Source organism: Hydrogenophaga sp. FW305-3-2-15-A-LB1, from assembly GCF_058787875.1.
On record NZ_JBYTAE010000008.1, the window covers coordinates 56,545 to 97,229 of the forward strand.

The following is a 40,685-nucleotide window of genomic DNA, read 5'->3' on the forward strand; positions in this document are numbered from 1 at the left end:
CCTTGCCCTGGCGGGCTGGGTGGCCAACGCCATCGACCCCGACATGCCTTGCCGCGAAGAGAACATCGACACGCTGCGCCGCTGGCTGCCGGCACCGCTGCTGGGCCGCGTGCCCTGGCAGGCCGCCGCCCCGAAGGCCCATGACATTGCGCTGGAGCTGCCCCATGACCTGGTTGGATGAATTCGATGAGCGCCTGGCCGCGCTGGACGCGCAGTCGCTGCGCCGCCGCCGCCGCGAGGTGGTGCCGGCGCAGGGCGCGCGGTTGTGTGTCGACGGGGAGTCGCTGCTGGCCTTCTGCAGCAACGACTACCTCGGCCTGGCGCAGGACCCGCTGTTGCGCGAAGCGGTGCACGCCGCCGTGGACCGCTACGGCGTGGGGTCCGGCGCCTCGCCCATGGTCAGCGGCCACAGCGCGGCCAACGCGGCGCTGGAGCGCGAGCTCGCCCAGGCCGTGGGCCTGCCGCGCGCGCTCTATTTCTACGCGGGCTACGCCACCAACGCCAGCATCGTGCCGGCCCTGGTGGGCGAGGGCGATGCGCTGTTCTCCGACGCGCTGAACCACGCCTGCCTGATCGACGGCGCGCGCCTCTCGCGCGCCACGGTGCACCGCTACCCCCATGCCGACCTGGCGCGGCTCGACGCGCTGCTGGCGGCCAGCCCGGCGCGGCGCAAGCTGGTGATCGGCGACGCGGTGTTCAGCATGGACGGCGACGTCGCCGACATCGCGGCAATGCACACGCTGTGCGAACGGCACGACGCCTTGCTGCTGCTGGACGACGCGCACGGCTTCGGCGTGCTCGGGCCGCAGGGGCGCGGCGCCCTGGCCGCCGCCGGCCTGACCGGCCCGCAGGCCTCGCCGCGCGTGCTCTACATGGCCACGCTGGGCAAGGCCCTGGGCGTGGCCGGCGCCTTCGTGGCCGGCCCCGAGCGCCTGGTGGAGTGGCTGCTGCAGAAAACCCGCAGCTACACCTACGCGACCGCCGCGCCCGCGCTGCTGGCCGAGGCGGTGCGCGCCGGCCTGCGCTGCGTGCTCGGCCCCGATGGCGACCGCCGCCGGCGGCATCTGCAGGCGCGCATCGCGCAACTGCGCGAAGGCCTGGCACCGGGGTCCGATGCCGCGCTCGACGCGGCCGGCTGGGCCCTGATGCCCTCGGCCACCGCGATCCAGCCGCTGGTGATCGGCGACAACGCCGCCGCGCTGGCCGTGATGGCCGTGCTGCGCGAACAAGGGCTGTGGGTGCCCGCGATCCGCCCGCCCACCGTGCCGGCGGGCACCGCGCGGCTGCGCATCGCGCTCTCGGCCGCGCACCAGCCGGCGGACATCGACGCGCTGCTGCGCGCCCTGCGGATCGCCGCCGCCACCACGGTGGCGCTGCCGGCATGAGCTTCCCGATGGACCTCCCTCCTTTTCTGGTGCCGGCGGCCATGCTGGTGGCCCTGCTGGTGGACCGTTGCCGGGGCGAGCCGCCCGCGCGCTGGCACCCGGTGGTGGGGATGGGGCGCTACCTCGGGGCGCTGGGCCCGCGCATCGCGCCGGCCTGGGGCGCGCCCGCCGGCACGGTGCGGCCATTCGTGCTCGGGGCCTTGGCCTGGATGGCCGGAGCGCTGCTGGTGGTCGCCATCGCCTTCGCGCTGATGCGGTTGGTGAGCGGTGGGCCGGTGTGGTTGCAAGTCCTCGTCACGGGTCTGCTGCTCAAGCCCCTGCTGGCGTGGCGCATGCTGCGTCAGGAAGTGGTCGCGGTCGAGGCGGCGCTGGGCGAGTCCCTGGCGGCCGGGCGCGAGCGCCTGGGCTGGCTGGTGAGCCGCGACGTGGCCGCGCTGGACGAGTCGCAGGTGCGCGAGAGCGCCATCGAATCGCTGGCCGAAAACCTCAACGACTCGGTGGTGGCGCCGCTGTTCTGGTTCGCCATCGCCGGCCTGCCGGGCGCGGCGCTCTACCGCTTCGCCAACACCGCCGACGCCATGTGGGGCTACCGGGGCGAGCGCCAGGGCCGCGACTGGACCTGGGCCGGCAAATGGGCGGCGCGCGCCGACGACGTGCTCTCGTGGTTGCCCGCGCGCCTCACCGGGGTCCTGCTGGGCTTTCTGGGCGCTTTCCGGGGTTGGCGCGCGCTGCCGGCGCAGGCGCGCCGCACACCGTCGCCCAACAGCGGCTGGCCCATGGCCGCGATGGCGCTCGCGCTGAATGTGCGCCTGGGCAAACCGGGTGTCTATGCGTTGAACGCCGAGGGTCGCAGCCCTGAGGCCACCGATACCGCGCGGGCCCTGCAACTGGCGGGCGGGGTGGTACAAGCCTTGGCGGGCGGGGCCGTGTTGTGGGCCGCGTTCGCCTGGGGGAACACCGCATGACGCACGCACAGTCGACTTTCCACGGAGGCCCCGACGCGCTGGGCGTGCCGACCTGGGACTTCTCCACCAACGCCAACGCCTGCGGGCCCTGTCCTCCCGCGCAGGCCAAGGTGCTGCGGGCCGATGCGCGGCACTACCCCGACCCGGCCTACACCGCCTTGCGCGCATCGCTCGCGGCCTTCCACGCGGTGGCGGTCGAGCGCATCGTGATCGCCGGCAGCGCCAGCGAATTCATCGGCCGCATCACCGCCTGGGCGGCGCGCGAAGGCGGCCGGCGCGTCTGGCTGCCCGCGCTGGCCTACGGCGATTACGCCCGCGCGGCCAGTGCCTGGCGGCTGGAGCGCACGCCGGACCCGGCCCAGGCCGATCTGGCCTGGCTGTGCGAGCCGGCCAGCCCGCTGGGCCAGGCCGAGCCCCGGGCGCGCGCCGTGGCCGCGTCGGGCGCTGCCACGGTCGTGCTGGACCGCGCCTACGAACCCCTGCGCCTGAGCGGGCAGGGCAGCCTCGACCCGGCGGCCCTGGACCGGGTCTGGCAACTCTGGACCCCCAACAAGGCGCTGGGCCTCACGGGCGTGCGCGGCAGCTACGCCATCGCCCCGGTGGGCGGGGAAAGCAGGGCGCGCGCGCTCGATCGGCTCGCGCCTTCGTGGCCGCTCGGCGCGCACGCCGTGGCCCTGCTCGAGGCCTGGACATCGCCCGACGCGCAGACCTGGGTGGCGCAGACCCGGCCCACGCTGGCCCGTTGGACGGGCGACCTGCGGGCCTTGCTGGCCGGCCTGGGGTGGGCCGTGCAAGCCAGCGACGCACCGTATTTCTGTGCCACGCCACCGCAGGCACTGGACGCACCGGCCCTGCGCTCGCAAGGCATCAAGCTGCGCGACGCCAGCTCGTTCGGCCTGCCCGGCCAATGGCGCCTGAGTGCCCAGCCCCCCGAGGCGCAGGCGGCCTTGCGCGCGGCCCTGGCGGCGCAAGAGGAGCGCGTGGCATGACGGCGCGTTGCGTGATGGTGCTGGGCACGACCAGCGGCGCGGGCAAGAGCTGGCTCACCACGGCGCTGTGCCGGCACTACGCGCGTATGGGGCTCAAGGTCGCTCCGTTCAAGGCGCAGAACATGAGCAACAACGCCCGGGTGGTTGAAGGCGGGGAGATCGGTTCAGCGCAGTACTTCCAGTCGCTCGCCGCGCGCGCCGAGCCCGAGGTGCGCATGAACCCGCTGCTGCTCAAGCCCGAGGCCGACACGCGCAGCCAGGTGGTGCTGATGGGGCAGGTGAACGAAGCCCTGTCCGGCATGCCCTGGCGCGGGCGCAGCCTGCACGTGTGGCCGCAGATCGCCGCCGCGCTCGATGAGCTGCGCGAGGAGAACGACGTGGTGGTGATCGAAGGCGCGGGCTCGCCGGCCGAGATCAACCTGCACGCCAGCGACATCGTGAACATGCGCGTGGCCCTGCACGCGCAGGCGCGCTGCCTGCTCGTGACCGACATCGACCGGGGCGGCGCCTTTGCCCACCTCTACGGCACCTGGGCCTTGCTGCCGCCCGAGGAGCGCGCGCTCATCCACGGCTTCGTGCTCAACAAGTTCCGCGGCGACGCCAGCCTGCTCGCTCCCGCGCCGCAACAGCTGCAGGAGCTCACCGGCGTGCCCACGGTGGCGGTGCTGCCCATGTGGTGGCAGCACGGCCTGCCGGAGGAAGACGGTGTGTTCGACGACCGCACGCGCGCCTCGGGCGCCGTGAGCCGGACCGTGGCGGTGATCGCCTACCCGCGCATCAGCAACCTCGACGAATTCCAGCCGCTCAAGAACGTGCCCGGCGTGCGGCTGGTGTGGGCGCGCGCGCCGGCCGATTGCGCCGGGGCCGACTGGATCGTGCTGCCGGGCAGCAAGGCCACCGCATCCGATCTCGCGTGGCTGCGGTCGCAGGGGCTGGACCGCGCCATTGCCGCGCATGCCGCGCAGGGCGGGGCGGTGCTGGGCGTGTGCGGCGGTTTGCAGATGCTGGGCGAGGCGCTGATCGACACGCACGGCATCGACGGCAACGCACCCGGCCTGGGCCTGCTGCCGCTGGTGACGCAGTTCGAGCCGCAGAAGACCGTGCGCCACACCCGGACCCGCTTCGGCCGCCTCACCGGCGCGTGGGCCGCGCTCTCGGGCGTGGACGCAGCGGGTTACGAGATCCACCACGGCCAGACGCTGCCGCACGCGGCCATGGCCGCCGCCGGCGACCTGGCGCGCGAAGCGCTGCCCGCTGGCCTGGGCTGGCAGAACGCGCAGGGCAACGTGCTCGGCGTCTACCTGCACGGCCTGTTCGAAGACCCGCGCGTGCTGCACGCGCTGTTTGGCGCCACCGCGCCCACGCTGGAGACCGTGTTCGACGGCCTGGCCGATTTCCTTGCCACCCACATCGAGCCTCGCGTGCTCGACCAACTCATCGGGAACTGACATGAACCCCCTCACCGACATCACCCAACCCGACCTCGCCCTAGCGCTGCAGCGCGCGCTGGACAACAAGACCAAGCCCATGGGCTCGCTGGGCCGCCTCGAAGCCCTGGCGCAGCGCATCGGCCTGATCCTCGGCACCGAGCGGCCCGAGCTGCGCGCGCCGCAGATGCTGGTGTGCGCGGCCGACCACGGCCTGGCCGCGCGCGGCGTCTCGGCTTTTCCGAGCGACGTGACCTGGCAGATGGTGGAGAACTTCCTGGCCGGTGGTGCGGCGGTGAGCGTGCTCGCGCGCCAGCACGGCATCGGCCTGAACGTGGTGGACTGCGGCGTGCGGCACGACTTCGCGGCGCGCGAGGGTCTGTTCATCCGCAAGGTCGCGCCCGGCACGGCCGACGCGCTCGAAGGCCCGGCCATGAGCGCGGCCCAATGCGCGCAAGCCATCGAGAACGGGCGCGAGGTGCTGCGCGGCCTGCCGGGCAACGCGCTGCTGCTGGGCGAAATGGGCATCGGCAACACCTCGGCGGCGTCGATGCTGCTCGCGCGCCTGGCCGGGCTGGACGTGGCCGACGTCACCGGCGCGGGCACCGGCCTGGACGCGGCAGCGGTGCAGCGCAAGATCGGCATCCTGCGCGAGGTGCTGGCGCGCCATGCCGAGGCCACCGCGCCGCTGGACGCGCTGGCCGCCTTCGGCGGTTTCGAGATCGCCACGCTCACCGGCGCGGTGCTGCAGGCGGCCGAAGAACGGCGCGTGATCCTGGTCGACGGTTTCATCGCCACCGCCGCCGTGCTGGTGGCCGCGCACCTGCAGCCGAACGTGCTGCAGCGCTGCGTGTTCGCGCACTGCTCGGGCGAGCGCGGCCACGCGCTGATGCTCGCGCACCTCAAGGCCGTGCCGCTGCTCGACCTGGGCCTGCGCCTGGGTGAAGGCTCGGGCGCCGCGCTGGCCTGGCCGCTGCTCGTGAGCGCCTGCGCGCTGCTGCGCGAGATGGCCAGCTTCGAATCGGCCGGCGTTTCGCGGCAGGACGAAACCACGCCCGCGCGCCATTGACATGACCGCTTTCGCGCGCCACTTCCTGCTCGCCTTGCAGTTCTTCACCCGCATCCCGGTCACGGGGCGGCTGGCCGCCTGGGTGGGCTTCAGCCCGGCCATGTTGCGCGCCAGCGCGGCGCATTTCCCCGGCGTGGGCTGGGTGGTGGGCGGGCTCACGGCGGGGGTGCTCTGGGGCCTGCTCGCGCTGCTGCCGCCGGTGCCTGCCGCGCTGTGGGTGGCGGTGGTGCTCAGCACCGTGTTCAGCGTGATGCTCACCGGCGCCTTCCACGAGGACGGCCTGGCGGACCTGGCCGACGGCCTGGGCGGCAGCGCGCAGCGCGAACGCGCGCTGGAGATCATGAAAGACTCGCGCATCGGCAGCTACGGCGCCATCGCGCTGGTGCTGGTGCTGCTCACCAAGGTGGCGCTGCTCGCGCTGCTGGCCCAAGGCAGCGGCTGGCTGGCGGTGGTGGCGCTGTTCGCGGCGCACGTCACCTCGCGCACCATGCCCTTGCTGGTCATCCGAACGCTGCCGCACGTGGGGGACACGCCGCAGTCCAAGAGCAAGCCGCTGGCCGAGAGCCTGTCCAACGCCGGCCTGTTCGCCGGCCTGCTCTGGTGGGCGCTGGCGATGGCGCTGGCGGGGTGGCTGCTGCCGGGCGCGCCCTGGGGGCCTGCCGTGCTGGGGGCCTTGGTCGGCCTGGCCTGGATGTGGCGCCTGCTGCAGCGCCGCCTGCAGGGGTTCACCGGCGACGGCCTGGGCGCCACGCAGCAGGTGTGCGAGCTGCTGTTCTACCTGGGGCTGGCTTTGGCGCTGCCGGTGCTCGCATGAAGCTCTGGCTGCTGCGGCACGCCCCGGTGATGCTGGGCCCGGGCTTGTGCTACGGGTCGAGCGACGTGCCGGCCCATGCCGCGCTCACGCGCGAAGCGGCCATGGCGGTCTCGCCCCTGCTGCCGCCGGGCACGCCGGTGTGGGTGTCGGGCCTGTTGCGCGCGCAACAGCTCGCGGCCGCGCTGCAGGCCGAGCGCAGCGACCTGGGCGCCGCGCGCATCGACACACGGCTCAACGAAATGGACTTCGGTGTCTGGGAGCTGCAGCGCTGGGACGCCGTGCCACCCGAGGCCTTCGACGCCTGGATGGCCGACTTCGCGCACCACCGCTTCGGCGGTGTCGAGAGCACGCAGATGCTGCTCTACCGCGTGGCCGCCGCGCTGGGCGAACTGCGACCCGCCACCAGCACCGACGTGCTCTGGATCACCCACGCCGGCGTGATCCGCGCGGTGCGGCACATCCTGGCCAAGGGGGTGCACATCCGCGAAGCCGCCGAGTGGCCCAAGGAAGCGCCCGAGCCGGGCGGGTGGGTGACGGTCGAGCTCTGAGCGTCCCCGTGTGCCGTTCTCGGTGTTTGAATGTGTTGCGTCCTTCTGACGCCGCAGCCCCGTCTGCAGAGACTCCCACGACGCATGGACGACACGGACCGCAAGATCCAGGTGCAGCTCAAGAGCGACCACCAGCACAGCCAGCTCGGGCTGGGGCACCTCACGAGGATCGAGGACCAGGGGGGCAGGAAGGACGAGCGCGGGGAGGGGTTCGAGCTGAGGACGGACGGGCACGGGGCCATCCGGGCGAAGGAGGGCTTGCTGATCAGCACCGAGGGCAGGCCCGCGGCGAAGGCGCATGCCAAGGACATGGGGGAGACGACGAGCCGGCTGGAACAAGGACAGACCCAGCACGAGAGCCTGGGGGAGCTGGCGCAGCAGCACCGGGCGCAGGAGGGGAACGGAGCGGACCAGGCCGAGGTGGCCCAACAGCTCCAGGCGCAGAACGAGGCGATCAACAACTACTCCAACGCCACCAGCAAGGATGAGGCCGTGATCGAGCGGCATGGCGGCGAAGGCACCAGCTACGACAACGCGCTCTCCAATGTGGCGCGCATGTGGGAGCCTATGCATGACGATCCCGAGGGTCCCGACCTGGGCGTGTATGTGGAAGGCATGGGCACCACGAAGTTGCAGAGCGATGACGTGATGGGCAAGGCCTTGGGTGCCGGTGAGACCGGTATGCGAAGCCGTGCGCAATCGGCGTTTGAGCCATTGAAGGCCTTCGTTGCCAAAAAGCGCGGTGAACTGGGCTTGCCCGCCCTGCTGGAACTCAACCTGTTCGGCTTCAGCCGGGGGGCGGCCACGGCGCGGCACTTCGCCGGCCTGTTGCGCAGCCCGGAAGAAATCGCCAAACACTTCCCCAATCGCTGGAGCCGCGTCGTGGTGCAGGTGAACTTCGTGGGCTTGTTCGACACCGTCTCGGCCGAAGGCCTGCTGCCCGGCAACGACGTGAACGATCTGCAACTGAGATTCGAAGACGACGCGGCGCGGCGGGTGTTCCATCTGGTGGCGCTGGACGAGTACCGGGAAAACTTCCCACTCACCAACATTGCCAGCGCCTGCCGGGCCAAGAGCGAGGTCGACGGCATCCGCTCGCTCATGGGCTTCGAGCTGGGCATCCCGGGGGCGCATTCGGATGTGGGCGGCGGCTACAAGGCCGGCACTGCCACGCCAGAGCCCGAGGAAGTGCGCCACCTGCCGCCCCTGCGCAGCGTTCACGACCACGAGGGCACCACCACCTTGCCCGGGCCACGGGCCTTCGTGTACGCCCAGGGCTGGTACACCGAGCAGGACCGTCAGCCCCACGCGGGGAGGCCTCATCGCCATGCGCGCCAGGTGCAGGGCGACTATTACAAGGTGGGCCTCTCGCTCATGGTGGACATGGCCGAGCGGCACACCACCACGCAGTACCCGGACAAGCTCAAAACCGACATGCAGGCGCACACCCCCGAGGTGGCCCAGGTGCAGCAACAGCTGCGCGCTTTCACCAAAGACAACGCCTTTGTGCCGTGCAAGCCGGCGCAGCAGAGCTGGGGGCTGGAGGCGAACCTGGGTACCGAGCAGGCCAGGGCCTTCCGGCGCCGGTATCTACACCTCTCGTTCAGCGACCGCATCGGCATGGCGCCTCGCTACACCAACGGCAACGAACTGGAGCGCCGCCATGTCTTCGGTTGATCCCTCGCCCGTTCTCTCGCTCGCCCTCACTCGCCGACGCTGGCTGACCCAGGCCGGCGCGCTCGGCGTGGGCCTGACCACCGGCTCCGCTCAAGCCCAATTCTTCAAAGTGCTCTTCATGCGAAACGCTACCCCCGAGACCGCCACCATGAAATGGGATATCTCGTTTTGCCGCTATGGCATTGACATCGCTCCCAGGGAGAGTGGAACCATCAGGACGCTATGGAACGACAACTGGATGAAGGATGCGGAGGGGCAGTTGGTGGCCAAGTTCTACAGCGGTTTTGGCGCGGCCTGGGGGGCTGGGGGTACCGGCATGGGGGGCACCAACTCTGAGGGCGCACGCCTGCCCAAGACCCTGCGGCTCAAGTACTACGACTACCTGGATGACCGCTTCTATCAGCTGGATGCCGAGCTGCCGTTGCGCCGCCTGTTCGATTTGTTCGTCCAGGCACCTCAGATCATCGACAAAGACGTCACCTATGGCAAGGTCCGGCCGCGCTACGACGACGTGCGCATTGGCATCGCCCCAGACGGCCATGTGATGCTCTGGGCCGCTGGCCTGGGCAGTCAGGTGGAGCTAGCGCAGTACCGGGCCGTGGTGTTGCCGGACATGACCCGTCAGAGCTACAACAACAGCTTGCCGGGCGGCACTTTCACACTGGCCGAAGACCGCTGGATCGGCCTGGGCCGCATGAGCGCGAAAACGCACGAGCGCGTGAAGGCCGGCTGGCGGCCCGATGCCATGTGGTACATGCGGCACATCCGCGTGAAGTTCCCGTGGCGGCACGTGATGACGGGCAATGTGTCGCGCGTGACCGAGCTGGAGAGTTACCAGGGCAACGCCGAAGCCGAGACGGTGGGCCAGTGGGAGATGGCGACCTACACCCAGATCCACCGCATGCGCGACATTCCCAAAACGGCAAAATTCTGGTTCCACGACAGAGAAGGCAAGCGGCATCACTTGTGGCTCCAGTTTTCCCTTCGCGAGCGGGCGGTGAGCGAGATGGATCTGAGCGAGGTGCGAGCGGCGTTCGACGAGCTGTTTCCGAGGCGTACGTTGGAAGACAACGATTACTTGCCGGGCGAAGCCGACATGGCGCGGGTGGAGGTGCACGTGAGTGACGATTTCCGGCGGTTCACGGCAACCCTGGTCAAGGGCGACGTGCGCCTGCCGCTGCCGGTGGGCAAGACGCAGCACTTCGAGTTGGAGCCGTTCACCCACTGGCCGGGCAACAAGACCGAGGAGATTACGCCCGAGGAGCGGCGCCTGTTCCAGTACGGGCCGCAGGTGTGAATGGTGGGCTTCCCGCTTACAACCCCAGCCAGCCCAGCAGCTCGCGCAGCTTCTTCTCGGCGCTGGTGTCGAAGGCCTGGATGCCCACGCTCTTGAGCACGGCCTGGCCGGCCTCGGAGTCGGGCAGGGCGCGCAGGGCCTTCTGCATGGCATCGATCTGGGCCGGGGTGAACTCGCGGTCCACGATCAGCGGAAAGTAGGGCTGCGACACGCTGGTGTGCAGCACGCGGTGGCCCGTCTTGTCCAGCGACTTGGCCACGCCCGAGTACGAGGCCACGCCGCCCACGTCGGCGAACTTGTTGGTGAGGTAGAACGGCACCGCGCCCTGTTCGCGCACGCGCTGCACGTTCTCCTTGGCGATGTCGATACCCGCGTCGCGCAGGGCCGAGGCGCAGAACTTGGCCATGTAGGCCGCCGGCTCGGGCAGCACCAGGCGCTTGCCCTTGATGTCCGCCACCGTCTTGTAGGCCGACTCCTTGGGCACGACGATCAGGCACTGCCCATCGGGCTTGGCCGAGGCCACGTACTGGTAGCCGTAGTCGCGCATGCCACGCGCCGGGAAATCGCTCGGGCGCGCCATCGCCAGGGCGAAGCGCCGCTCCTTCATGCCTTCCTCGAGCGAGGAGAACTCGCGGATGAACACCACGTTCACCTTCTGGTTGATGCTCTTGCCGATGACATCGGCCAGGCCCTGGTACTTGGCGATCACGCGCGCGTGGTCGGTGCCGCCGGACGTGCCTTCGCTGATGGCCAGGATCAGGTCTTTGGCATGGGCCGCTGTGCCCACGCAAAACGACAGGGCCAGCGCGGTGCGCACAAACAATGCTTTCATTCTGATATTCCCCCGGATGGAAGGTTGCCATCCTAGATGCACCAAAGGCGTGCGTCCCGGTGCGGCGACGAACGTGGCTTTCCAAGCGCCTGGAGGTGGCGCCCGGGGCGGCTCAGAGCGACGTGGTTTTGTCCTTGAAATCGCAACAGGCGATCACCGCGCAGCGCGGGCACAGCGGCTTGCGCGCCTGGCACACGTAGCGCCCGTGAAGGATCAGCCAGTGGTGCGAGTCCACCGCGTAGGCGGGCGGCACGCGCTTCATCAGCTGCAGTTCCACCGCCAGCGGCGTCTTGCCCGGCGCCAGGCCGGTGCGGTTGCTCACGCGGAAGATGTGCGTGTCCACCGCCATGGTGGGTTCGCCGAAGGCCACGTTGAGCACCACGTTGGCCGTCTTGCGGCCCACGCCGGGCAGGGCCTCGAGCGCCTCGCGCGTGCCGGGCACCTCGCCGCCGTGCTGTTCCACCAGCATGCGGCAGGTTTGCATCAGGTGTTTGGCCTTGCTGCGGTACAGGCCGATGGTCTTGATGTAGCCCTCCAGCCCTTCCAGCCCCAGGTCGAGGATGGCCTGCGGCGTGTTCGCCACCGGAAACAGCTTGCGCGTGGCCTTGTTGACGCCCACGTCGGTCGCCTGCGCCGAGAGCAGCACGGCGGCGAGCAGCTCGAACACGCTGGTGTACTCCAGCTCGGTCTGCGGGGTGGGGTTGGCGGCCTGGAGCGTGGCGAAAAAAGCTTCGATCTGGGTGGGCGTCATGGGCTGGGATTCTCGCTCAGCTCAGCCGCGCTCGGCCTCGGCGCGCAGCCAGTTCGCGAAGTCCAGCGCGTCGGGGTTGTCGTGCGCGTGCTCCGCCACTTCCACGTAATACCCCCGGCGCGTGGCCGCGCCGCCGCTGCGGAAGGGCGCGACCAGTTGCTTCTTGTCCAGCAGCGACTGCAGCAGCGGCAACCGGCCGATCACCACCCCTTGGCCGGCCACGGCGGCGGCCACCGCGTCGGCGTACTGGGTGAAGTGCATGGCGTTCTTCATGCGCATGTCCTGCAGGCCCATCACCTGGAACCAGGGGTCCCAGTCCGAGGTGATGGCGTGGCCGGCGGGTCTTTCCACGGTCAGCAGCGTGTGGTGGGCCAGGTCGGCGGGCTGGCGCAGCGGCGCGCCCGGCTGGCGCAGCAGGGCCGGCGCGCACAGGGGCTGCACCACTTCTTCGAACAGCGCCCGCCCGCGGCCAGCGCTGGACGGCACGAAGCGCACCGCCACATCCAGCCGATGGCGCTCCAGGTCCATCATGTCCATCGTGGCGGAGATGCGCACGTCCACCAGGGGATGGTCGGCGGCGAAGCGGGCCAGGCGGGGAATCAGCCAGAGCGAAGCGAAACCCTGTGTGCAGGTCATGGCGACCTGGCGCAGGCGCGGGCCGGGGCGCACGCGCGCCGAGGCGTCGCGCAGCCGCTCCAGCGCATCGCGCGTGGCCCGTTGCATCACCTCGCCGGCTTCGGTCAAGACCAGCGCGCGGTGCCGCCGCTCGAACAGCGGCGTGCCCAGGCTGTCTTCCAGCAGCTGGATCTGCCGGCTCACGGCCGACTGCGTGAGGTTGAGCTCCTGCGCGGCCAGCGTGAAGCTCAGCGTGCGCGCCGCCGCGTCGAAGCAGGGCAGCAGGTCCAGCCGCAGCATCTGCGAGCGCGGCAGCGGGAGCAGTTCGGCGCCGGTTTTCACATTCTTGAATGGCATGCGAAGCATTCGAAATGAACGTTTGTCCAGTATAGGACGGCTCCGTACAGTCATGCACATCCCTGATGCGAAAGGAGCGTTCCATGACAGCCGACACCTTGACCGTGGACCTGAACATGCCCCACCGGGCCGTGAAGGCCATCCCCTCGGGCGCCTTGCGCCTGGTCTGCCGCGAAGGCAGCGTCTGGATCACGCTGGACCACGACCAGCAGGACGTGATCCTCAACGCGGGCGAGCATTTCGTCGCCCAACCGCACCACCGCGTGATCGCCTACGCCCTGCAGACCGCCGTGCTGCGGCTGGAGCCGCTGCCCTGCGCGCGGCGCGCCACCGCCTCGCGCTGGAACTGGCTGCCCCGGCGCCGCGCGCGCGGTCTGGCCACCGCCTGAGGGCGCCCCACGCCGGTGCGCGAGAATGGAGGCCGTTGTCCATCACGACCTCACGGAAACCGCCACCATGCCCTTCACCATTCCCTTCGCCGACCGCCTCAACAACGTCGAAACCTCCGCCATCCGCGAACTCTTCAAGCTGCTGGGCAAGCCCGGCATCATCAGTTTTGCCGGCGGCTTTCCCGACAGCGCGATGTTCGACGTGGACGGGATCCGTGAAGCGGTGAACGCCGCGTTGACCGAAGAGGCCGGTGGCGCGCTGCAATACGGCGCCACCGAGGGCTACCAGCCCCTGCGCGAACAGCTGGCCGCCTTCATGGCCAGCAAGGGCGCGAAGGACGTGGGCGCGAACGACCTCATCGTCACCACCGGCAGCCAGCAGGGCCTGGACCTGCTGGGCAAGACCCTGGTCTCGCCCGGTGACAAGGTCATCGTCGAAGGCCCGACCTTCCTCGCCACCATCCAGTGCTTCCGCCTCTATGGCGCCGAGCTCATCAGCGCGCCGGTGGACGGCGACGGCGTGAAGACCGACGAGCTGGAAAAGCTCATCGCCGAACACAAGCCCAAGTTCGTCTACCTGATCCCCACCTTCGGCAACCCCAGCGGCGGCCTGCTCAGCCTGGAGCGGCGCAAGCGGGTGCTGGAGATGGCGGTGAAGCACGACACGCTGATCGTCGAAGACGATCCATACGGCGACCTCTACTTCGGCGCGGCCCCGCCGCCCAGCCTGCTCGCGCTCAGCCCCAGCGTGCCCGGCAGCCGCGAGCGCCTGGTGCACTGCGGATCCTTGAGCAAGGTGCTCAGCCCCGGCCTGCGCGTGGGCTGGATGGTGGGCCCGGCCGAGCTGCTGGCCAAGGCCACCATGTGCAAGCAGTTCAGCGACGCCCACACCAGCACCTTCGCCCAGGCCACCGCCGCGCAGTACCTCAAGGCCGGCCGCATGCCCGGCACGCTGGACAAGGTGCGCAAGGTCTACGCCGAGCGCGCCATCACCATGGGCAACGCCCTGCGCCGCGAGCTGGGCGATGCGATCGACTTCGTGCAACCCCAGGGCGGCCTGTTCGTCTGGGCCAGCCTCACGGGTGCCGGCGGCAAGGTGAAGGACGGCGGTGAGCTGGCCAAGCGCGCGATCGAAAAAGGCGTGGCCTTCGTGCCTGGCGCGCCGTTCTTCGCGCGCAACCCCGACCACGCGACGCTGCGCCTGTCCTTCGCCACCGTGGGGCTGGAGAAGATCGAGGAAGGGATCGGGCGCCTGGGCCAGGCGGTCTGAGCGGCGTCGTCAGCCAGAGCGCTTCTTGGTGCGGCTCTCGGCCTTGCGGGATTCCAGCCGCTCCGCCTCGGCCATGGCCAGCACTTCTTCCAGTGCCGTGATGGCCAAGGCCATTTCCTGGCGAAAGAGCGGCGCTGCTTGCCTGGCGTTGTGCAGCACGTGCCTGGCGCGCTCCGGGTCGATCTCGCTGCCGTAGCGCCTGCGGCCCACGTGGCGAAAGCCGCGCAGATCATCCAGCAGTTGCTGCAGCGCTTCGCTGATCAAGGCATCGCGTGTCCCGGTGGCGGCAGCGGCGGTCTTGATCAACCTGGCGTGGTAGGCCGGGTCTTGCGCCATGGGCGGGTCCGTCCGCTTGAGGATCGCTTCCAGAATGGTCTCCATGCCGGTATAGACGCTGTTGACCGTGGCGCCGGCCAGCTTGCCGTAAGCCCAGTCCCCTGCGGAGGGGTTCTGAGCTTCCCAGCGCCCGAACTCCTCCAGCTCTTTGTCGAGCTTGGCCATCTCGGCCTCGAAGTCTCTTCTATGCATTCAGGCTGTCCTGTATGCGGGCAAAGGCGTCGGGTCCGATGGTCTCTTCGGCCACGACATCCACCGGGATGGTGAGGCGCTCGGCCAGCGTTTCGGAGACCGCGCGCATGGCCCCCAGCGGCCCGGGGTCGGTGATCAGCAGATCGATGTCGGAGTGGGGCGTGGTCTGGCCTGTTTTCATCGAGCCGAAGAGCCGGACCGTCACGCCTTTTTTCTTCATGGCCGCGATGATTGCGCGCGCCTCTTGCCGACCCAGGCGCAGACGCGCTTCGGCCTGCCGCTGTGTGCCGGCATCAGGTTGGTGGAGCGAGAGCCTGGGGTGGGCCCGCGTCTGCACGTGCATTGGGGGTTCAGGTGCCCTTGGTTTGGCGGGCCTGCCCCGGGGCAGCCTCGGGTCGGCCACATCCGAGGGGATGAGCCACAGGGTCAGCGGCCCCAGGCTGTGCTGGGCGGCGCCCGGGATTCGACCGGTGCGGCACAACTGCCGCACCCGTTCCGCGCTGATCCCATAGGCCTTGGCGTATTCCGCAGGCGAAAGCAGGGAGACGGGCGCACCCGATCCCCCGGAAGAAGGCCGGGCAGAGCGTCGAGCGGAGTGAACGGGAACCATGGCGCATTCTACAAAAAACGTAGACCCCCACAATATTTAATGAACCGCCGCTTGCCCTTCAGATGGACAGGACTTGGGCTTTCATATACTGTACGGAGATACAGTATTTTGAAGCTGCCCATTTTCCCCGCGCATCCATCCCGCCATGCTGCCCGCCGTTTTCTGGCAGGAGGACGATCCGTCCCCGGCCCCCACACCCGTTCGCCCGGTGCCGCCGCCCGCTGGTGGCCTGTCGGCGGCCGTGGCCGCGGCGCTGTGGCGGGGTGACCAGCTCGGCGCGCCGGTCTCGGCGGTGTGGCCCAGCGGCTTCGCCGCGCTGGACGCGCAGTTGCCTGGCGGTGGCTGGCCCGGCCACGGGCTGACCGAAATCCTCACCCCGCACAGCGGCACGCTGGAATGGCGCCTGCTCGGGCCGGCGCTGCGCCAAGTCTGTGCCGCCGGGCAGGCGGTGGTGGTGATCGGCCCGCCGCTGTCGCCGCACCTGCCCGGCCTGCGCTTCGAAGGCCTCGACGAGCGCCAGCTGGTCTGGGTGCAGGCCGACACGGCGGCCGAGCGCCTGTGGTCGGCCGAGCAGCTCATCAAGGCCCAGGCCGGCGGCGCGATCGTCGCCTGGCTGCCGCGGGCGAGGGCAGCGCAGATCCGCCGGCTGCAGGTGCTCGCCACCGGCTTCGAGTCGCCGGTGTTCGTGTGCCGGCCCATGCACGCCCTGGGCGAGTCGTCGGCCGCGCCGCTGCGCGTGCAGGCCTGCGTGGGGGTGGACTGGGAGCTGCAGTTGCGCATCGCCAAGCGCAAGGGCCCGCCGCTGGAGGCCACCCTGCACCTGCCCTCGGTGCCGGGTGGCCTTGCCACCATCCTCCCACCCCGGCTGCGTGAGCCCAGCCGGTGGATGCCCCGAACCGAAGAGAACGAGCATGTTGTGGTCCGCCCTGCTGCCCAGCCCGAGCGCCGGCACAGCCCCGCCCACTGAGGCCGCGCCGCAGCGCGCGCTGGCGACCTGGGCCTTGCAGTTCACGCCCCGCGTAGCCCTGGCCGACGAAGCCGTGCTCATGGAGGTGGCGGCCAGCGCGCGCCTGTTCGGTGGCCGCCGTGCCTTGCGCGAGCGCGTGTGGGGCGAAGCCCGCGAACTCGGCGTGGCGCAGCTGGCCTGGGCGCCCAACGGCCTGGCCGCGCTCGCGCTGGCGCGCGCCGGCATCGAGAACGGTTTCCAACGCCCGCTGGCCGCGCTGCTCGACACCCTGCCCATGGACACGCTGAGCGCCGTGCGGCCGCACCGGCTCACGCTCGAACACATCGGCTGCCGCACGCTGGGCGACGTGCGCGCGCTGCCGCGCAGCGGCCTGGGCCGCCGCTTCGACCAGCTCCTGTTGCAGGCGCTCGACCAGGCCTACGGGACCGCGCCCGAGGCGCACGACTGGGTGGCGCTGCCCGAGCATTTTGAAGAGCGGCTCGAACTCATGGCCCGCGTGGAGCAGGCGCCGGCCCTGCTGTTCGGCGCGCGGCGCCTGCTGCGCGTGCTCAGCGGCTGGCTGGCCGCGCGGCGCGCGGGCGTCACCGCCTTCACGCTGCGCTGGGCACACGACGCGATGCGCGCGCGCGCGGCGGGCGAGGGAGGCGAGATCACCATCCGCACCGCCGAGCCCACGCGCGACATCGAACACCTCTGCCGCCTGCTGGGTGAGCACCTGGCGCGCGTGAAACTGCTCGCGCCCGTGGGCGACCTGGTGATGGTGGCCACCGAGGTGCGGCCGCTGCACGACGTGAGCGCCTCGCTGCTGCCCGACACCGTGCGCCAGGGCGAGCAACTGGGCCTGGTGCTGGAGCGGCTTTCCGCCCGCCTGGGGCCGCAGCGCGTGCTGCGCCCGGTGCTGTGCGAAGACCACCGCCCCGAGTGGATGTGCCGCTGGCAGCCGGCCACGCTGCCCCTGCCGCGCCAGGGCGCGCCCGGCACCGAACTGCCACAGCCCGGCTTCGTGCTGCCCATGCCCTTGCGGTTGGCCGTGCGCGACCACCGGCCGGTCCACCACGACAGCGAACTGGTCATGCTGCTCGGGCCGCAGCGCGTGGAGGGCGGCTGGTGGGACCGCGTCGAAGGCGCCGAGCGCATGCGCAACGTGGTGCGCGACTACTGGGTGGCCCTGTCCCCGCAGGCCGGCGTGCTGTGGGTGTTCCAGACCCGGCTGGACGGCGCGCCCGCCTGGTACCTGCATGGGCACTTCGCCTGAAGGCACCGCCATGAACGCCGATGCCCTTCCCGATTACGCCGAGCTGCGCTGCCTCTCGAACTTCAGCTTCCTGCGCGGCGCCAGCCACCCCGAGGAACTGGTCGAGCGCGCGCAAGCCCTGGGCTACCGCGCCCTGGCCCTGGTGGACGAGTGTTCCCTGGCCGGCGTGGTGCGCGCCCACGTCGCCGCGAAAAAGCACGGCTTCAAGTTGCTGATCGGCAGCCAGTTCCAGGTGCGGTGCGACGCGCCCTTCACCCTGGTCGTGCTGGCCTGCAACCTCAACGGCTACGGCAACCTGTGCGAATTCATCACCCGCCTGCGCCGCAGCGCCCCCAAGGGCACCTACCGGTTGACGGTCGGCGACATCGATGCCGCGGCCCTGGCCGACTGCGTGGTGATCGCCGTGCCCGACCGCCACAGCGACCAGGATCCGATGGACACCATCGCGCGCTGGCTGCTGCAGCACTTCATGGGCCGCTGCTGGCTCGGCGTGGAACAGCTCTGCCGTTTCGACGACGAAATGCGCCTGCACCAGCTGCGCCAGAGCAGCGCGCTCACCGCCGTGCCGCTGGTGGCCGTGGGCGACGTGCGCATGCACGTGCGCTCGCGCAAACCCCTGCACGACGTGCTCACCGCCACGCGCATCGGCAAGCCGCTCACCGAATGCGGCTTCGCGCTGGAGCCCAGCGCCGAGCAGCGCCTGCGCGCGCGCCTCACGCTGGGTCAGCTCTACCCCGCCGACCTGCTGGCCGAAACCCTGGCGGTGGCCGCGCGCTGCGATTTTTCGCTGGACGAACTGCGCTACCAGTACCCGAGCGAGGTGATCCCCGAGGGAGAAACGCCGCAGAGCCACCTGCGCCAGCTGACCGAAGAAGGTGCCCGCAGGCGGTGGCCGCAGGGCACGCCCGAGGCGTTTGCGAAACAGATCGAGCACGAGCTGGAACTCATCGCCTACAAGCGGTACGAGCATTACTTTCTGACGGTGCACGACATCGTGGCCTTCGCCCGCTCGAAAGCCATCCTGTGCCAGGGCCGGGGCTCGGCGGCCAACAGCGTGGTGTGTTACTGCCTGGGCATCACCGAAGTGGACCCGGGGCGCACGGGCCTGCTGTTCGAGCGCTTCATCTCGCGCGAACGCGACGAACCGCCCGACATCGACGTGGACTTCGAGCACGAGCGGCGCGAGGAAGTCATCCAGTACCTGTACGGGAAATACGGCCGCGAGCGCGCCGCGCTCACCGCCACCGTCATCAGCTACCGCCCGCGCAGCGCGCTGCGCGACGTGGGCAAGGCCCTGGGCTTTGCGGAAGGCTCGCTCGATGTGCTGGCCAAACAGTCGCGCTGGTGGGACGGGCACGCGATCGCGCCCGAACGGCTCCAGGAGGCCGGCCTCGACACCGGGCAGCTGAAGGTGCGCCAGCTGCTGGAACTCACCTCCACCCTCATGGGCTTTCCGCGCCACCTCTCGCAGCACACCGGCGGCTTCGTGCTCACGCAACTGCCGCTCTCGCGCCTGGTGCCGATCGAGAACGCCACCATGAAAGACCGCACCGTGATCGAGTGGGACAAGGACGACCTCGACGCCGTCGGCCTGCTCAAGGTGGACGTGCTCGCGCTGGGCATGCTCACCGCGCTGCGCAAGGCGATGGCACTGCTCGGCGACAAAGACGGGCGGGCGTTCTGCATGCAGGATATCCCGGACAACGACGGCCCGACCTACGACATGATTTGCGCCGCCGACACCGTGGGCGTGTTCCAGATCGAGAGCCGCGCGCAGATGAGCATGCTGCCGCGCTTGAGGCCACGTTCTTATTACGACCTCGTGATCGAGGTCGCGCTGGTGCGGCCCGGGCCCATCCAGGGTGGGGCGGTGCATCCTTATCTGAACCGGCGGCAGGGCAAGGTACCGGTGAGCTTTCCCGGGCCGGAGGGCGGAAGGGCCTTGAGGGCGGCGTTGGGCCGCACGATGGGCGTGCCCATCTTTCAGGAGCAGTGCATGCAGATCGCCGTGCTCGCGGCCGGCTTCACACCCGGCGAGGCCGACGAATTGCGCCGCGCCATGGCCGCCTGGAAACGCCACGGCAACGTGCAGAAATACGAGCAGCGGCTGATCAAGGGCATGACCGATCGTGACTACGAGCCCGAGTTCGCCAAAAGCATCTTCGAGCAGATCAAAGGTTTCTCCAGCTACGGCTTTCCCGAAAGCCACGCCGCCAGCTTCGCGCTGCTGGTCTATGTGAGCGCGTGGATCAAATGCCACCACCCGGCCGAGTTCCTCACCGCGCTGCTCAACAGCCAGCCGCTGGGTTTCTACACGCCCAGCCAGCTGGTGCAGGACGCGAAACGCCACGGCGTGGTCGTGCGGCCGGTGGACGTGCTGCACAGCGACCGCGACAGCATCCTCGACGCCGATGGCGCGGTGCGCCTGGGCATGCGCCTGGTCAGCGGCATCGGTCAGGAGGCGGCCGAGCGCATCGTGCAGGCGCGCGCGCAGCAACCCTTTCGCAACGCGCAAGACCTCGCGCGCCGCGCCGGCCTGGACCAGCCGCAGATGAAAGCGCTCGCCGCCGCCGACGCCCTCATGGGCCTGAGCGGCCACCGCCGCCAGCAGGTGTGGGACGCCGCCGCGCTGCGCCCGCCACCGGCCTTGCTCAAGGGCGCGCCAGTGGACGAGGCCCCGCTGGCCCTGCCGCCCGCGCCCGAAGGCGAAGCCATCGTGTGGGACTACGCCAGCCTGGGCCTCACCCTGCGCCGCCACCCGCTCGCCCTGCTGCGCGAAGAACTCGCGAAACGCCGGCTCATGACCGCCGAACAACTCAAGGACGCGCCCAACGGCCGCCTCGTGCGCCACTGCGGCATCGTCACCCTGCGCCAGCAGCCCGGCACCTCCTCGGGCGTGGTGTTCGTGAGCCTGGAAGACGAAACCGGCGTGGTGCAGGTCATCGTGTGGCAGCGCATCCGCGAACGCCAGCGCGCCGTGCTCACCGGCGCGCGCCTGCTGGCCGTGCGTGGCGTGTGGCAGCGCGAGGGCGAGGCGCGCAACCTCATCGCCGGCCACCTCGAAGACCTCACGCCCCTGCTCAACGGCCTGTCCACCGTGAGTCGGGATTTCCATTGAGGCCCATCGGCGCTAGCATCACCCCCATGAACCTCGACACCTGGCTCATCTACCTGCTGGCCGCCGCCGGCCTGTCCCTCTCGCCCGGCCCCAACGGCCTGCTCGCGCTCACGCATGGGGTGCTGCACGGCCAGCGCAAGACGCTGTTCACCATCTTCGGTGGCACGCTGGGCTTCGTGGCGGTCATCGCGCTGTCCATGTTCGGCATCGGCGCGCTGCTGCAGACCTCGCTGGTGTGGCTCACCGCGCTGAAGTGGCTCGGTGGCGCCTACCTCGTGTGGCTGGGCATCCAGGTCTGGCGCTCGCCGCCCGTGGGCGTGCAGCTCACCGAAGGCGACCGGGCCGGGCCGGCGCGCTCAGGCGGCTCGCTGTTCCGGCAGGGGGCCCTGTCCGCTGTCACCAACCCCAAGGGCATCCTGTTCTTCGCGGCCTTCCTGCCGCAGTTCATCGACCCGCACCGCAGCCTGTTGCTGCAGTTCCTGATCATGGCCGGCACCTTCGCGCTGGTCGAGGCCATCACCGAGCTGTTCATCGCCGGCATGGCCGCGCGCATCAGCCCCTGGCTGCGCCGCGTGGGCAAGCGGTTCAACCAGGTCTGCGGCGGCATCTTCGTGGCCATTGGCCTGGCGCTGCCACTGCGCGGCTGAGGGGGCGGCTCAAAAAAACCGCCCCGAAGGGCGGTTCGCGCGATGGGAGAAGCTGTTTAAGCCTTTTCCTTGGCGGCCTTCACAGCACGGTCGTGAACCGCCTTGGCGTCCGCCTTGCACACCTTCTGGGCGTCACCGGCCTGGTCTTCGCATTTTTCCTTGGCGAGGTCGTAGGTGGTGTCCGCCTTGACTTCCTCGAGCTTGCGGGCGTTGCCCAGCGTGGCCTTGTACTTGTGCTCCAGCTCGGCCTTCTCGACCTTTTCCTTGCCCTTGGCTTCGACTTCGCAAATGTCCTTGGCGTTGTCCTTGAGGGCATCGCAGGACTTCTTGGCGGTCTTGTAGTTCATCTCGACGCGGTCTTTGGCCGCGTCGTATTCGGCCTTGGTCATGGCCTGGGCCGATGCGATGGCAGAGGCGGCGCACAGGGTGATGGCGGTGAGTGTCTTGATGTACATGGTTTTAATCTCCTGAGGGTTTCGAGAAACTTCATCTTCGCCCTGCGGCTGCATGCCCTCCGTAGGAAAAGCGCGCCGAGCCATGTAGGAGAAGCAGCAACGCTGGCCCGGCGCGGTCTTTCCATCCTTCGTGATTTTTGCCCTGATATGCCGCTGGCCATCCAGGAAGCGCGGCGAAGGCACCGCACAATGCCACGGCCCGACCGCGTTCCACAGGAGATTCGATGTACCAGGTATTCGACACGGACATGGAGATGTCTTCCATGATCGACAAGGTGTCCTTCCAGTTCAAACAGAAACTGTTCGAACACCCCGCGTTGAACCTGGAAAACATCCAGCGCGCCATCCCCGAAATCAACAAGGATCTCATCTATTTTTCGGGCCACAAGATGAGCAAGGACGAGGACTTCGAGACGGCCATCACCGAGGGGCGCAAAGCCTTGCCGATCGAAAAGATCGTCGAGAACCTCCCGACGTCGAACTCGTACATCATGATCCGGGAGCCGGAAAGCCACCCCGCCTTCCGCGGGCTTCACGACGACCTGGTGAAGGACATCGCCCGGACCGTGAAAGCGCGCGGCCATGGCGTGCCCATCGAGCCCCGCTCCTACATTTTTCTCTCGTCGCCCCACAGCATCACGCCCTTCCATTTCGATCGGGCATCGAATTTCCTGCTGCAGATCGCGGGCTCGAAAGAGGTCACCGTTTTTCCGCCCTTGGACAAGCGCGTCATCACGCAGCCCGAGTACGAATCGCACATGGAGCGCGAGGTGGGCGCCCTCAAATGGAAGCCCGATTGCGAGGGCCTGGGGGTGTCGTACCACTGCGCACCGGGGGACGCGCTTCATATCCCTTTCCTGGCCGGGCATCACGTGAAAAATGGTCCCGAGGTGTCGGTGACCTTGTCAATTTTCTTCAACGACACCCGAACGCTCAAGCAGCTCAACGCGATGAGGTTCAACCACCGGGTGCGGAAGAAGTGGGGGGCCTCGCCCATGGCGGTGGGCCAGAGCCATCGCATGGATTCCTTGAAGGCCTTGGCATTTCGAGGGTACGCGCGCTTGACCGCGTAAACGACGATGGGTCCCAGAGGCGCTGCTGTGTTCACCTGGGCATCGCTGGCCCTGGTGGCGCTTCTCGCGGCGTGCGCCACACCGCGCACCGCCACCGTCGATTCCCTCGGCATTTCGTTCGTGCGAGTGCCGGCGGGCGAGTTCCTGATGGGCAGCGACGAATCGGTGCAGGCACTGGCGGCGGCCTATCCCGCCTTGGAGCGGTCCCGCTTCGAGGGCTTGTCGGACGAAGCCCCGGTGCACCGCGTGCGCATCGCCAAGCCCTTCGAGATGAGTCGGCACGAGATCACGGTGGGGCAGTTCCGGGCGTTCCTGCGGCGCTCGGGCCATGTGCCCGAATCGGTCGCGGACGGCACCGGGGGCTATGGCTACAACCCGGCCTATGACCCCGCCACCAGCCCCCGGCGCGATGCGTTCGAGGGGCGGTCCCCGCGCTACTCCTGGCAGAGCCCCGGCTTCGCGCAGGGCGAAGACCACCCGGTGGTGAACGTCACTTGGAACGACGCGGTCGCGCTGGCCCGCTGGCTGTCACAGCAGGAGGGTCGCACCTACCGCCTGCCGACGGAGGCCGAGTGGGAGTACGCGTGCCGCGCCGGCGGCACGGGCCGCTACCAGCATGGCGACGACCCGGCGGGGCTGATCGGGGTGGGCAACACGTTCGACGAAGATGCTGTCGCGAACTGGCCGGCCTGGCGCGATCGGGCGGTGCCCGGCCGCGATGGCCATGCGTTCACGGCGCCCGTGGGCGCCTACACCGCGAACGCCTTTGGCCTGCACGACATGCATGGCAATGTGTGGGAGTGGGTGTCGGACTGGCACGGGGACGACTACTACGCGCAGTCGCCCGTGGACGACCCGACGGGCCCGGCCGATGGTGTGGTGAAAGTGCGCCGGGGCGGCTCCTGGCACACCTGGCCCTTGTACACGCGGTGCGCGTTCCGCAACTGGAACACGGTGCAGACGCGCTACACGCTGGTGGGCATCCGGCTGGTGCGCGAAGCCGCTCGTTGAGCGGCGCTACTTTCGATCGCCGGCCAGCTGGTCGGTGATGAGCCTCCAGTGCTCAACGCTCACCGGTGTGATCGAGAGCCGGTTGCCGCGCTTGAGCACCACCATGTCGGCCAGTTCGGGCGTGTCGCGCAATTCGGGCAGGCCGATCAGCCGCGTCTTGCGCAGGGCCTGCACGTCCAGCAGCAGCCAGCGCGGCGCGTCGGGTTTCGACGCGGCGTCGAAATAGGGCGACTTCGCGTCGAACTGCGTGGGATCCGGCCGCGTGGTGGAGGCCACGCGCGCGATGCCGACGATGCCCGGTTCGGGGCAGCTGGAGTGGTAGAACAGCACGCCATCGCCGACCTGCATGCCGTCGCGCATGAAGTTGCGGGCCTGGTAGTTGCGCACACCGGTCCAGGGCACGGTGGCTTTCGGGGCGGCGAGCGCGTCGTCGATCGAGCACTCGTCGGGCTCGGATTTCATCAGCCAGTATTGGGTCATGGTGGTGTCCTTTCTCTGCCTCAATGCAGCTTCACCAGCGGTGTCGCCCGCTTCACCAGGAAACGCGCCACCGCCAGCACGCCGGTGCGCAGTGTGCCGAGCACGGCCTGGTGGTGCATCAGGTGCAGGCTCACGTACATCATGCGGGCGAACATGCCTTGCACGTACCAGGTGGAGCGGAACAGGTTGCCCATGAGGTTGCCGACCGAGGTCTGCGTGCCCAGCGAAACCAGCGAGCCGTGGTCCTTGTAGACGTAGGGCCGGGTGCCCGCGGGCCGGTCGTTGGCGCGGCGCAGCAGCGCGTCAACGAGGTAGCTGGCCTGCTGGTGCGCGGCCTGCGCGCGTGGGGGCACGAAGCCGCCATCGGCCGTGGGGCAGGCGGCGCAGTCGCCCAGCGCGTAGAGGTCGGTCTGGCCTTTCACCAGCAGGTTGCCTTCCACCTCCAGCAGGCCGGCGCGGGTGGTGGGCAGGCCGAGCGTGCCCAGCACGTCGGGGGCCTTGATGCCGGCGGCCCAGACCACGATGTCGGCCGCGAACACGCGGCCGGTGGCGTCTTCCACCTGCTCGGGCGTGATGCGCGCGACGCGGCAGTTGGTTTCGATGGTGACGTGGCGTTCGCGCAGCAGCTGCGCGGCGGCGGTGGATACCTTTTCGGGCAGCGGCGCGAGGATGCGGGCCGCTCCTTCGAGCAGGGTGATCTGCACGTCGCGGTGCGGGTCGAGCCGGCGAAAGCCGTAGCGCGAGTGCACCACGCTGGCTTCGCGCAGCTCGGCCGCGAGTTCCACGCCGGTGGCGCCGCCGCCGATGATGACCACGCGCACCTGGGCTTGCGAGCCCGCGCTCTTGCGCAGTTCGGCGGCGGTGAGCAGCTTGAGCATGCGCAGGCGGAAGTGTTCGGCGTCGGCCGGGCGGTTGAGCGAGAGCGTGTGTTCGGCCGCGCCGGGCACGTTGAAGTGGTTGGCCGTGCTGCCGACCGCGATCACCAGCTGGTCGAAGGGCAGGGTGCGCTCGGGGATGAGTTCATCGCCGGTTTCGTCGGTGATGGGCGCCACGGTGAGGGTCTTGCCGGTGGCATCGAGCGCGGTCATGGCGCCGAAGCAGAAGGTGAAGCGGTTGTCGTGCGCGAGCATTTCGTACGACAGGCCTTCCTGGTGGATGTCCAGCGTGCCGGCGGCGACTTCGTGCAGCGAGGGTTTCCAGATGTGGAAGAGCTGCTGGTCGACCAGGGTGACCTGCTCCGCGCCGAGCTTGCGCCCGAGTTTGCAGGCCAGTTCCAGGCCGCCCGCGCCGCCGCCCACGATCACGATTCTTGTGTGCATTCTTTTCGTCCCAGTGGAAGATCGGCTTCCACTGTAGACGACGCGGCCCTCCCTCAGCTTCGCTCGGGCTTGTGGCCGGTCACGAGCACGAACTCGGCCGGCACCGCGTAGCCGGCGCCGCTGCGCCAGGGCGCGAGCGCGTCGAGGTAGCGGGCGCAGGCCCGCGCGCGCGCCTCGTCGCCAAAGCGCGACCAGGCGAGTGCCACCGGGCCGCCGGCGAAGGCGGCGCGGCAGGCTTCGTCGCCGCTGGCGTAGTGAAGGCTGGTGTTCAGGCGTTCGGTCCGCAGCCCGGTCGCGCCAGCCTGGCCGCACAGCCGCGCCAGCGCGTCGCCCTGGCCGAGGCGGAAGAACAGCGGGCAGACTTCGGTGGTCACTTCGGCATCGACGATGGGAAACAGCGCCGACCAGCCGCAGCGCGCTCGCTCGCCCCACACCGCCAATCCCAGGCGGCCCCCCGGGCGCAGCACGCGCACCAGTTCTTTCAGGGCCTGCTCGGGTTCGGGCAGGTACATGAGTCCGAAGGCGCACAGCGCGGCGTCGAGGCTGGCATCGGCCAGCGCCAGCTGTTCGGCGTCCATGCGCTCCCAGCGCACGTGGCGCTGCCCGCTGGCCCGCGCGCGGCGCTCGGCGGCCTGCACCATGCGCTCCGAGAGATCGACCCCGATCGCCTGACCCTGCGGCCCCACACTGTGCGCGGCGCGCAGGGTGACCAGGCCGGTGCCGCAGGCCACATCGAGCACGTGTTCACCGGTTTGCAGCGCCATGCGCTCCAGCAGGCGGGCCTGGGCGGGCGCCAACTGGGCCTGCCACAGCGCCTCGTAGTCGTCCGCGGCCAGGTCCCAGCCGTAGCGCTGCACGCGGCGTTGAAGGCGCGCGTCCATGGTGGGCCCTTTCGTCAGCGGCGGGTGATGACGATTTCGAGGTACTCGCTGGGCACCACCAGCGCGGTGGGGCCGCCCCGGTTGAGGCGGTTGAGCAGTTCGGTGAGGTCGCTCTCCAGCGCCTGGGCCTTGTCGGGTGGCAGCGCGGCGAAGGCCTTGTGCACCGGGCCGTACCAGGTGCGGAACACGTCGATGAAGTGCGCGGCCGAGCGGTAACGGAAATTGAACAGCCGGGGCGTGGCGTCGATCTTCGCGGCGGTGGACCCGAAGAGCTCGCGCAGGTGTGCCTCCGTGCCCCAGAGCGAGGGCGGCTGCACGCCGGCCGGTGGTGGCAGCTGGCGCCCCAGGGTCTTGAACAGCTGGCCGATGAAGCCTTCGGGCGTCCAGTTGGCCAGGCCTATGCGCCCGCCGGGGCGGCAGACGCGCGCCATCTCGGCCGCGCTGCGGGCGTGGTCGGGCGCGAACATCACGCCGAAGGTGGAGAGCACCACGTCGAAGCTGGCATCGTCGAAGGGCAGTTCTTCCACGTCGGCGACCTGGAATTGCACGTCGAGCCGCTCGGCCTGCGCGCGTTCGGCGCCGCGTTCGAGCAGGGTGGGCACGTAGTCGGTGGAGGTGACGCGGGCGCCCCGGCGCGCCGCGGCCAGGGTGGCGTTGCCGTTGCCGGCGGCCACGTCGAGCACGCGCTCGTCCCAGCGCAGGTCGCAGGCCTCGGCGAGCGATTCGCCGACGAGCTGCAGGGTGGTGCCGATGACGGCGTAGTCGCCGCTGGCCCAGGCGGCCTGCTGGCGGGTTTTCAGGGCAATGAAGTCGGTCGGTGCGTTCATGGTGTTTGTCTCGCTGAAGGGTGGCTGGCGTGCGGGCCGCGGTGATCGATGGCCCGGCATGCAGTGGAACGCGAGGGGGGGTGTGGTGTCCTGCCCGAGGCGCGCTCAGGACTGCCCGATCGTCCGGATCTGGCCCCGGGGCGCTGGCGCGGCTGACCGCGCGTCCGGAAATGCTGTCCCAGCGTCCGGCCCGGGTGCATGAGCCGACGTGCTGCCTTGGTGCCTGGGGGGAGGGCGCCCATAATGCCTCGGCTCGGAGGTGCACCGTGACGCAACAACACATCGCAGAGGCCCTGCAGCGCGTGCAAGCCGTGCTGCAGCGCCGGCCCGAGACCGGCTTGCACGAGGACGGCCCGGCCACCGCGCGCTGGACCGGTGGCACGCGCGTGGTGGCCAGCCACGCCAACGGCACGCAGGTGCCTTCCGACATGCCGAACGAACTCGGCGGCACCGGCGATCTGGTGACGCCGGGCTGGCTGTTCCGCGCGGGGCTGGCGTCCTGCGCGACCACCTCCATCGTGATGGCGGCGGCGGCCGAGGGTGTCGAACTCACCAGCCTGGAGGTGAAAGCGACCAGCCGCTCCGACACCCGCGGCCTGCTCGGCATGCGCGATGCCGACGGGCAGGCGGTGAACGCCGGGCCAGGGGATGTGCAGTTGGCCGTGCGCGTGCAGGCGAACGGCGTGCCGCCCGAACGCCTGCGCGCGCTGGTGCAGTCGGCGGTGGGCCGCTCGCCGATTCCCAACGCGTTGCAGGCCGCGACGCCGCTGGCCTTGCGCATCGATGCTGGCTGAAAAGGCATGGACGCCCTGTCCGAAACCCTGCGCGTGGTGCAACTGGTGGGCGCCATCTTTCTCCAGGGCCGCTTCACCGCGCCCTGGTGCTACCAGTCGCCGCGCGCCGACGCGGCCGCGCCGTTGCTGGAGCCGGACGCCGAGCGGGTGGTGATCTTTCACCTGGTCACCGAGGGCGAGTGTTTCGTGGAGCTGGACCACCAGCCGCCGGTGCGGCTGGGTGCGGGGGATGTGATCGTGTTCTCGCAGGGCGATGCGCACCGCATGGGATCGGCCCCCGGCCTCACACCCGCGCCCGCCACGCCGTTGAAGGAGCTGCTGCAGCGCCGGCCCCGGCAACTGATGTACGGCGGGGGCGGTGCGCCGACCCGGCTGCTGTGCGGCTACCTGGCCTGCGACGCGCGGCTGGCCCGCCTGCTGCTGGCCGGGCTGCCGCCGCTGGTGCGGGTGAACGTGCGCGGATCGAACGCGGGCACCTGGCTGGAAGCCTCGGTGCGCTACGCGCTGGCCGAGGCGCGCTCGCCCCGGCCGGGCGGTGCGGGCGTGTTGTCCAAGCTGGCCGAGGTGCTGTTCATCGAGGTGCTGCGGCTCTACATCAACGAGCAGAGCGCGGGCCGCACCGGCTGGCTCGCGGGCCTGGGCGACCGCGTGGTGGGCGCCGCGCTCAACGCGCTGCACCAGCGCCCGGCGCACGCCTGGACGCTGGAGGAACTCGCGCGCGAGGCGGGCACTTCGCGCTCGGTGCTGGCCGAACGCTTCCAGCACCTGGTGGGCAGCTCGCCCATGCAGTACCTGATCCAGTGGCGCATGATGCTCGCGGCCAACCTGCTGTGCCGCAGCAAGGCACCGCTCTCGCGCATCGCCGAGGACGTGGGCTACCAGACCGACACGGCGTTCATCCGCGCGTTCCGGCGCGAGTACGGCGTGCCACCGGCCACCTGGCGGCGCCGGCGCGCGGCGCAGGAGGAGTTGACCGAACCGACCTGATCGGCGCGGTTTTCCGCCGGGCGCGGTTCTGGCTACGATGGGCCATGAACATGGTTGACTGGCTCCCCGAAGGTTTCCCCCCGTTTCTCGCCGCCTGGCTGCCCACCCTGGTGCTCGTGCTGCCGCTGTGCCTGCTGGCCGAGCTACTGTTCCGGGTCGGCCGCCGCGTGGTGCGGCGCGCCGCGCAGCGCGCCCCCATGGTGGCCAGCGTGGGGCGCGCCATCGAGGCGCCGGCGCACCTGGCGCTGCAGCTGCTGGCCCTCAATCTGGCCTGGCAGCAGGGCCCTGAAGGCCTGCCGGGGGTGGATCGCCTGCTCACGCTGCTGCTCATCGGCGTGTTCACCTGGCTGCTGGCGCGCGTGGTGCAGGGCGTGGCGCGGGGCGTGAACGAGGCCAACCCGCTGGCGGTGTCGGACAACCTCTCGGCGCGCCGCATCCAGACCCAGACCATGGTGCTCTCGCGCACCGTGCAGGGGCTGGTGGTGCTGATCGGCGTGTCGCTGATGCTCATGACCTTCCCGGCCGTGCGCCAGATCGGCACCAGCCTGCTGGCTTCGGCGGGCGTGGTGGGCATCGTGGCGGGTTTCGCGGCGCGGCCGGTGCTGGGCAACCTGATCGCGGGCCTGCAGATCGGCCTGAGCCAGCCGATCCGCATCGACGACGTGGTGATCGTGGAGAACGAGTGGGGCGTGATCGAGGAGATCACCGGCACCTACGTGGTGGTGCGCATCTGGGATCAGCGGCGCCTGGTGGTGCCGCTGCAGTACTGGATCGAAAAACCGTTCCAGAACTGGACGCGCCGCACCTCGGAGCTCATCGGCACGGTGTTTCTCTGGGTGGACTACCGCATGCCGCTGGCGCCCCTGCGCGAGGCCTTGCAGGCGGCCTGCGAGAAGTCGCCCCACTGGGACAGGCGCTTCGCGCTGCTGCAGGTGACCGAAGCGGGCGAGAAGGCGATGCAGCTGCGCTGCCTCGTCACGGCCGCCTCGGCTCCCGCGGCGTGGGACCTGCGCTGCCACGTGCGCGAGCACCTGATCGATTTCATCCAGCGCGAGTACCCGGGCTATCTGCCGCGCCACCGGGCCGAGCTCGACCCGCCCGAGCCGGCGGCATCGGGCCTCGTGGTCAACGGACCGCCGCCGGTGGAGGGTGGCGCGGCCGAAATGGAGACGCCCAGCACGCCCAGCCCGCCACCGGGCCGTGGCTGAACACGATTTTTTTGAAAGGAAACCCCATGGACCCGTTCATGCAAGCCGCCATCGACGAAGCCCGGCTGGGCCGCGAGGAAGGGGGCATCCCGATCGGCTCGGTGCTCGTGCACCAGGGCCGCATCATCGGGCGCGGCCACAACCGGCGGGTGCAGCAGGGCAGCGCCATCCTGCACGGCGAGATGGACGCGCTGGAAAACGCGGGCCGGCAACCCGCGCGGGTCTACCAGGAATCGGTGATCTACACCACGCTCTCGCCGTGCCCGATGTGCAGCGGCGCGATCGCGCTCTACGGCATCCCGAAGGTGGTGGTGGGCGAGAACCAGACCTTCCTGGGCGAGGAAGACTGGCTGCGCGGCCGGGGCGTGGAGGTGCAGGTGCTGCAGGAACCGAGCTGCGTGCACCTGATGCGGGACTTCATCGCCGCCGAGCCCGGGCTCTGGAACGAGGACATCGGCGAGCCCTGAGGCGGCGCGGGGTCAGGGGCTGGCCGTGGCCTCTCCGGTGCCGCGCGGCCTGACCACTTCGCAGTGCCAGCGGTCGTGCCGCAGGATGTGGCCGGCCGCCTCCAGCTGGCGCAGCGAACGCGCGATGGTCTCGCGCGTGGTGGAGAGCAGGGCGGCCAGCGCCACGTGGCTGGGCAGGCGGATCGCCTGACTGCGCTGCTCGCGCGCGTACAGCTGCAGCGTGGCGAGCAGTTTCTGCTGCAAGCCCTTGATGCGCATGACGCGCGACCAGTCGGCCAGCTGGCCGTGCGCGTCCACGATGTGGGCCTGGATGCAGGCGTGGAACTGGCGGTCCACCACGCCCAGGCGGTAGAAGTCGGGCACGTCCACGTTGCAGACCCGCCCGGTGGAGAGGGCCTGGGCGCCGATTTGCTCCTGGTGCCCATAGACCGCGTAGCCCCCGAGGGTCTTGCCCCGGCCGAGCAGGGCCACCGGGTGCGGCTGCCCGTCCTCGCCCTGTCGGGTGGCCATCACGGCGCCGATCTTGATGATGGAGATGCGCTGCGCCACCACGCCTTCGAGCTGGAGCGCATCGCCCTTGCCGAAGGCCGATTCCTCGATGCACGAGGCCAGCAGCTCGCGCGAGGCGTCCGGCAGACCGCCCATGAGGCAGACCTGCAGCGTGGCGCAATGGCCGCAACGCGTCCGGCCGCGGGGCGGCGGGACAGGCGTGGCATCGGTGGGCGCGGTCGGCTGTTTCATAGGGGCCCCGGGATTTAAACAAGGGTTCCTCCCCAGTAGACGCGAAACAGGGGCCTGGAAACGCGTGCTGCGTCACATCCGTTGCAGATTCCCGGTTTTCTGCTGCGTTTTTTGAGATGCCTCAAGGCGCTTGTGTGCCGAAATGGGGTCACATGCGGTCCTCTGCGGACCGTGGTGCGAGACCCCCACCTCATTGAGAGCGAGACACTTGCCCATGCGAAACAACCAGCCCGTGACGCAGCAGGAATACGAGTTCGATGAACGCAGCACCCTGCTGTCGACCACGGACACGCAGAGCCACATCGTTCATGCCAACGCGGCGTTCGTGGAGGTCAGCGGCTTCACCGCCGAAGAGCTCATCGGCCAGCCCCACAACCTGGTGCGCCACCCCGACATGCCGGCCCAGGCCTTTGCCGACATGTGGGCCACGCTGCGCCAGGGCATGCCCTGGTCGGCCCTGGTGAAGAACCGGCGCAAGAACGGCGACCACTACTGGGTGCGCGCCAACGCCGCGCCGGTGATGCGCAACGGCGTGCTCACGGGTTACCTCTCGGTGCGCACCAAGCCGGGCCGCGAGGAGGTGCAGGGCGCCGAGGCGCTGTACCGGCGCTTTCGCGAAGGCCGGGCGCAGGGCTGGCGCTTCTTTCGCGGGCTGGTGGTGCGCAGCGGCCCGCTGGCCTGGCTGTCCTGGAACGGCTGGCTGGGCGTGAGCGGGCGCATCCGCCTGGCGCTGCTGCTGCCCGGCCTGGGCATGGCCGCCGCCCTGGCGTTCTCGGGCCTGCCGGCCGGGCGCGCCGCGTGGACCGTGGGCCTGCTGGTGCTGCTGCTGGCGGGGAGCGCGCTGTGGTTGCAGCGGCAACTGGCCGCGCCGCTCAAGCTGGTGCTGCGGCAGGCCCAGCGCGTGGCCAGCGGGCACGCTGGCGGGCTGGCCAGCCTGAACCGGGTGGACGAGATCGGCATGCTGTTGTTGACCGTGAACCAGTCGGCGCTGAACCTGCGCTCGCTGCTGGCCGACATGTCGACCCAGGCCACCGGGGTCTCGGTGGCCAGCGGCGAGATCGCCCACGGCAACGACGACCTGAGCAGCCGCACCGAACAGACCGCCGCCAACCTGCAGCAGACCGCGTCGTCCATGGAGCAGCTGGTGGCGACCATGCGGCAGAACGCGAGCGCGGCCCAGGACGCGGCCACGCTGGCGCGCCAGACCAGCGAGGTGGCGAGTTCGGGCGGCGAGGCCATGCGGGCGATGGCGCGCACCATGGAGCAGATCACGCGCTCGAGCCACCGCATCGCCGAGTTCGTGGACATCGTGGACGGCATCGCCTTCCAGACCAACATCCTGGCGCTCAACGCCGCCGTGGAGGCCGCGCGCGCGGGCGAGCAGGGGCGGGGTTTCGCGGTGGTCTCCACCGAGGTGCGCACGCTGGCGCAGCGCAGCGCGAACGCGGCCAGGGAGATCCGCGAACTGATCGACGGCAGCCTGGCCGGCATCCGCGAGGGCGCCACCCAGGTCGAGGCCACGGGGGCGCGCATGAACGAGATCGTGGCGCAGGTGAGCGACCTCACGCGGCTGATCACCACCGTCAACGCGGCCTCGGTGCAGCAGACCCGCGAGATGGAGCAGCTCAACACCGCCGTGGGGCGGCTCGACGAAATGACACAGCAGAACGCGGCGCTGGTGGAGCAGAGCGCCGCCGCGGCCAACGCCCTGAACCACCAGTCGCAGAGCATGAAGAGCGCGGTGGGCATCTTTGCCTGAGGAGCAGACCATGTCCCCGACGCCCATGCCCGCCGCCGAAGATGTGATGCGGCGCTTCCAGATGCTGGAGATGATCGTGGAGAACACCTCCAACATGGTGGTGGTGACCGACGAGGAGCGCCGCATCACCTGGGTCAACGCCGCGTATTCGCGCATCACCGGTTGGCGGTTGGACGAATGCGTGGGCCGCCGCCCGGCCGAACTGCTGCACGGGCCGCAGACCAGCGCCCTGTCGCTCTCCCGCCTGGGTGCGATGGTGCGGCAGGGGCAGGCGGTGCGGGACTTCGAGTTGCTGAACTACAAGCGCTCGGGCGAGCCGTACTGGGTGTCGCTCAACATCGAGCCGATCCGGGACGCGGCGGGCCGGCTGACGAGCTACGTGTCGATCCAGACCGACATCACCGAGCGCAAGAAGCGCGAGCTGCTCACCGCCGACCTGCAGCACCGGCTGGAGCTGGCGCAGCGGCTGGCGCGGCTGGGCCGCATCGAACACGACGAGGACACCGGCCGCTCGCGCTGGACCTCGGAGATCTACCGCATCCTCGGTTGCGAACGCGACGAGGAGGCGCGCGGCGTGCAGGCGTTCATGGCGCACGCCCACGAGCAGGACCGGCCGATGCTGCAGGCCGCGCTGGACGCGGCCCTGCGTTCGGGCGACGAGATCGACGTGGAGTTCCGCGTGGTCACCGCCACCGGCGCCTGCCGCTGGGTGCGCTGCCGGGGCGTGCCGCACGTGGGGTCGAACGCGGTCGAGCTGCCGCTCACGTTCTCGGTGCAGGACGTCACGCTGTACAAGAACCTGATCGAGCAGCGCCACCGCCGCAACGAAGACCTGAACCAGCAGGTGCTGATGCGCACGCGCCAGCTGGAGGAGGCCTACGGCTCGCTGGAGGAGTTCTCGTACGCGCTTTCGCACGACCTGCGCACGCCGCTGCGCCACATCGCCGGGTTCGCCGAGCTGCTCAAGGAAGAGGTGAGCGCGGGCGACGTGCAGGGCGGCCTGCCGTACTGCGACAAGATCATCCGCGCCGCGGTGCAGATGAGGCACCTCATCGACGGCATGCTGTCGTTCGCGCGCCTGGGTCGCAAGGGCATGAAAGTGGGGACGGTCGACATGGCCGCGCTGGTGGACGAGACCGTGGCGGCGCTGGCGATCGACGCCGGCATGAAGAAACTGCGCTGGCGCATCCAGCCCGGCCTGCCCACGGTGCAGGGCGACCCGGTGCTGCTGCGCGAGGTGTGGGTCAACCTGCTGGACAACGCGGTGAAGTACGCGTCCCACCGCGAGGTGATCGAGATCGAGGTGGGCTGGCGCGCGCTGCCCGATGGCACCGAGTTCCACGTAAGCGACAACGGCGTGGGTTTCGAGCCGGGGCAGGCGGAGCGGCTGTTCGGCATGTTCCAGCGCCTGCACAGCGACCCGCGCTTCGAGGGCGCGGGCATCGGGCTGGCACTGGTGCGCCGCATCGTGGAGTACCACGGCGGGCGCATCTGGGCCGACGCCTGCCCCGACCAGGGGGCCAGTTTCCATGTGTTCCTGCCCTTGACGGTGGCGCCGGACGCCCCCGACGAGGCCCACGGGCGGCCCGAGGACGCGCCGCCCGTGGGCCGCAGCGCCTGAAAAGCGCCTGAACAGGCCTACATCCAGAGCGCTCGCCAGGCCAGCCGGGGCAGGTCGCTCTTGTGCAGCGTCACGCGGGTCTGCCAGCTGCGGTGGTGCTGGGCGGCAATGCCGTCGAGGATGCGCAGGCCGCCTTGCACCACCAGGCGCAGCTCCCAGCCGGCGCGGCCCGGCACGCGGTGCACCAGGGGCGCGCCCTGCTGCATGAGGCCACGCGCGTAGGCGCAGAGCTCGGCCACCACGGCCTGCATGGCCTGTTCCTTGCTGCCATGGTTCGATTCGAAGTCGGCCACGGCCACGCCCTGGCGCCGCAAGGTGTCGGCCGGCAGGTAGCAGCGCCCGCGCGGCAGGTCCACGCTGATGTCCTGCCAGAAGTTGATGAGTTGCAAGGCGCTGCAGATCTGGTCGCTCTGGCGCAGCGAAGCCTCGTCGCGCACCCCATACAGGTGCAGCAGCAGGCGGCCCACCGGGTTGGCCGACAGCCGGCAGTAGGCCAGCAGCTCGGGGGTGTCGGCGTAGCGGTGACCGCTGGCGGTGTGGCGCACGTCTTGCTCGAAGGCGCTGAGCAGGTCGTGCAGGCACGGGGCGGGCAGGGCATGGCGGCGCGCGGCCTTGCCCAGCGCGCGGAAGATGCCGGGCCAGCGCGCTTCGGGCATGTCCAGCGTGGAGCGCGAGGTGGGTTGCAGGCAGCGGTGCAGTTCGGCGCGGTAGGCGGCCAGGTCGGCCAGGCGCTGCGCCGCTTGGGCATCGCCTTCGTCGGCGATGTCGTCGGCCGTGCGGGCGAAGTGGTAGATGGCGCCCACGGCCGGACGCAGCGCCGGCGGGCACAGCCAGGAGGCGACGGGGAAGTTCTCGTAGTGCCCGACACCCGAGCCCAGCGGCGTCGCGTCAGCCCCGTTGGATGACGTTTTTGTCATGAAGAAGGTTCATGGATTTGATCTACAATTTTGATTACTAACCGGTCAGTCATTAGTGTAGGGCGCCATGAGCGCTCTTTCACGCCCCTGTGTTTCCACCCCCGCACCCGCCTGCAACACCATGAAAACACCGCATTTTGTCCTGATCGTGACCGCCGCCCTGGTGCTGTCCGCCTGCTCCCGCCCGCCCGCGCCGCAGGAGCCGATCCGCTCGGTCAAGCTGCTCACCGTGGGCACGGGCAATGTGGTGGCGCGCAGCGAGTACGCCGGTGAGGTCAGGGCGCGCACCGAGTCGCGCCTGGGCTTCCGGGTGGGGGGCAAGCTGGTGCAGCGCCCGGCCGAGGTGGGGCAGCGGGTGAAGCCGGGCCAGTTGCTGGCGCAACTGGACGCGCAGGACCTCGCGCTCTCCAGCCAGGCCGCGCAGGCCCAGGTGAGCGCCGCGCAGACCCAGCGCGACCTCGCCGCCGCCGACCTCAAGCGTTACCAGGACCTGCAGGCCCAGGGCTTCGTGAGCGGCGCCGAGATCGAGCGCCGCCAGGCCACGCTGCAGTCGGCCGAGGCCACGCTGCGCCAGGCCAAGGCCCAGGGCGCGGTGCAGGGCAACCAGGCCGGCTACGCGCGCCTGCTGGCCGATGGCGCGGGTGTGGTGCTGTCGGTGGACGCCGAAGTGGGGCAGGTGGTGGCCGCCGGCACGCCGGTGGTGCGGGTGGCGCGCGATGGCGCGCGCGACGTGGTCATTGCCGTGCCCGAAGACCGGGTGGCCCAGATGCGGCCCGGTGCCACGGCGCAGGTGCGGCTGTGGGCCGGCGCGGGCGCGGCCCCCGGTGCCGCGGCGCCGCTGGAGGCGACGGTGCGCGAAGTGGCGGCCAGTGCCGACGTGGCCACGCGCACCTACCAGGTCAAGCTCTCGCTGCCCGATGGAGCGGCCGTGCCGCTGGGCGCCACGGCCTATGTGACGCTGGGCGGCGCGAGCGACGCGCCCGCCGTGATCAAGCTGCCCACCAGCGCGTTGGCGCGTTCCGACCAGGGCGACCGCCAGGGCTCGGCCGTGTGGGTGTTCGACGCCGCCGCCAGCACGGTGCAGCCGCGCCCGGTGCAAGTGGCTGGCGCCGATGGCAACGAGATGGTCATCGTGGCCGGGCTCAAGCCCGGTGAGGAAGTGGTGGCCACCGGGGTGCATGTGCTCTCGCCGGGGCAGAAGGTCACGCGTTTCACCGCCGCCGCCACGCAGTGAGGCCCGGCATGAACGACGCCTCACCGACGACGAACAACGCCGGCGAACCCGCCGGCTCCTGGGTCTCGCGCTTCAACCTGTCGCAATGGGCGCTGGACCACCAGGCCTTCACCCGCTACCTGATGATCGTGCTGATGGTGCTGGGCGTGGCGGCCTACTTCCAGCTCGGCCAGGACGAGGACCCGCCGTTCACCTTCCGCGCCATGGTGGTGCGCGCCTACTGGCCTGGCGCCACCGCCGAGCAGGTCGCCGAGCAAGTGGCCGACCGCATCGAGAAGACGCTGCAGGAAGTGCCCTACGCGGACAAGATCCGCAGCTACTCCAAGCCGGGCGAGACGCTGATCATCTTCCAGCTCAAGGACTCCTCGCCGCCGCAGGAGGTGCCGCAGATCTGGTACACGGCGCGCAAGAAGGTGGGCGACATGCGCGCCACCTTGCCACAGGGTGTGGTGGGCCCGTTCTTCAACGACGAATTCGGCGACGTGTACGGCGTGATCTACGCGCTGCAGGGCGAAGGTTTTTCGCCGGCCGACAAGAAGCAGGTGGCCGACGACGTGCGCCAGCGCCTGCTGCGCGTGAAAGACGTGAGCAAGGTCGAGCTGTTCGGCGTGCAGGACGAGAAGCTCTACATCGAGATCTCGCAGAAGCGCCTGGCCACGCTGGGCCTGAACCTGCAGCAGGTGCTGGACGCGCTGGGGCAGCAGAACGCGGTGGAATCGGCCGGCACGGTGCAGACGCCGCAGGACGTGGTGCAGGTGCGCGTGGCCGGTGCCTTCAACTCGGTGGAGCAGTTGCGCGCCATGCCGATCCGCGCGGCCAACGGCACGCAGATCCGCCTGGGCGACATCGCCAAGATCGGCCTGGGTTACGTGGACCCGCCGCAGGTGCTGGTGCGCCACGAAGGGCAGGACAGCATCGCGCTGGGCATCTCCATGGCCAAGGGTGGCGACATCATCGCCCTGGGCAGGGCGCTCAAGACCACCGTGGCCGGCATCGAGGCCACGCTGCCCGCGGGCATGACGCTGGCCCAGGTGCAGGACCAGCCCAGCGCGGTGACCAATTCGGTCAACGAGTTCGTGAAGGTGCTGATCGAGGCGGTGGTAATCGTGCTCGCGGTGAGTTTCCTGGCGCTGGGCCTGCACCGGCGCCCGGGCGGCCGGGGGCTCAAGCGCTACGTGCTGGACATGCGGCCCGGCCTGGTGGTGTTCATCACCATCCCGCTGGTGCTGGCCATCACCTTCCTGGCCATGAACTACTGGGGCATCGGCCTGCACAAGATTTCGCTGGGCTCGCTCATCATCGCGCTGGGCCTGCTGGTGGACGACGCCATCATCGCGGTGGAGATGATGGTGCGAAAGCTCGAAGAGGGCTACGACATGATGCGCGCGGCCACCTTCACCTGGGACGCCACGGCCATGCCCATGCTGACGGGCACGCTGATCACGGCCGCGGGCTTTCTGCCGATCGGCCTGGCCAATTCCACCACCGGTGAGTACACCTTCGCGATCTTCGCGGTGACGGTGCTGGCGCTGGTGATCTCCTGGGTGGTGGCGGTGCTGTTCGTGCCCTACCTGGGCGTGGTGCTGCTCAAGGTGAAGCCGCACGCCGAGGGCGAGCCGCACGAGGTCTTCGACGGACCGTTCTACGTGCGTTTCCGCGCCGTGGTGGACTGGTGCGTGCAGCACCGCTGGCTGACCATTGGCGCGACCATCCTGACCTTCGTGCTCGGCATCGTCGGCATGGGCTCGGTGCAGCAGCAGTTCTTCCCCGATTCGAGCCGGCCCGAGATCCTGGTGGACATCTGGCTGCCCGAGGGCAGCAGCATGCCCGCCATGGACGAGGTGACGCGCCGCGTGGAAGGCCGGTTGGCCAAGGAAGAGGGCGTGCGCAGCGTGACCACCTGGGTGGGCTCGGGCGTGCCGCGCTTCTACCTGCCGCTGGACCAGATCTTCCCGCAGACCAACGTGTCGCAGATGATCGTGCTGCCCCAGGACCTGAAGACGCGCGAGCACCTGCGCAAGGCCTTGCCGGCCTTGCTGGCGACCGAATTCCCCGAGGTGCGCGGCCGCGTGAAGCTGCTGCCCAACGGCCCGCCCGTGCCGTACCCGGTGCAGTTCCGCGTGGTGGGCACCGACCCGCAGGTGCTGCGCGGCCTGGCCGACGAGGTGAAGCAGGCGATGCGCGAGAACCCGAACATGCGCGGCGTGAACGACAACTGGAACGAGTCGGTGAAGAAGCTGCGGCTGGAGGTGGACCAGGCCAAGGCGCGCGCGCTGGGCGTGTCGAGCCAGTCGATCGCGCAGGCCTCGCGCACCTTGCTTTCGGGCACCACGGTGGGCCAGTACCGCGAGGGCGACAAGCTGATCGACATCGTGCTGCGACAGCCGCTGGACGAGCGCGACGCGATCACCAGCCTGGCCAATGCGTATCTGCCCACGGCGAGTGGCCAAGCGATTCCGCTGTTGCAGGTCGCCAAGCCGGTGTTCGACTGGGAGCCGGGTGTGTTGTGGCGCGAGAACCGCGACTATGCGATCACGGTGCAGGGTGACGTGGTCGAGGGCTTGCAGGGCGCGACGGTGACGGCCGAGCTGCAGCCGAAGCTCAAGGCGATCAGCGACGGCTGGGCCGCGCGGGGTCTGAGTGCGTACCACATCGAGGTGGCGGGCGCGGTGGAGGAGAGCAGCAAGGGCTCGGCTTCGATCGTGGTGGGCGTGCCTTTGATGTTGTTCATCGTGTTCACGTTGCTGATGCTGCAGTTGCAGAGTTTCAGCCGGTCGATGCTGGTGTTCCTGACCGGTCCGTTGGGCATGGCGGGGGTGGCGGGGGCTTTGTTGTTGTTGAACCGGCCGTTTGGTTTCGTGGCTTTGCTGGGGGTGATTGCCTTGATGGGGATGATCCAGCGCAACTCGGTGATCCTGATCGATCAGATCGAGCAGGATAGGGCGCGCGGTGTGCCGGCCTGGGACGCGATCGTGGAAGCGGCTGTTCGGCGGATGCGACCGATCGTGTTGACGGCGGCGGCGGCGGTGCTGGCGATGATTCCGCTGTCTCGCAGTGTGTTCTGGGGGCCGATGGCTGTCGCGATCATGGGGGGGCTGATTGTGGCGACGGTGCTGACCTTGCTGGCTTTGCCGGCGATGTACGCGGCCTGGTTCCGGGTTCGACGGCCTGTCTGAGTTTCGTTTCTCTCGCTCTGAGACCTCGCGGGCCCGGAGGCGGGCGGCGCTCTGCTCCGCGGGTGTCCCCCGGCGGCTGGTGCCGCCTCCTCCTTTACCCCGCTGCGCAGAACGCCACCCACCTCCGGGCTACAAGAGGTCATGGCACACCAACGCTTCGCATGCCCATAGGTCATCGGCGAGGGCGGGGTGAGGGCGCAGCGAAGTAAAGGAGGAGGGGCGGCG

The 40,685-nt window shown here is 69.9% G+C and carries 38 protein-coding genes (1 of these 38 running past the window's edge); 26 read left to right on the plus strand and 12 right to left on the minus strand.

The window, feature by feature from the left end; all coding sequences use genetic code 11:
- From bioD to AC3WPZ_RS04035, 10 genes are all read left to right on the plus strand, one after another.
- Positions 1 to 181, plus strand: partial view of a dethiobiotin synthase gene (gene bioD, locus AC3WPZ_RS03990; RefSeq protein WP_444686808.1) — the final stretch only. It extends 503 nt beyond the left edge of the window; 181 of the gene's 684 nt are visible here — the last part of the coding sequence; its start codon lies off the left edge, out of view; its stop codon occupies positions 179 to 181.
- Positions 165 to 1,385, plus strand: a complete 1,221-nt coding sequence (locus tag AC3WPZ_RS03995) for an aminotransferase class I/II-fold pyridoxal phosphate-dependent enzyme (RefSeq protein WP_444686807.1) — start codon at positions 165 to 167, stop codon at positions 1,383 to 1,385. Before bioD ends, AC3WPZ_RS03995 begins: the two co-directional genes overlap by 17 nt.
- Positions 1,382 to 2,350 (plus strand): adenosylcobinamide-phosphate synthase CbiB, encoded by a 969-nt coding sequence (gene cbiB, locus AC3WPZ_RS04000; protein ID WP_492438293.1) that lies wholly within the window; start codon positions 1,382 to 1,384, stop codon positions 2,348 to 2,350. Before AC3WPZ_RS03995 ends, cbiB begins: the two co-directional genes overlap by 4 nt.
- Positions 2,347 to 3,339 carry an aminotransferase class I/II-fold pyridoxal phosphate-dependent enzyme gene (locus AC3WPZ_RS04005; RefSeq protein WP_444686805.1) on the plus strand — a complete coding sequence of 331 codons (993 nt, stop codon included), beginning with the start codon at positions 2,347 to 2,349 and terminating at the stop codon, positions 3,337 to 3,339. Before cbiB ends, AC3WPZ_RS04005 begins: the two co-directional genes overlap by 4 nt.
- The gene (locus AC3WPZ_RS04010; protein ID WP_382325440.1) at positions 3,336 to 4,787 is read left to right on the plus strand and encodes a cobyric acid synthase; all 1,452 of its coding nucleotides are present in this window, start codon (positions 3,336 to 3,338) and stop codon (positions 4,785 to 4,787) included. Before AC3WPZ_RS04005 ends, AC3WPZ_RS04010 begins: the two co-directional genes overlap by 4 nt.
- Position 4,788: 1 nt before the next feature.
- Positions 4,789 to 5,835 carry a nicotinate-nucleotide--dimethylbenzimidazole phosphoribosyltransferase gene (gene cobT, locus AC3WPZ_RS04015; RefSeq protein WP_444686804.1) on the plus strand — a complete coding sequence of 349 codons (1,047 nt, stop codon included), beginning with the start codon at positions 4,789 to 4,791 and terminating at the stop codon, positions 5,833 to 5,835.
- Between the two features lies 1 nt (position 5,836).
- A complete protein-coding gene (locus AC3WPZ_RS04020) occupies positions 5,837 to 6,649 on the plus strand; it encodes an adenosylcobinamide-GDP ribazoletransferase (RefSeq protein WP_382325436.1) in 813 nt (270 codons plus the stop codon).
- A complete protein-coding gene (locus AC3WPZ_RS04025; RefSeq protein ID WP_444686803.1) occupies positions 6,646 to 7,197 on the plus strand; it encodes a histidine phosphatase family protein in 552 nt (183 codons plus the stop codon). The genes AC3WPZ_RS04020 and AC3WPZ_RS04025 overlap by 4 nt, the downstream gene beginning before the upstream one ends.
- An 84-nt stretch (positions 7,198 to 7,281) precedes the next feature.
- On the plus strand, positions 7,282 to 8,874 hold the full coding sequence (locus AC3WPZ_RS04030) for a type VI secretion system Vgr family protein (RefSeq protein ID WP_492438296.1): 1,593 nt from the start codon (positions 7,282 to 7,284) through the stop codon (positions 8,872 to 8,874).
- Positions 8,861 to 10,171: a DUF2931 family protein gene (locus AC3WPZ_RS04035; RefSeq protein ID WP_492438298.1), complete on the plus strand. Its 1,311-nt coding sequence runs from the start codon at positions 8,861 to 8,863 to the stop codon at positions 10,169 to 10,171. The genes AC3WPZ_RS04030 and AC3WPZ_RS04035 overlap by 14 nt, the downstream gene beginning before the upstream one ends.
- A 16-nt stretch (positions 10,172 to 10,187) precedes the next feature.
- On the opposite strand, the gene AC3WPZ_RS04040 is transcribed toward AC3WPZ_RS04035, so the two are convergent.
- The 3 genes from AC3WPZ_RS04040 to AC3WPZ_RS04050 form a co-directional block, all read right to left on the minus strand.
- Entirely contained in the window at positions 10,188 to 11,003 is an 816-nt protein-coding gene (locus AC3WPZ_RS04040; protein WP_382325426.1) for a phosphate/phosphite/phosphonate ABC transporter substrate-binding protein, read from the minus strand.
- 112 nt (positions 11,004 to 11,115) lie between these two features.
- On the minus strand, positions 11,116 to 11,754 hold the full coding sequence (gene nth, locus AC3WPZ_RS04045; protein ID WP_382157082.1) for an endonuclease III: 639 nt from the start codon (positions 11,752 to 11,754) through the stop codon (positions 11,116 to 11,118).
- A gap of 21 nt (positions 11,755 to 11,775) precedes the next feature.
- Positions 11,776 to 12,726, minus strand: coding sequence for a LysR substrate-binding domain-containing protein (locus AC3WPZ_RS04050; protein ID WP_382157084.1), 951 nt, complete (start codon positions 12,724 to 12,726; stop codon positions 11,776 to 11,778).
- A gap of 83 nt (positions 12,727 to 12,809) precedes the next feature.
- Between AC3WPZ_RS04050 and AC3WPZ_RS04055 the strand changes: the two genes are divergently transcribed.
- Together AC3WPZ_RS04055 and AC3WPZ_RS04060 are read left to right on the plus strand one after the other, a co-directional pair.
- Positions 12,810 to 13,115: a DUF2917 domain-containing protein gene (locus AC3WPZ_RS04055; RefSeq protein ID WP_444686800.1), complete on the plus strand. Its 306-nt coding sequence runs from the start codon at positions 12,810 to 12,812 to the stop codon at positions 13,113 to 13,115.
- Positions 13,116 to 13,194: 79 nt separating this feature from the next.
- Positions 13,195 to 14,385: an aminotransferase-like domain-containing protein gene (locus tag AC3WPZ_RS04060; RefSeq protein WP_444687486.1), complete on the plus strand. Its 1,191-nt coding sequence runs from the start codon at positions 13,195 to 13,197 to the stop codon at positions 14,383 to 14,385.
- Between the two features lie 9 nt (positions 14,386 to 14,394).
- Here the strand turns inward: AC3WPZ_RS04060 and AC3WPZ_RS04065 are convergent, their stop codons facing one another.
- Together AC3WPZ_RS04065 and AC3WPZ_RS04070 are read right to left on the minus strand one after the other, a co-directional pair.
- Positions 14,395 to 14,913 carry a ribonuclease toxin HepT-like protein gene (locus AC3WPZ_RS04065; RefSeq protein ID WP_444686799.1) on the minus strand — a complete coding sequence of 173 codons (519 nt, stop codon included), beginning with the start codon at positions 14,911 to 14,913 and terminating at the stop codon, positions 14,395 to 14,397.
- A complete protein-coding gene (locus tag AC3WPZ_RS04070) occupies positions 14,906 to 15,256 on the minus strand; it encodes a nucleotidyltransferase domain-containing protein (RefSeq protein ID WP_382157089.1) in 351 nt (116 codons plus the stop codon). Before AC3WPZ_RS04070 ends, AC3WPZ_RS04065 begins: the two co-directional genes overlap by 8 nt.
- 412 nt (positions 15,257 to 15,668) lie before the next feature.
- Between AC3WPZ_RS04070 and imuA the strand changes: the two genes are divergently transcribed.
- Genes imuA through AC3WPZ_RS04090 form a run of 4 tightly spaced genes read left to right on the plus strand, consistent with a single transcriptional unit; the run spans position 15,669 to position 21,510 of the window.
- The gene (gene imuA, locus AC3WPZ_RS04075) at positions 15,669 to 16,490 is read left to right on the plus strand and encodes a translesion DNA synthesis-associated protein ImuA (protein ID WP_382325421.1); all 822 of its coding nucleotides are present in this window, start codon (positions 15,669 to 15,671) and stop codon (positions 16,488 to 16,490) included.
- Positions 16,435 to 17,745: a Y-family DNA polymerase gene (locus tag AC3WPZ_RS04080; RefSeq protein ID WP_382157093.1), complete on the plus strand. Its 1,311-nt coding sequence runs from the start codon at positions 16,435 to 16,437 to the stop codon at positions 17,743 to 17,745. The genes imuA and AC3WPZ_RS04080 overlap by 56 nt, the downstream gene beginning before the upstream one ends.
- A 10-nt stretch (positions 17,746 to 17,755) precedes the next feature.
- Positions 17,756 to 20,863, plus strand: a complete 3,108-nt coding sequence (locus AC3WPZ_RS04085) for an error-prone DNA polymerase (protein ID WP_444686798.1) — start codon at positions 17,756 to 17,758, stop codon at positions 20,861 to 20,863.
- A gap of 26 nt (positions 20,864 to 20,889) precedes the next feature.
- Positions 20,890 to 21,510 (plus strand): LysE family translocator, encoded by a 621-nt coding sequence (locus tag AC3WPZ_RS04090; RefSeq protein WP_382325413.1) that lies wholly within the window; start codon positions 20,890 to 20,892, stop codon positions 21,508 to 21,510.
- Between the two features lie 56 nt (positions 21,511 to 21,566).
- Here the strand turns inward: AC3WPZ_RS04090 and AC3WPZ_RS04095 are convergent, their stop codons facing one another.
- Positions 21,567 to 21,965: a hypothetical protein gene (locus AC3WPZ_RS04095; protein ID WP_382157099.1), complete on the minus strand. Its 399-nt coding sequence runs from the start codon at positions 21,963 to 21,965 to the stop codon at positions 21,567 to 21,569.
- 263 nt (positions 21,966 to 22,228) lie between these two features.
- On the opposite strand from AC3WPZ_RS04095, the gene AC3WPZ_RS04100 reads away from it, so the two are divergent.
- Together AC3WPZ_RS04100 and AC3WPZ_RS04105 are read left to right on the plus strand one after the other, a co-directional pair.
- Positions 22,229 to 23,038, plus strand: coding sequence for a cupin-like domain-containing protein (locus AC3WPZ_RS04100; RefSeq protein ID WP_492438301.1), 810 nt, complete (start codon positions 22,229 to 22,231; stop codon positions 23,036 to 23,038).
- Between the two features lie 27 nt (positions 23,039 to 23,065).
- Positions 23,066 to 24,049 carry a formylglycine-generating enzyme family protein gene (locus AC3WPZ_RS04105; RefSeq protein WP_492438303.1) on the plus strand — a complete coding sequence of 328 codons (984 nt, stop codon included), beginning with the start codon at positions 23,066 to 23,068 and terminating at the stop codon, positions 24,047 to 24,049.
- A gap of 6 nt (positions 24,050 to 24,055) precedes the next feature.
- Here the strand turns inward: AC3WPZ_RS04105 and AC3WPZ_RS04110 are convergent, their stop codons facing one another.
- Genes AC3WPZ_RS04110 through AC3WPZ_RS04125 form a run of 4 tightly spaced genes read right to left on the minus strand, consistent with a single transcriptional unit; the run spans position 24,056 to position 27,556 of the window.
- Complete coding sequence (locus tag AC3WPZ_RS04110) at positions 24,056 to 24,529, minus strand: EVE domain-containing protein (RefSeq protein ID WP_382325407.1); 474 nt, start codon at positions 24,527 to 24,529, stop codon at positions 24,056 to 24,058.
- A 20-nt stretch (positions 24,530 to 24,549) separates the two neighbouring features.
- Positions 24,550 to 25,848: an NAD(P)/FAD-dependent oxidoreductase gene (locus AC3WPZ_RS04115; protein WP_444686795.1), complete on the minus strand. Its 1,299-nt coding sequence runs from the start codon at positions 25,846 to 25,848 to the stop codon at positions 24,550 to 24,552.
- Between the two features lie 53 nt (positions 25,849 to 25,901).
- Positions 25,902 to 26,729: a class I SAM-dependent methyltransferase gene (locus AC3WPZ_RS04120; RefSeq protein WP_444686794.1), complete on the minus strand. Its 828-nt coding sequence runs from the start codon at positions 26,727 to 26,729 to the stop codon at positions 25,902 to 25,904.
- 14 nt (positions 26,730 to 26,743) lie between these two features.
- Positions 26,744 to 27,556, minus strand: a complete 813-nt coding sequence (locus AC3WPZ_RS04125; RefSeq protein ID WP_444686793.1) for a class I SAM-dependent methyltransferase — start codon at positions 27,554 to 27,556, stop codon at positions 26,744 to 26,746.
- A gap of 266 nt (positions 27,557 to 27,822) precedes the next feature.
- Between AC3WPZ_RS04125 and AC3WPZ_RS04130 the strand changes: the two genes are divergently transcribed.
- The 4 genes from AC3WPZ_RS04130 to AC3WPZ_RS04145 are packed head-to-tail and all read left to right on the plus strand — an operon-like array spanning position 27,823 to position 31,012.
- Positions 27,823 to 28,350, plus strand: coding sequence for an OsmC family protein (locus AC3WPZ_RS04130; protein ID WP_444686792.1), 528 nt, complete (start codon positions 27,823 to 27,825; stop codon positions 28,348 to 28,350).
- A gap of 6 nt (positions 28,351 to 28,356) precedes the next feature.
- On the plus strand, positions 28,357 to 29,337 hold the full coding sequence (locus AC3WPZ_RS04135; protein ID WP_444686791.1) for an AraC family transcriptional regulator: 981 nt from the start codon (positions 28,357 to 28,359) through the stop codon (positions 29,335 to 29,337).
- A gap of 44 nt (positions 29,338 to 29,381) precedes the next feature.
- Positions 29,382 to 30,545: a mechanosensitive ion channel family protein gene (locus AC3WPZ_RS04140; protein WP_444686790.1), complete on the plus strand. Its 1,164-nt coding sequence runs from the start codon at positions 29,382 to 29,384 to the stop codon at positions 30,543 to 30,545.
- 26 nt (positions 30,546 to 30,571) lie between these two features.
- A complete protein-coding gene (locus AC3WPZ_RS04145; protein ID WP_382325394.1) occupies positions 30,572 to 31,012 on the plus strand; it encodes a nucleoside deaminase in 441 nt (146 codons plus the stop codon).
- Between the two features lie 12 nt (positions 31,013 to 31,024).
- Here AC3WPZ_RS04145 and AC3WPZ_RS04150 read toward each other — a convergent pair whose 3' ends face one another.
- A complete protein-coding gene (locus AC3WPZ_RS04150) occupies positions 31,025 to 31,753 on the minus strand; it encodes a Crp/Fnr family transcriptional regulator (RefSeq protein WP_444686789.1) in 729 nt (242 codons plus the stop codon).
- A gap of 214 nt (positions 31,754 to 31,967) precedes the next feature.
- On the opposite strand from AC3WPZ_RS04150, the gene AC3WPZ_RS04155 reads away from it, so the two are divergent.
- Both AC3WPZ_RS04155 and AC3WPZ_RS04160 read left to right on the plus strand, forming a co-directional pair.
- On the plus strand, positions 31,968 to 33,512 hold the full coding sequence (locus AC3WPZ_RS04155; RefSeq protein WP_444686788.1) for a methyl-accepting chemotaxis protein: 1,545 nt from the start codon (positions 31,968 to 31,970) through the stop codon (positions 33,510 to 33,512).
- A gap of 10 nt (positions 33,513 to 33,522) precedes the next feature.
- Complete coding sequence (locus AC3WPZ_RS04160) at positions 33,523 to 35,133, plus strand: sensor histidine kinase (protein ID WP_382325390.1); 1,611 nt, start codon at positions 33,523 to 33,525, stop codon at positions 35,131 to 35,133.
- Between the two features lie 17 nt (positions 35,134 to 35,150).
- On the opposite strand, the gene hpnC is transcribed toward AC3WPZ_RS04160, so the two are convergent.
- On the minus strand, positions 35,151 to 36,050 hold the full coding sequence (gene hpnC, locus AC3WPZ_RS04165; RefSeq protein WP_382325388.1) for a squalene synthase HpnC: 900 nt from the start codon (positions 36,048 to 36,050) through the stop codon (positions 35,151 to 35,153).
- A 121-nt stretch (positions 36,051 to 36,171) separates the two neighbouring features.
- Here hpnC and AC3WPZ_RS04170 point away from each other — a divergent pair, with 121 nt between their 5' ends.
- Together AC3WPZ_RS04170 and AC3WPZ_RS04175 are read left to right on the plus strand one after the other, a co-directional pair.
- Positions 36,172 to 37,284 carry an efflux RND transporter periplasmic adaptor subunit gene (locus tag AC3WPZ_RS04170; protein WP_444686787.1) on the plus strand — a complete coding sequence of 371 codons (1,113 nt, stop codon included), beginning with the start codon at positions 36,172 to 36,174 and terminating at the stop codon, positions 37,282 to 37,284.
- Positions 37,285 to 37,292: 8 nt separating this feature from the next.
- Positions 37,293 to 40,460 (plus strand): efflux RND transporter permease subunit, encoded by a 3,168-nt coding sequence (locus tag AC3WPZ_RS04175; protein WP_492438308.1) that lies wholly within the window; start codon positions 37,293 to 37,295, stop codon positions 40,458 to 40,460.
- Positions 40,461 to 40,685 lie beyond the last annotated feature (225 nt).

Bases quoted from the DNA above. Each gene is read 5' to 3' on its own strand.
- AC3WPZ_RS03995 (WP_444686807.1), top strand. From the start codon at position 165: ATGACCTGGTTGGATGAATTCGATGAGCGCCTGGCCGCGCTGGACGCG.
- cbiB (WP_492438293.1), top strand. From the start codon at position 1,382: ATGAGCTTCCCGATGGACCTCCCTCCTTTTCTGGTGCCGGCGGCCATG.
- AC3WPZ_RS04005 (WP_444686805.1), top strand. From the start codon at position 2,347: ATGACGCACGCACAGTCGACTTTCCACGGAGGCCCCGACGCGCTGGGC.
- AC3WPZ_RS04010 (WP_382325440.1), top strand. From the start codon at position 3,336: ATGACGGCGCGTTGCGTGATGGTGCTGGGCACGACCAGCGGCGCGGGC.
- cobT (WP_444686804.1), top strand. From the start codon at position 4,789: ATGAACCCCCTCACCGACATCACCCAACCCGACCTCGCCCTAGCGCTG.
- AC3WPZ_RS04020 (WP_382325436.1), top strand. From the start codon at position 5,837: ATGACCGCTTTCGCGCGCCACTTCCTGCTCGCCTTGCAGTTCTTCACC.
- AC3WPZ_RS04025 (WP_444686803.1), top strand. From the start codon at position 6,646: ATGAAGCTCTGGCTGCTGCGGCACGCCCCGGTGATGCTGGGCCCGGGC.
- AC3WPZ_RS04030 (WP_492438296.1), top strand. From the start codon at position 7,282: ATGGACGACACGGACCGCAAGATCCAGGTGCAGCTCAAGAGCGACCAC.
- AC3WPZ_RS04035 (WP_492438298.1), top strand. From the start codon at position 8,861: ATGTCTTCGGTTGATCCCTCGCCCGTTCTCTCGCTCGCCCTCACTCGC.
- AC3WPZ_RS04040 (WP_382325426.1), bottom strand. From the start codon at position 11,003: ATGAAAGCATTGTTTGTGCGCACCGCGCTGGCCCTGTCGTTTTGCGTG.
- nth (WP_382157082.1), bottom strand. From the start codon at position 11,754: ATGACGCCCACCCAGATCGAAGCTTTTTTCGCCACGCTCCAGGCCGCC.
- AC3WPZ_RS04050 (WP_382157084.1), bottom strand. From the start codon at position 12,726: ATGCCATTCAAGAATGTGAAAACCGGCGCCGAACTGCTCCCGCTGCCG.
- AC3WPZ_RS04055 (WP_444686800.1), top strand. From the start codon at position 12,810: ATGACAGCCGACACCTTGACCGTGGACCTGAACATGCCCCACCGGGCC.
- AC3WPZ_RS04065 (WP_444686799.1), bottom strand. From the start codon at position 14,913: ATGCATAGAAGAGACTTCGAGGCCGAGATGGCCAAGCTCGACAAAGAG.
- AC3WPZ_RS04070 (WP_382157089.1), bottom strand. From the start codon at position 15,256: ATGCACGTGCAGACGCGGGCCCACCCCAGGCTCTCGCTCCACCAACCT.
- imuA (WP_382325421.1), top strand. From the start codon at position 15,669: ATGCTGCCCGCCGTTTTCTGGCAGGAGGACGATCCGTCCCCGGCCCCC.
- AC3WPZ_RS04080 (WP_382157093.1), top strand. From the start codon at position 16,435: ATGTTGTGGTCCGCCCTGCTGCCCAGCCCGAGCGCCGGCACAGCCCCG.
- AC3WPZ_RS04085 (WP_444686798.1), top strand. From the start codon at position 17,756: ATGAACGCCGATGCCCTTCCCGATTACGCCGAGCTGCGCTGCCTCTCG.
- AC3WPZ_RS04090 (WP_382325413.1), top strand. From the start codon at position 20,890: ATGAACCTCGACACCTGGCTCATCTACCTGCTGGCCGCCGCCGGCCTG.
- AC3WPZ_RS04095 (WP_382157099.1), bottom strand. From the start codon at position 21,965: ATGTACATCAAGACACTCACCGCCATCACCCTGTGCGCCGCCTCTGCC.
- AC3WPZ_RS04100 (WP_492438301.1), top strand. From the start codon at position 22,229: ATGATCGACAAGGTGTCCTTCCAGTTCAAACAGAAACTGTTCGAACAC.
- AC3WPZ_RS04110 (WP_382325407.1), bottom strand. From the start codon at position 24,529: ATGACCCAATACTGGCTGATGAAATCCGAGCCCGACGAGTGCTCGATC.
- AC3WPZ_RS04115 (WP_444686795.1), bottom strand. From the start codon at position 25,848: ATGCACACAAGAATCGTGATCGTGGGCGGCGGCGCGGGCGGCCTGGAA.
- AC3WPZ_RS04120 (WP_444686794.1), bottom strand. From the start codon at position 26,729: ATGGACGCGCGCCTTCAACGCCGCGTGCAGCGCTACGGCTGGGACCTG.
- AC3WPZ_RS04125 (WP_444686793.1), bottom strand. From the start codon at position 27,556: ATGAACGCACCGACCGACTTCATTGCCCTGAAAACCCGCCAGCAGGCC.
- AC3WPZ_RS04135 (WP_444686791.1), top strand. From the start codon at position 28,357: ATGGACGCCCTGTCCGAAACCCTGCGCGTGGTGCAACTGGTGGGCGCC.
- AC3WPZ_RS04140 (WP_444686790.1), top strand. From the start codon at position 29,382: ATGAACATGGTTGACTGGCTCCCCGAAGGTTTCCCCCCGTTTCTCGCC.
- AC3WPZ_RS04145 (WP_382325394.1), top strand. From the start codon at position 30,572: ATGGACCCGTTCATGCAAGCCGCCATCGACGAAGCCCGGCTGGGCCGC.
- AC3WPZ_RS04150 (WP_444686789.1), bottom strand. From the start codon at position 31,753: ATGAAACAGCCGACCGCGCCCACCGATGCCACGCCTGTCCCGCCGCCC.
- AC3WPZ_RS04155 (WP_444686788.1), top strand. From the start codon at position 31,968: ATGCGAAACAACCAGCCCGTGACGCAGCAGGAATACGAGTTCGATGAA.
- AC3WPZ_RS04160 (WP_382325390.1), top strand. From the start codon at position 33,523: ATGTCCCCGACGCCCATGCCCGCCGCCGAAGATGTGATGCGGCGCTTC.
- hpnC (WP_382325388.1), bottom strand. From the start codon at position 36,050: ATGACAAAAACGTCATCCAACGGGGCTGACGCGACGCCGCTGGGCTCG.
- AC3WPZ_RS04170 (WP_444686787.1), top strand. From the start codon at position 36,172: ATGAAAACACCGCATTTTGTCCTGATCGTGACCGCCGCCCTGGTGCTG.
- AC3WPZ_RS04175 (WP_492438308.1), top strand. From the start codon at position 37,293: ATGAACGACGCCTCACCGACGACGAACAACGCCGGCGAACCCGCCGGC.